We start from the raw sequence: 57671 nt of genomic DNA on the forward strand, positions 1-57671 counted from the left end.
ATCAGCAGAATATCCGGCTGTACGGCAAGGGCTCTGGCAATACAGAGACGCTGCTGCTGGCCTCCGGACAGACTTAAGGCCGACTTTTTGAGGAAATCCTTCACTTCCTCCCAGAGTGCAGACTGGCGCAGACTTTGCTCTACCAGGACATCCAGCTCGGCTTTGCTCTTCACACCGTGCAGACGCGGGCCATAAGCCACGTTATCATAGATCGACTTGGGAAAAGGATTGGGCTGCTGGAACACCATCCCCACCTGCTTGCGCAGACTCTCCACTTCAATCTCGTCGCTGTAGATGTTTTTGCCGCCGATATTCACTTTACCTTCAATACGTGTTCCGGGAATCATGTCGTTCATACGGTTAAGGGTACGCAGCAGTGTGGATTTCCCGCAGCCGGAAGGTCCGATAAACGCAGTCACCTGCTTCTCCGGAATCTGCAAATCCACCTTCTTCAGGGCATGGAATGACTCATAGTAGAGATCTAGCTTCTCTATGTCAATGATGGATTTCATTAGTTTCTGTTGTCTCCTTCTCATCATCTTCGTTCCCCATGATAAGCTTTCAGTGTAAATAGAGCTCCAGAGAATTGTTAACGCAGTGTAAAAATCCTTGTACAGTTAGACAATGCCGGAGGAGAAGAAGCTTATCTTGTGAGAAAAGAACACCGTCATGTTAAATGACCGGTGTTCTCTTCTTGTTGACAACCAGCTTGTAGCCCACGCCGCGAATGGAATCGATATGCACGGATTCAGGGTCAAGCTCCAGCTTCTTGCGCAGGGAGCTGACATGCACATCGACGGTACGCTGGCCTCCGATATAGTCGAAGCCCCAGACCGCATTCATCAGATCATCCCGTGTCAGGACAACGCCTGGCTTGCGGGCCAGATACAGCAGTACTTCAAATTCCTTCGGCCGCAGATTGATGCTCTGTCCGCCCAGCGAGACTTCATAACGCTCGGGGTAGATCTCCAGCTGTCCGAGAATAATCGTCGATGCAGACACCGCCGTCTCGGGCGGAGCTTCTTCGGCAATACCGGAGATCCGCCGCAGTACAGCGCTGACCCGCGCCAGCAGCTCGGATACGCCGAAGGGCTTCGTAATATAGTCATCCGCCCCGGACTTCAGCCCGCGGACGACATCCTCTTCAGCATTCTTGGCCGTCAGCACAATAACCGGTGTGCGGATGCCTTGTCCACGTAATTTATCCAGAATGTCAATGCCGTTCATGCCGGGCAGCATCAGATCCAGTACGATCAATTCAAAAGGTTCTCTAGTCGCACGGTCATATCCTGCCGTTCCATGATCCTCCACCGTCACCTCGTAGCCTTCCTGTGTCAGGTTGTACGACAGCAGCCGGGCCAGTGTCGGTTCGTCTTCAATGACAAGCAATCGTTGTGCCATAGGTTCCCCCGTCTTTTCATAGGTTATTAATTTTACAAAACTGCACACATGCACATCATAGCACCACAATGTTAACTTGGTGTAAAATCATAAATTTATTCTCTATTGATCCGTTATGATCCGCAGGGTTATAGATTCTCTTCCTGCAGCAGCGGCAGTTCAAGGATGAACGAGCTGCCGATGCCCAGATCGCTCTCAACGTTAATTGACCCGCGGTGCAGCTCAACCAGATGCTTCACGATGGATAGACCGAGGCCGGTTCCGCCGGAGCTTCTGGAGCGGGCTTTGTCCACCCGGTAAAAGCGTTCAAAGATCCGGGGCAGATCCTTGCGCGGAATCCCCATCCCCGTATCACTGACTGTAAAGCGTACGCTCTCGGTGCCATCCTTCTTCTGGATGCTCACTGCGGTGACTCTGACATTCCCCCCGTCCTGGGTGTAGTTGATCGCATTGGAGAGCAGATTCATGAAGATCTGGCGCAGCTTGTCTTCATCTCCCTCAATGAATAGCTCCGCAGGCACATCCGAGCTAAGTGTAATCTTCTTCTTCTCCGCAACCTTACTGAGCGTTTCCAGTACGGAGTCGAAGAATTCGATCAGATGAACCGGGGAGCATTCCAGCTGAACGCGTTTGGATTCGATTTTGGACAGCTCCAGGATGTCGCCGATCAGGCGGTTCAGCCGTTCATTCTCATCGTAAATAATCTGCAGGAACGAACGCGCCGTCTTCTCATCTGTAACGCCACCGCCGAGAAGGGTCTCGGCGAAGCCTTTTACCGCAGCGACAGGGGTCTTCAGCTCGTGGGAGACATTGGCGACGAATTCGCTGCGCATTTTCTCGAGCCTGCGGATCTCTGTAACCTCCTGAAGCAGGAACAGCATGCCCCGAGAACAGCCGTCCTGAATCATCGGCACCCCATCCAGACGCACAATCCGCTCCACCGGATTATAGATGCTGCGCTCCTCGTGAATAGGTTCACCTGCGGACACCCCATCATCAATTAGCCGGGTAAGCTCATAATGATGCTTAATCTCCTTGTAGGAATGTCCGGTCATCTCGCTGTGCTTCACATCGAGCAGCCGTTCGGCGGCCCGGTTAAGCAGGGCAATCTCCCCTTCAGCGTTAATCATCACGATCCCGCCGGTCATATTGTCGAGTACGCTCTGCAGCAGGTCCTCATTGTCGCGGATGGTCTTCAGCTGGGCCTGGAGACTGTCGGCCATCGCGTTGATGGCTGTTGCCAGCTGGCCGATCTCATCCTTGCGCTTCATGGGCACCCGGGCATCGTAATCGAGATCAGTAATCCGCCGCGCCACTCTGGTGATCTGCTCCAGCGGTGAGGTCATACTGGAAGCCACCTTGTAGCTCACCAAGGTTGCGGCAATGAACAGCAGCACCAGCCCCCCTGCCATGATCATCCACGCCCGGTTCAGTCCTTCGGATACGGTATCGAGCCCCATCGACAGCCGGATATACCCGTCAAAGCCCTGATCGGAGGACACGGAACCCGCCACATACATCATTTCACGGTCTAATGTATCGCTGTAACGGATCGCCCGGCCAATCCCTTCCTTCGCAGCCAGCAGCTCCTCTTCGCGGGTAGAGTGGTTGTCCATCTCACGCGGATTCTTCTCCGAGTCCCCAATGACCCGGCCTTGCTTCGTAATGAAGGTGACACGTGATCCGGTCAAGACGGATATCCTCTCTGCCTGTTCTGTATAGTAGTTCAGGGCATCCGGGCTGCTGGTATCCATGAATGAGAAGGTGCCGGAGAGCAGCTTTATTTCCCGGGACATGTTCTCTTCCAGCACGGAAATATGCGAGTCCTTGAACAGCTGAGCCATGGTGATCCCGGCCCCGGTCATTGATATTCCTATCAGTGCCATAAGTATGATGGTAAGTCGAATGCGGAATGGTTTCATCTGCGGCGGTCCTCTTCCCTCGTGTTTATGTCCATGAGAACACTCTACCTGCATTTTCGGCAAAATACCAGTTCTAGCGGCGATTATCAACGGGGTGTAAAATGTGGGCTCAGCGGGATGCGAGGGCTGGGAGGAAGCGCCAGGGAGGATTGGGATATTAAGTCGAGGGAGGAGCGGTGTGGGAGTTCTAATGGACGCTCCGCAAACGGACCGTTGTTCCGATCGCTGTTGTGTCCAGATTTTTATTATTTTTACCTGATCGGTGAAAATCCGGACACAAAGGCGAACGCTACCGCTTCTCCACAATCAGTCCGCCCGCTGCGCTGTTTGAGAGTGGGAATTACAGTAAACCTTGTATACCTCAAACCCCCGCATACATTTAGCTCGTGCACCCTCGCTCCAGCGCATTGTAATCGGTTTTTCGATTACATTTGGTCCGCTCACCCTGCCGCTGCGCATTGTGATCGGTTTTTCGATTACATTTGATCCGCTTACCTCACCAACCAGAAAACGCCCTCCTAAATGGCGACCGCACCATTTAGAAAAGGCGTTACTGCTAGTTACTTACAAGCTACAAGTGCTACTGATCCTTCCAACGCTGCACACTTAGCGTCACTGTCTGTGCTCCGCCTGTCGGCGTAAGCGAACGGTTCGCAATATCTGCTCCGCTGGATGCGGTCTCTACCGTGCCCCAGCTTCCGCGCGTCAGCTTATACGTCACGGCGCTGCCTGCCGGAAGGCTCAAGGTGATGGAATAGACGCCGTCACTGCCACGGGTCAGCAGGTAGGCTGCATCTGCCGCATTCCAGCTGTTGAACGAACCCGTCAGATAGACCGGAGCATTCGCTGGAGTCGAGCCCGGAACGCTCACCCGGAAGGTTACGCTATCCGCCTGCGGTTCCCCGGAGGTCAAGCTTCCCCCAACCAGACTGGAGCTACCGGTGCCAAAATGATAGTTATTCCCGCCATTGTTATCCCAGGTGCCGCTGCCGTTATTGAAGGCTGCGGTCAGGCCTGTGGCGCTGCCGAGCGGAATGATAATGGCTTTGTAGCCGCTGTAAGTAGAGGCCTGCATCTGCACACCCGGTGAAGTCGTCCAGGTGGTTGCCCCGTCCAGCTTGTAATGGATATACGAATTGCTGAAGGCCGTATTCTTGTAATAGATCGTCGCGGTGTTGCCCGCCGGAGTGGCGGTTGGCACAGGTGTCGCCGTTGGCGCTACGGTCGGTGATGCTGTTGGAGTTGCGGTCGGCGCTACAGTTGCTGTAGCAGTCGGTGCTACGGTTGGTGCCACCGTAGGCGTCACGGTCGGTGTCGCTGTTGGTGCTACGGTTGGTGTAGCCGTCGGCGTTGCCGTTGGCGTCACCGGACCGCCTGCCTGGATATTGCCTGTAGGCGTATAGGTCCAGGTACCGGTGCCGAACAGATAATTACTGCCGCCATTGCTGTCCCAGGTGCCGCTGCCGTTATTGAAGCAGGCTTCGAGCTGGGTGGCTGCGCCGATGTTAATGGTGATTTTGTTATAGCCCGCTACCTCAGCGGCTGGAATAGCCACACCCGGAGATGTCGTCCAAGTCCCGCCCACTGGGCGGTAATGAATGTACGGATTGATGTAGCCCTGCTTGTAGTAGATTGTCACACTGTTACCGGCAGGGGTAACGATCAGAGCGGCTGCGCTGAAGGCCGACAGATTCATGGCGGCATCATACGCTTTTACCGTATAAGAATAATTAGTGCTGCCTACAAGTCCGTTATCTGTAAAAGAGGTCGTAGCCGAAGTCCCGATCTTCACTCCATTGCGGTAGATTTCGTACCCGCTCACCCCGACATTATCGGTGGACGCTGACCAGGACACCAGCGCGCTGGAGGCATTCTGTACAGTTGCCGTTACATTTCCCGGAACACTTGGTGCCTGCGTATCGGTTACCGGCTGTGTTTTGGAGTAGATTTTGGCCGAATTGGCGCCCAGGGTAATTGTAATTTGCTTACCAGTGACACCGCCCGCCTGCACGGTCACAGTATCGGAGGGGTTCAACTGGTTCACCAGAACCGTACCTGCGGTTAGTGTGCTTTCGGCGCGCAGCGGCAGCGTTACCGTCTGTGATCCGCCGGATGCATTACTGAATGCGGAGATGACCTCCTGGCCGACATTCGTTCCGCTGTCAATCCGCCGGGAGAAGGCGTACAGATTCTGTGCGGACCACATTTCGCGCTGGGTGCCGGTGCGCAGGGCCGGGTTGTTTTTGCGGATCTCATTGAGCTTGGCTACATGCTTGAAGGTACTGGCATTCTCATTGAAATAATTCTCCAGCACATTGCCGCTTGCATCCCGCTTCACCATCGACCAGCGGTTCCACGTATCAGCGATGCCGCCCGTCATGATCTGCCCGTTGCCATTGCCCTTGTTCTGCTCCGTTCCCTGGAAGACCACAGGCGTTCCGCGCACGGTGAAGATAAAGGACAAAGCATTCTGCAGCTTCTCAACACTGCCCCCGGCCTCGGTCAGGAAGCGGTTGCGGTCATGATTGTCGATGAAGGTAACCATATGGTTGGCGTTGCCGCCGTAGTAGGAGTCTTGAGCCAGGGTGCCTTTAATATTTGCGTCAAAAGACTGCCCGTACGCGAAGCTGTTCAGCACGGAGAAGAACAACGGGAAGTCGAGCATCCCCCACTCCTTATTGGTACCGACCCAGCGGGAGACGAATTCGGCATTGCCGTCGAAATTCTCCCCAAAAGTGTTCACGCCCAGCAAATTTTGCAGCTCGCCGATATCGGTCGGCTTCATCAGCTTGGCCGCATCGACCCGGGCGCCGTCTGCTCCCGTATAGTCAAACCAGCCCTTGATCGAGCTGAAAATGGCCTGCTTGGCGGCAGGAACATCGAAGTCGATATCATCCAGACCGCCCAGATCATGATTCTCGAGATAATCCTGGGCCCACTGATCGTACCGTCCATCGGCAAGAGACCAGTTAATGTCACCATTATGGTGATACCAGGCCGGATTATTGAACGGGGCCGCAGGCTGCAATGACGGGATATCATAATACGCCTGGGTGCCCAGCATATAATCGCCGATGTGATTAGGCACGACGTCGATAATGACCTTGATCCCGAGCGCATGTGCGGAGTCTACAAGCTCTTTCAGCTTTTCTTTGGTGCCGAAGTAAGGGTTGGCCTTGTTCGGATCTTTGACATTGTAGCCGTGGTAGGCAGTGTTCTTGCCTGTACCGTTGTTCTCACGGTTAGTCATCTGGGGCTCGGCTACCGGTGAGATCCAGATCGCGGTATAGCCCATATTGTGAATATACGGGAGCTTGTCAATGACCCCCTGCCAGTCCCCGCCCTTCATATACCGGAAGTCCTCCTCCGAGTTCTCCCCGTAGCGGATAGCCGCGCCTGTTGCATTATTGGAAGAATCCCCGTCATGGAAGCGGTCAACCATAATCTGATAAATCGTGTCATTCTCGGTTACTGTACCAATACTCGCTGCTTCAGCCCTGGACGGGGGCAGAACGAACATGCTCATCGCGATTGACAGTATCATAGATGTGATTAGAACGGGAACAAGTAGGCGTGTACGTTTACTTTTCATTCCTCATCTCCCTCTCATGTAAACCGAATGCAATACACTTTCAGTAACGAATAAGCTGCCGTCAATAACTCCAATCTTTTTAACATAGGGAAACCGGTTTCCCCACTAAAAATTAACATGTCCATGTATGCGCTGTCAAGACATATAATTTATAACTTCCACAAGCCGCATCCTATAGGAGCTGCCGACTCTGCAAAACATGAAAAAAATATTATTCGGCACAGCTGAATAGCTGTAGGTGCTTTTCAGGAAGCGGTTGCCTCCAAAAAATATAGTGTTAGACTGATAAATAAAAATGCTGCAATTATAAGGGGAGCGATATTATAATGAGCCCATCCATTCTGCGGGACGGATTAAGAATCATCTCTTCATGTAAAAAAGACACAGGGGATATCTGGCAGGCTCACTTTGGTGCTGCCGCTATTGGCAGTTATTTTTTTATTAAAACGAATAATCCGGCACCAGAGCTTGCCCGACTTGTAGCTTTGCAGACCGAAGCGATGATCCAAAGGATAATTGGGGAGAACGGCATACAACATCGTACCGGCTGTGACGAGCAGCTAGCTGTAACTGCCATACTTGAGGCCCTCGATACAACGATTGATGAGTTACACTGGGTTGGTCATAATGTGATTTACAGCGCATCGTGTCTGCTCTCCATCCAGGAACTTAAGGGCTGGGGAAGTACGGAGGATCTTGCAGGAATAACCGATCTTATCCGCTCGTTTGAGCGGACAATTCCGGGGCGGTCATGGATTGGCTTCTCTGCTTCCGAGGTGAAGAGGATGGAGGTTACAGACGAGGACGGCTTTCCGGTCATCTCGACGCCCGGCGAGCTTTCTTCGCTTGTGCTGGAAGAATTAGCTCATTTCCCTGTCATTTACCGGGCAGAAGCACATCATGATCTGATCGGTCATATGCTGACTTTCTCCCACGCGTTAAACATCCTGTATGACCTTGGCCATGTCTCTTTTTTTCAAAGAGGGTTACCGCCTTTAATGAAATTGATTAAAGTTCTGCGCCAAAGCCGTAACCTTGTACCTGGAGAACCCGTCAAGCTGGTTTCACCTGTCGATCATTTGCCCCTGAAGCCGGCTGAGCGTGCGGACGTATTGCCGACCGACATTAAGTTTTGGCAAAAGGACTATAGCGGGCAGGATTGGGATTATGGTCACGTGTTTAAATTCACCCATAGCTTCTATGACCATTTGCAGCGTGTAGAGCACAAGAAAGAGTCGTATATTGAAAAATTCCGGTATACGCTAATTCAATAAGCAGAAACGGCTGCACTGCTCATTTACAGGACAGCGTTCGTATCAGCGGGAAATTAAGGATAAGTTATTGTGTACAACCTATAAATTCATATATTTTAAATTTAAAAACAGCGTCAGTCTATGGACATTACTCTCGTCCATGACTGACGCTGTTTCTTTGTTTGAGGTCCTGTTACTTAAACACCGGTTCCCGGAACTGGGCCAGCTTGGCGGCGGAATCCTTCTCGACATCGGCATGCAGGCTGTTGCCGTGGGCATCCATGGTCACAATTGCTGCGAAGCCGTCCACCTGTAAATGCCACATCGCTTCAGGAATACCGAATTCCATGAAGTCTACCGCGTTGACCTTCTTGATACATTCTGCGTAATACTGCGCTGCACCGCCGATTGCGTTAAGGTAGACCGCGCCGTGCTCCCCTAAGGCTTTTAGGGTCTTGGGTCCCATACCGCCTTTGCCGATTACGGCGCGGATACCGAACTTCTTAATAATATCGCCCTGATACGGCTCCTCGCGGATACTGGTCGTCGGGCCAGCCGCCTTCACATGCCAGCCTTCATCATCCTTCAGCATGACCGGGCCACAGTGATAGATGACGGCACCGTTCAGATCGACAGGGGTGTCGTGATCCATGAGGTATTTGTGCAGGGCATCTCGGCCGGTGTGCATCTCGCCGGAGAGGATCACCACATCGCCGACGCGCAGGCTGCGGATATCCTCCTCGCTGATCGGTGTGGTCAGGCGGATCTCGCGCGAGCCACCTGAGCCGGCGGAAGCTGCCGCAGCCGGTTCAGATGCTGCCCCATTCCCTGAGACGGCCGCAGCCGAAGCTGCTTCACCCGTCCCGGATACAATAGCCGGTGCCGCAGGAATCGTAGCATCCTCTGGCACCACGCCGGAAGCTATCCGTTCTGCCGCAGCTATACCCACAGGTTCAGCAACTGGCTGCGGTGCAGCTTCCCCCTCGACAGATATCCCGGTGCCGCTCTCATACAGCCAATCCTGAATGTCACCAGTAGCCGGATGAACCAGAATGCCCTGGCGGCGGAAGGCCCAGCAGTTATAGGCTACAGAGACAAAGAAGCTGGCAGGCAGCCGGTTCATGACCCCGATTTTGCAGCCCAGCAGCGTCACTTCACCGCCGAAGCCCATGGTGCCGATTCCGAGCTTGTTGGCATTCTCCATAATGTAATGCTCCAGCTTGCCCAAATCTTCATTAGGATTCACATCCTCAACCTTGCGGAACAGCTGCTTCTTCGCCAGCTCATAGCCCGTGGTACGGTCGCCGCCAATGCCTACACCAATGAATCCTGCGCTACAGCCTTGGCCCTGCGCCTGGTACACGGAATGCAGGATGCACTTGCGGATACCGTCGAGGTCGCGTCCGGCTTTGCCGAGTCCCTCCAGCTCTGCCGGAAGGCTGTACTGGATGTTCTTATTCTCGCAGCCGCCGCCCTTCAGAATCAGCCGGACATCAATGCTCTCTTCCTCCCACTGCTCGAAGTGAATCACCGGAGTCCCTGCCCCCAGATTATCCCCGCTGTTCTCGCCGGTTAGCGAATCCACGGAATTGGGCCGCAGCTTCCCGTTCTTCGTAGCGCGGATAATTGCGCTGTGAATATCCTTCTTCATCTCTATCTGATTCACGCCCACCGGCGTATGAATGATAAAAGTCGGCATCCCCGTATCCTGGCAGATCGGCGATATTTGCTGCTCCGCCATTCCGATATTCTGCGCTATCGTGGTTAGTGCCAGTCCGGAGCGTGTCGCCCGGTCTTCCAGCGCCCGCCCTCTGGCCACTGCCCGGCGCACATCGCCCGGCAGGTTCGTGGAGGTCTCTACAATCAAATTATAAATGCTCTCTTCAAAATGCTGCATCTTCCTTCAGTCTCCTCTCCATCTGGTTCAAGCGGCCCTAACTCTGGTACAATTAGTTACTATAATAGCACAATAAGCTGCTCATGAAAGGGGTTACTTCAAAATTGAACTACCATTTCTCCGCCTATCTCTACCGGCTGCAATATATCCAGCGCTGGAGCCTCATGCGCAGCACCGCCCCGGAGAACGTGGCGCAGCATTCGTTCCAGGTCGCCCTGCTGGCGCACATGCTGTGCACCATCGGCAATGCCCATTTCGGCCGGTCGCTGAACGCCGACCGCGCATCCACGATGGCGCTGTTCCACGACGCCACCGAGGTCTTCACCGGTGACATCGCCACGCCGGTGAAGCATAACAACTCGCGTCTGCTGTCCAGCTTCCGCGAGATGGAGCAGGTGGCCGCCGACCGGCTGGCGGCCATGATCCCGCCGGAGCTGAGCGCAGTCTATGCGCCGCTCCTGCAACCGCACACCAGCCCGCCCGGCTCCGAGGATGCCGGACTGCTCCGCTACGTCAAGGCCGCGGATGTGCTGGACGCTTACCTGAAATGCGTCTGGGAGGTCGCCGCAGGCAACCGCGAATTCGCCGCTGCCAGGGAGCAGACTGCCGCGAAGCTGCATGTACTGGAAATGCCTGAGATGGATTATTTCCTTAAACACATGGCTCCGGGCTTCGAGATGTCGCTGGACGAGCTGACTTCCAGTGCGAGTCAGGGACAGTCTGCCGGACAGCCTGAATCTACAGAGTAGATAGAGTACGTTCCGGCCCACGTGCCTTCACTATAGAAGGAGAAGTCAGCACGCGTAGCCTATAACCCTTATACAATGCAAATAACCCGCCATGGCGGGTTATTTGCATATGGTCAGCTTAAGTTAGACTCCTCGGTTAGTCTGATCAGGTTAAGTTAAGCTCGGTTTGCCTAGTCTGGTTAAGTTACATTCAGTTTGGACACATCCAGCTAAGCCAAATCAGCTTGCCTACCTCAACCCAAGCGGCTCGGACAGGATATCCCAGTCCTTGAATACCGGCTGGAGTCCTTGCGAGCGCAGCATCTCGGCCATCTGGTTCACGCTGCGGTTGTCCGAGATTTCAAACTGCGGCGTTCCCCCTTCCAGAGAATGTCCGCCCACTTCGGTGGATACCCCTGCGGACATCTTCGTGATGCCGAGCTGGACCAGATGATCGCGCAGAGCGGCAGGCTCGCGTGTGGACAGCGAGATGCCGGAGCGCGGCAGAAATAGGCGGTAGGCCAGAATAATCTGCACCAGCGCACGGTCGGTTACATCGCTTGCGGGATTGAATTCGCCTAAGTAAGGCCGGAACCGGGGAGTCGACAGCCCGATTTCGCATTCCGGGTACTTGTCCTGCAAATATCTCGCATGCAGCGCAGTGGCCAGCGCCTCCTGGCGCCATTCGTACATGCCAAGCAGGGCTCCGATATTCACCGAACGGAACCCGGCTTGACAGCCCCGTTCGGGAGCGTCCAGACGGTTGCGGTAGACGCGTTTGGGTCCTTTTACATGCAGCGCACGATAAGTCTCCTGATGGTAGACCTCCTGATAGAGCGTCAGACCGTCCACGCCAGCTTCTCTGAGCTCAGCATATTCTGCTGTCGAGAGCGGATTCACTTCAATGCTGACGGAGGAAAAATAGCGGCGCAGCACATTCACGCAGTCCCTCACATAGCCGGCCGGACTGTCCTTCCGGGATTCTCCGGTCAGAATCAGAATGTGGCGCAGGCCTGTGGCTGCGATGGTCTCCGCTTCCCGGGCGACCTGCTCCAGCGTCAGTTTTTTGCGCGGAAAATCATAAATAGAACTGAAGCTGCAATACGTGCAGTGATTCACGCAATAATCAGCCAGGTACATCGGTGTAAACAGTTGCATCACATGGCCGAAATGCGTACGCGTTAAGCGGTGCGCCTTCTGCGCCATCTCCTCCAGATAAGGCTCCGCTGCCGGTGACAGCAGGGCCATCAGCCCCTCTTCATCGACCTGCTCTGCACGAAGCGCACGCTTCACATCCTCTGCCGTATACCGGCTCCATAGCGCCGCATAAGGAAGCTGCTCCAGCCGGGTCATCGTCTCATAAAAGCTCATAACCGTTCTCTCCTCCCTATTCCATCTGTTAGGCCAAGAACCCGGTCAACGGTGAAGAGGCTGCCGCCGTCTCCTCTACGGGCCCCAGTCCAGCGAGATAAGCCTTGCGCCCTGCAGCTACCGCGTCACGGAAGGCTTCTGCCATCAGCAGCGGATCTGAGGCGGTGGCAATCGCTGTATTGAGCAGGACCGCTGCGGCCCCCATCTCCATTGCCTCGGCCGCCTCGGACGGTCTGCCGATTCCGGCATCCACGATCACCGGCAGCTCCGTCTCGGAGATCAGAATGCGGATCAGCTCCTTGGTCTGCAGCCCGCGATTGGACCCGATCGGCGCTCCCAGCGGCATCACGGCCGCAGCCCCCGCTGCCTTCAGCCGCAGGGCGGCGGACAGGTCAGGACTCATGTACGGAAGCACCACGAAGCCCTCTGCTGCCAGGATCTCGGTCGCCCGGATGGTCTCGGTATTATCCGGCAGCAGATATTTCTGGTCGTTGATGACCTCAATCTTCACCCAGTTCCCCAGCCCCGCCGATCTCGCCAGCCGGGCAATCCGTACTGCTTCCTCTGCGGTGCGCGCACCGGAGGTATTAGGCAGTAAGGTCATATGGGAAGGAATATGGCTGACAATATTGTCACTGCTCTCCGGGTCCACCCGGCGCAGAGCAACGGTAATGACCTGTGAGCCTGATCGCGTAATCACCTCGGGAATGAGGGTGTTGCGGCTGTATTTTCCGGTACCAATGAACAGTCTGCTGGTTAGAGTCACTCCGCCAATCATCAATGGGTCTTGCATGTTAACGCCTCCTGGGATAAGTCTTCGTGTTCAGCCTCCGCCTACAAAATGAACCAGCTCCACCCGGTCCCCCTCACTGAGCAGTGTCTCTCCATAAACCTCTCTGCCAGCAAGCTCACCATTCAGCTCGACAATCACCAGCTTACCGGCCCACTCTGGCCGGGCCAGCAGATCCTCCAGTGTCCGGCAGCTCTCTTCGATTCTTTGCCTCTTCCCGTTAACGGTCACATTCATTCCTGTTCACCTCCTGCTGTGCCCTGTGTTTGAGCCATATCCAGCGCTTCAGCCAGCTCTGCTGCCCTGTGGACCGCTGCCCTGTGGACCGCTTCCCTGTAAGCCCGGGCCGCTGCAACCGGGTCCGGGGCTCCACAGATCCCCGACATGACAGCAATGCCAGCCGCCCCTTGGGCCAGCACCACTCCGGCATTGTCCGGGGTAATCCCTCCAAGCGCAATCAGCGGGATGCGGCTCCAGCGGACGGCCTCTGCCAGCTGCGCAAGTCCGCGTGCCTGCTGTCCGGGCTTACAGGCCGTCGGAAATACATGCCCGTAGAGGCAGAAGTCTGCTCCCTGCCTTCCAGCCTCCGCCGCCTCTTCCCGCGAGTGTACCGATCTGCCGATCCGCAGGTCCGGTGCAAGGCCGCGCACTGCGGCTGGAGGAAGACTGTGCCAGGCTAACTGTACACCGCCTGCCCCGGCGGCCAGGGCAACATCGATCCGGTCATTAATGACCAGCTTCGAAGGCGGAACCCCGGCCTGAAGCATCTGCTGCGCCGCCGCCAGCAGTTCGCGGGCGGACATGGCTTTTTCGCGGAGATGGATATAATCCACTATAGAATGTACCGCCACGGCCCAGTCGGCCAGCGCTTCAGGCGGCAGCCGCCCGTCTGAGATGACATGAATTTCGTGCAACACGTCCACCTTCCTCTCCTCAGCGCTACGCTGATCCCTACCTCCAAACACAAAAAAGACCGCTCCCCGTAAAGGAAGCAGTCTGGAATAAAAGCAGGAATACCGGTACTAGCCGTATACCCCCGCTGCATTATTCGTTCTCCACTTCCCTACGCTGGTATAAACCAGATCAGGTTCAAAGGGTCCGGACAACTTACGCCCGTCTCAGCCTTGCGGCTCCCCTAGTGATCGTTCTATGCGGTTGTTTCGTCTTGCTTGTTGTATATTAGCATATTATTTCTGTCAGGGCTATTCTTTCGTAGATTTTACTTCAATTACAAAAACCACGGATGAACTCCCTTCTGAAAATTTACCATCCTCGGTTGTCCAGAATGCTGATATGCCGTAGTAATAAACGCCATGTTCTTTTGGAGCATTAAAAGAGCCGTTCTTCAATGGAATTTGCACTTCTTTATCATCGACAAATTGCTGAACGGTTAACCCGCCGGGTGCCGGTTTATAAGTAAAAGCAACATCAATCCCCCCCTCAGGGGCTATAACAGTGGGAGTAACCCCCTGTACCATGGATTGTCCTCCTGTATAATCCGCACATCCTAATTTTCCCCAGCAATAGCTGCCTTGGGTAACCGGAATTTGGGTTTTTCCGGAAGTAACAAGGGGTAGCGGTGGCGATTCCTGTGTAATTCTAATCTCAATGCTTTTTGCATTTCCTTCCAATCTTGTATTTGCCACAAGTCTCCCTGCAAAAGGAGTCAAATAAATGAACACTACCAGAAAAACTAAAATCCCCGCTGCAGATAGAATGAATCCTTTTTTTCTAAGCATCCCAATCCCCTTTCATATCAAATTATCTAAATAGACGGAAATATATTGTAATAGTTACAAGCGCTGAAAAAAAGCCTGCCGGCAAGCGGTTAGGCTTTTTTAAAATAGAATTTATATGTTGCACACGAATCTGCATCCAGATCTTATTCTGCACCCATCATCCGTTCACAACCTCGCCGCCATTCACATGCATCACCTGTCCGCTCACATAGGAGGAATCGTCCGAAGCCAGGTACACATACGCCGGTGCCAGCTCTTCAGGCTGTCCCGGGCGCTTCATCGGCTGGGTGCCGCCGAACTCACTGACCTTCTTAGCGTCAAAGGTTGACGGGATCAGCGGGGTCCAGATCGGTCCGGGAGCTACCGCATTCACGCGGATACCCTTATCCGCCAGGTTCATCGACAGCGACCGGGTGAAGCTGAGAATGGCTCCCTTGGTGGACGAATAGTCCAGCAGCTGCGGGCTGCCGCGATACGCCGTGATGGAGGTGGTGTTAATGATCGTAGCACCTTTTTTCAGATGAGGCATGGCGGCCTTGGTCAGATAGAACATGGAGAAAATATTCGTCCGGAACGTACGCTCCAGCTGCTCCTCCGTAATGTCCTCAATATGATCCTGCGGATGCTGCTCCGCCGCATTGTTGATTAGAATGTCAAGCTTGCCGAGTCCTTCAACGGTTTGACGAATCAAGCTCTGACAGAAGCATTCGTCCCCGATATCCCCGGCGATCAGAATACACGTTCTGCCCTCCTGCTCCACCTGGCGCTTGGTCTCTTCCGCATCCTCATGCTCGTTCAAGTAGGAGATCACCACATCCGCGCCCTCCTTGGCAAAATGAACGGCAACCGCACGCCCAATCCCGCTGTCGCCTCCGGTAATGAGCGCAGCCTTTCCCAGCAGCTTGCCTGCTGCCTTGTACGCCGGTGTCTCAAACTCCGGAAGCGGGTTCATCTCACTCTCAATTCCGGGGCGCTGATCCTGCACCTGCGGTGGTAAAGTTTTGACAGGTTGCTTGCTAGTGTCTGGCATAATCCATTCTCCTTTCGCTGTCCACAGTATTGTTGATCAATCATGTTAGCATGGCTTAAGGTCTGGTGTTTATGCATCAGGCAGTGTGCCTGCTTGGCTCTACGTTATGTTACTTACCACACTTGGCAGCCGCCCAAACAAGTAATCTTCATTCAACGATACCTATAGCGGAACGATAGTCAGTAAGTAAGGAACGTTCCCAAAAAGAATATTATCTATATCCGCTAGGGGGAATGTCCTATACTTTGTGGGGAAAGACAACTACCTTAACTGAGGGGACGCTTCTATCATGGGAAATGAGCGCATCTTGCTGATGAACGGAACTGTAATCGATGGAACCGGACAGCAGCCGCTGCATCATGCAAGCATTGAGATTGTTAATGGCCGTTTCGGCACCATAACACAGCATAGTGAGAATAACGAGAGAACAGGGCATGACTCTGCCACAACAGTGATCGACCTTGAGGGTCTGTTCATTTTGCCCGGGTTTATTCACACCCATGCCCATACCAGCTTCAAGTACATACAGAATGAGCCGCTTCACGGATATCATACGGAATATTTGGCCGCGTGCCTTGCGGAAGGAATTACTACGATCCGGGATGAGGGGATCACTACGGCTGCATCGATTGACGATGTGGTCACATATACGCAACAGCTGGAGGACGCTAATTTTCCCAGAATTCTTACATCCGGCAAGGTATTCACCGCTCCAGGCGGGTACGGTGGTCAGGAGCCTATCGGAGTAGAGAGTGCGGAGGAGGCGCGGCTTAAGGTCCGTGAGGTTTTGGGACAAGGAGTACATTTCATCAAAACAGCGCTGGAGGATGGCTACGATCCCACAACCATCGGACTGCCGCAGCTGAATCAGGAGCTTCTCGAAGCGATCTGCCAGGAAGCCCGGAGCATGGGTGCTTACGTGTCTGCTCATGTTACAAGTGCACGCAATCTTCAGATCCTGGTGGATGCAGGGATCAGCGATGCTGCGCATATGGTCTATGACCAGCTGGACGATCAGCTGATCCGGCAAATGGTGAGCGGGAGCATCCGTATCGTCCCCACCCTCACCGTACTCCAGATGTTCCAGGACAAATTCGGTGCGCCGCTGCTGGAGCAAGGGCTGGATAATGTCCGGAGATTTATTCATGCAGGCGGGGAGATTGGGCTTGGGGATGATTTTATTGAAGAAGCTCCTCCGTGGTACAGAGCCGGTATGCCGTGGAAGGAGATCCAGCTGTTAGGCCAGGCCGGCCTCTCCCCGATGCAGATTATTGTGGCTGCCACTTCAACCGGTGCCAAGATCTGTAAGCTGGAACATGAGCTCGGTACCATTGAGACAGGCAAGAGGGCCGATCTGTTGGTCGTCGGGGGAGATCCGCTGGCGGATATTAACAACCTGCGGCAGGTCAGCTGGGTAATGAAAGACGGCAAGATCGTATTGAAATTATACTAGCAGGAGGGTATCGCACAATGAATGCAAGAATAACCTTATCTCCGGTCACCCCGGACGATATCGATTTCATCACAGATCTGGAAATGAGCGCTTCACTCTGGCCCTTCGAGGATATGCTTCCAACCGACAAGGAGGCAGTCCGGAAGACTGTGGCGGAACGAATCCAGAGCGACTGGCATAGACAATTCCTGATCAGGCTAGCCACTCCCGAAGCAACCCCTGTAGGGGAACTGAGTATACATTGGTATGTAAAAGAGCGCGAAAGCTGGGAGCTGGGCTACAGCCTTTTCCCAGAATACCGGGGGCAAGGCTACTGCACCGAAGCGGCGCAGCTGGCCTTGAAGCTTGCTTTTGAAGAATGGAAGGCCCACAGAGTCGTGGCTATGTGCAATGAATACAATACCTCATCTATCAAGGTACTAGACAGGCTAGGCATGGTCCGCGAAGGCGTATTCCGGGAAGAAATACACTGGAACAACCAGTGGGTGAACCAATACTTTTATGCGATACTGGATCGGGAGTACCGGGCGATTACCGGGATACGATAAACGTACGGCCTACGCGGTGCGCCCGGCTCAATTGTGTTCGGTTTTTCGATTACATTCGGCCTACGCGGCGCGTCCAGTCTAATTGTGTTCGGTTTTTCGATTACATTCGGCCTACGTGGCGCGTCCGGTCCAATTGTGGACATTCTGTTTTTCGGCACATTGCTCATTTTCATGCTGGAACTGTGCCTTGAAAGACAGGTTTGTTTTCGCATACATCGGGTCGATATCTCTTCATAGCAGTACATCGCCCCTCATGACAAGACCTCACTCCTTGGGATAGCGGCCTTATTTCCAGAACTCTATTCATCTTCCTTCACAATTGCATCCTGAACCTTACCCGCACCCGTAACCTTCGTTGACATATTCAGAATCGCCTGCGTCACCGTTGTCCCTTGATCCAGCTCTATCTTAACCCCTATTGCAGTGGCAGCGGTCTTAAGCGTGCGTATGGAGCCTTGTTGCAGGTGGAGGACGGGTCCTTTGGCTTCAATGTTCACATCTCCGAAATTGCCGTTAAGCGTCACTACGATTCCGGCTGCAAGGCCGGATGGCAGATCAATATCTGTGAACCCGTCTCCGCTACCCTCCCCCTCTTCCAGATTTACACTGGACTGTACCGACAATGCCTTCACCCAGGTTGTACCTTCGGTGACCAGGCGGGCAGTTCCACTATTCTTCTGCACAATCACTTGGTTCATGGTTGTATTCTTGAGCTGCACTGAGGGATCTCCGCTTCCCTGTATGATGACCTTGCCTAGTACTTCAACACTGTCCAAGTTCACCTCTCCGTTGCCGATTCCTTCCTCCAGGACCAGGTCTCCAAAAATCTTCAGATTCTGCAGCAGCACATCATAGCCGGATACAGTGACATTGTTATAGTATTTGATGGCTCCTGGTTCAAAGCTTCCAAGCCCCTCAGAATGGCTGATAGTTACACTCTGCAAGCCGCCGCTTGTGACATTGTAGTAATCCAGCAGTGCAATCGCTTCGGCCCGGGTCATCGCCTGTTCTGGAGCAAACCGCCCGTCCGGGTAACCCTTCATTCCTCCGTCATTGATCAGTGCAGCGACATCGGCTTCACTCCAGCCTGCAATCTGATCCTTATCGCTGAACATGGATAATACCTCCGTGCTTCCCGTCTCAAAATACATCATTCTGCTCACCATAATCGCCGCCTCCTGGCGCATAACGGGATCGCCCGGACGAATCGTACCTCCGTAACCCTTGATGATGCCCACTTCCAGCGCTTTCGAGATTTCTTCGTATGCCCAGCTCGTCTTAGGCAGATCGCTGAAATCAGCCTTCACCTTGCTCTCAGCCGTCAGCCCGGCCAATTGGTTGATTAACGCGATAAATTCCGCTCTAGTGATCGCCTGATCCGGCCGGACTGACCCGTCCGCGAATCCCTTCAGCCATCCCTTTTCCAGCCAGCGGCTCATCTGCTTCTGCGCCCAGTGTCCTTCATAATCGGCTGCCGCAGACATATGCCCGGCTGAACCCAGCAGCAAGCCCAGACTCAGCCCGACCGTTACTAATTTTCTTCCTATCATTACTGCGCTCACTCCTAAGTATGTATGTGATGCCAAATGAACCAAGCACCTAATCACAGTGTAGCGGAATACATAGCCGTTGGGAACAATATCCAACCATGTGCATCCAGACATGCGAAACAGCCCTGGAGGCCGAGGCTTCCAGAGCTGTTATCACACTGCCCATCCGGCAGCAGGTTATTTAGATAATTGTGTTGTAGACCATGAAAAAGATCATGACGACCAGCGAGACCATCAGCAGCAGACTCATGGTACGAATCTTGGCAGTCTCGGCAGAGACATCGCGGTTCTCTCTCATGCCTGCCGCAGCAAGGCGCAGAGGCTTGGTCATAATCCCGCCGAACGCGAACATAGCCAGCAGAAGCACCGTAACAATGATCATCCAGGGTACAGAATACTCACCCTTAGTCATCATGTAGCCGCCGGTCAGCAGCTGAATTACCAGCCCGTATTGGGCAAAACGGTTGAATCCGCCGATTGCACTGAGCGTGCCTTCCTTCGCCGGGGAGGACAGCTTAGCCGTCCCGCTTAAGATAAACGGCAGCACCAGATAGAAGCCAAGTGCCAGTGTCCCGATCATATGCAGAAAAAAGAAAACATGACCCATCATAATCTCCTCCAATTTCAATTTGCGGGGCTCCGGCAGATTGCCGGGGTTACATAGTTACCGAAGAAGTCACCGCCCGGACCGAATCAGCGGACTGGTCAAGCGCCGCCTGTTCCTCCGCCGTAAGCTCCAGTTCAAAAATCCGCTCGATGCCCTCCGCTCCCAAAAGCGCAGGAACTCCCATGAACAGGTTCTCATAGCCGTATTCACCCTCAAGCAGAGCGATTACCGGTATGATCCGTTTCTTGTCCTTGAGAATAGCCTCCGCCATCTGAACCAGGGATGCTGCCGGAGCATAGTACGCGCTACCGTTCCCAAGCAGGCTGACAATTTCACCGCCGCCCACACGGGTACGCTGCACAATCTCTGCAATGCGCTCTGCCGGGATAAGCGTCTCGATTGGAATACCGCCTACGCTGGAATAACGCACTAACGGCACCATATCGTCGCCATGGCCGCCCAGCACGAAGCCGCGTACATCCTCTACCGATACATTAAGCTCCTGAGCGATGAAGGTGCAGTAGCGGGCTGTATCCAGCACCCCGGATTGCCCGATGACACGGTTCTTGGGGAAGCCGAGCGCATGATAGGCCACGTATGTCATCGCATCCACCGGATTGGTCAGTATGATCACAATGGACTCTGGGGCCACGCGCTTCACATTCTCGCAGACCGATCTGACGATATTCGCATTGGTATTGACCAGATCCTCACGGCTCATGCCGGGCCCCCGGGCAATCCCTGCGGTAATAATAACGATGTCAGAATCCGCTGCGTCCTCATAGCTCGAAGTTCCGCTAATTTGAGCATCGAAGTTCTGCACGGGTCCCGCTTGGAGCATATCCAGCACCTTGCCCTTGGTCGGATTCTCAAGCTGAGGAATGTCAAGCAGCACTACATTGCCAAGCTCCTTCTGGGCAAGCATAAGCGCCGTGGTCGCGCCGGTGAATCCGGCACCTACGACAGTGATTTTTGAACGTTTGATCGCCACGGTAGCCCTCCTAACCTGATGATAGTCTGAAGGCGGCCTACATAGATATAAGCTACACGGATGTGCAGCTTATATCTGTAGTATTTACCGGCCCGGCCTCTTACAGATGGTTGATGATCTCGTCAGCAAAAGCAGAGCATTTCAGCTCAGTCGCGCCTTCCATCTGGCGGGCAAAATCGTAAGTAACCGTCTTGTTGTTAATCGCCGTACTCATTCCCTGATAGATCAGGTCAGCCGCTTCCTGCCAGCCCAGATGCTCAAGCAGCATAACGCCGGAGAGAATAACAGAGCCCGGATTCACTACATCCTTGTCAGCATACTTAGGTGCCGTACCATGTGTAGCTTCGAAAATAGCATGTCCCGTAATATAGTTAATATTCGCACCCGGAGCGATACCGATGCCGCCAATCTGGGCAGCCAGTGCGTCGGAGAGATAGTCACCGTTCAGGTTCAGTGTCGCAATGACATCGAAGTCTGTCGGGCGTGTCAATACCTGCTGGAGCGCAATGTCGGCAATGGCATCCTTCACGATGATCTTGCCTGCTGCTTCGGCTTCCTTCTGGGCAGCATTCGCAGCCGCTTCACCGTCGCGTTCCTTGATGACATCGTACTGGTTCCAGGTGAAGACCTTATCGCCGAACTCCTGTTCAGCCACTTCATAGCCCCAGTTCTTAAAGGCTCCTTCAGTGAACTTCATGATGTTGCCTTTGTGTACCAGGGTCACGCTCTTGCGTCCGTGCTTGATCGCATACTCTACTGCTGAACGAACAAGGCGTTTCGAGCCTTCCTCGGATACAGGCTTAATACCGATACCGGATGTTTCCGGGAAGCGGATTTTGTTCACGCCCATTTCCTTCTGCAGGAATTCGATCACCTTCTTCACTTCGGCAGAGCCTTCCTGATATTCAATACCAGCATAGATATCCTCTGTATTCTCACGGAAAATAACCATATCCACCAGCTCAGGATGCTTCACCGGAGAAGGAACGCCGTCGAAGTAGCGCACCGGACGCAGACATACGTACAGGTCAAGCTCCTGGCGCAGCGCAACGTTCAGGGAGCGGATACCTCCTCCAATCGGAGTGGTCAGCGGGCCCTTGATGGCCACAATGTACTCACGGATCGCTTCCAGCGTGTCGTTCGGCAGCCATTCACCATATGTATTGAAGGCCTTCTCGCCGGCAAACACTTCGTACCACGCAATTTTCTTCTTGCCGCCGTACGCTTTCTCTACAGCTGCATCCAGCACCCGCTTGGAGGCTTTCCAAATGTCACGGCCTGTCCCGTCACCCTCGATGAATGGAATGATCGGCTGATCCGGAACCAGCAGCTTGCCGTCTTCGATTGTAATTTGTTCGCCTTCTGTGGGCAGATCGTATTGTTCCAGTTTCAACATTTGTAGATATTCCTCCTAAAAGTATGATGTATAAGCATTCATATCATTCATTGTACTAAAGGGGTAGAGCAGCCCGCAAGGGCCGCCCTCCCTGCCGTCCTGTTATCGCTCGTCTACAGGGACGTACTTCATGTCGGACATACCTGTATATTCCGCACGCGGACGGATGATACGGTTGTCTTCGTACTGCTCCAGAATGTGCGCCGTCCAGCCCGAAGTGCGGCTGATCGCGAAGATCGGGGTGAACAGCTCCCGTTCAATCCCCAGCTGTGTGTAGACCGATGCCGAATAGAAGTCGACGTTTGGTTTCAGCCCCTTTTGGCTGGTGATCAGCTCTTCCACCTTGACCGACATGTCATAGAGACTGGTGTCATTCTTCATCGTGCCCAGCTCGCTGGACATCTTCATCAGGTGCTTGGCGCGCGGGTCGCCGTTCTTGTAGACACGGTGTCCGAAGCCCATAATCTTCTCGCGGCGCTCCAGCTTGCCCTGGATATACGGCTCCACCGCGTCCAGGCTGCCGATCTCCTCAAGCATCTTCATTACAGCTTCATTCGCCCCGCCATGCAGCGGCCCCTTAAGCGCCCCGATCGCTGAGGTCACACCGGAATAGATGTCAGACAAGGTCGCAACCGTTACCCGTCCGGCAAAAGTCGAAGCATTCAACTCATGGTCGGCATGCAACACCAGCGCCGTATCCAGCGCCTTGACGGATACCGCATCCGGCTCTTTTCCCCACAGCATGTAGAGGAAGTTCTCGGCGATGGTCAAGCCTTCCTTGGGAGCTACCGGCTCCAGGCCTTTGCGGATACGTGCCAGTGCGGCAACTACGGTCGGAATCTGCGCCTGCAGCTTCAGCGCCTTGGTCTGGTTCGCTTCCTTGCTCATATCATCGGCGGCTTCATCGTACAGCGCCAGACTCGATACGGCAGAGCGCAAAGCGGCCATGGTGTTGGCTTCCTTGGGATACAGCTTCATTTGAGTGAGCACCTGCTCCGGAATCGGAGCGTGAGCGCTGAGGTCGCGCCGCAGAGCTTCAAGCTCCGGCACCGTCGGCAGACTGCCGAACCACAGCAAATAAGCGGTCTCCTCAAATGTGGCATGGTCCGCAAGATCGTCAATATCATAGCCGCGGTAAGTGAGCACTCCATCTACGATAGAGCTGATTGAGGAGGTCGTTGCAACAATGCCTTCAAGTCCTTTAGTAGCTGTCATAGTATCTCTCTCCTTTGCCAACAAGAGTGTATAGTGCCGCTTCAAATCTCATGTAAACATTTACATTTCCAAGTATTTTAACTCTCTCAGAAAAAAAGCTTCAGGACCGGCTCAGAAGATTGCAACTAAATTTCTGCTCTTTAACCTTTAATTATCATACCGGATTTTGACGGTTATGTGAACAACGTGGAAGCTTTACAGGACATCAAATGATTTTATCGGAGGGATAGAAAAAAACGAACGCAAAACCTGTTTCATGAACGCGCTTCCAGGTTATGGATATGCCCGCTGTCTGCCCTTTTCTAGCGTTGCTAGTCTTTTCACACCCCCTATGAATATATATAAGACGAGCCGTTGTTTCTGGAATCCGCCAGAGTAGGAGGGACCTAAGATCGATACACTTGTGCTTAAAAGATTGCTGCGCGGCCTCTGGGTCGTGCTTGCTGCCGCCCTGATTCTGCTGGCTGTATATGTACTGCTGCCGCTCCTGTACCCCTTGCTGATCGCCTGGCTGCTGGCTTATCTAATGCATCCGCTGGTTCTGATCCTTAAGGGGATGAAGCTCCCCGGCTGGCTCGCCGTATCCCTCTCGCTGCTGTTCTACATCGGAGGCATTGCTCTTGTCCTGACCGCACTCATCACAAGGCTGGTCAAAGAGCTGATCGGGCTGCTCCAGACCTTCGATCTTCATACCGATCAGTGGCGGGAACTGCTGCTGTCCCTGAGCCGTAATGCCAGCATTCAGAATATTATTAACCAAATCAACCAGTTTTACCACGACAACCCGGGTTATCATGCCACCATTGACAGCAATATCAACCGGACCACTGAAACGGTCGGCCAAGCCGTGACGCAGATGATCACCGGATTCTTCAATATCATTCTGAAGCTGATCTCTTCGCTGCCGAGCCTTGGCACCATTCTGATTGTCATCGTATTGGCCGCCTTCTTCCTCAGCACCGGCTGGGAACGGCATAATGCCAAGCTGACTGCATGGCTTCCAGCACCGCTGCTAAGACCCGTGTCGGAGATCTGGAAGGATCTGCGCAAGGCGCTGTTCGGCTACATCCGCGCCCAGCTAGTGCTGATCTCCGTAACGGCAGTGATTGTGATCATCGGCCTGCTGCTGCTGGGGGTCAAATCAGCCTTCGCCATCGGTCTGACCATCGGCATTGTCGATCTGATTCCTTATCTGGGTGTCGGTATCGTCATTCTGCCCTGGGCCTTGTATTCATACATGACCGGGAACATGGCGCTGGCCATCGGGCTGCTGGTGCTCTACGGCATCATCCTGATCACCCGTCAGGTACTGGAGCCCAAGGTACTCGCCAGCAGCATCGGCGTCGATCCGCTCGCCATGCTGATCGGCATGTTCGCCGGCCTTCAGCTGATGGGCATGCTCGGCCTGATTCTCGGCCCGGTGCTGCTCGTTATTCTCGACGCATTCGCCCGCGCCGGCGTATTCCGCGCCCTGCGCACTTATATCCTCAGCGGCAGGCTGCATTAGGGGGCCGCGTTCGAAACAACTTTGCTCCACACCACTCCCTAACACCAAAAAGGCCTCCAGCCGCAGCACCTGCAACTGAACACCTTTTGGCAAGCCTGATTACTCCATAATACTCCTAAGCGATCCTTGCAACTCCTTATTCCCGCCAGCAACCGCCTAACTGCTCTACCTCTCTACCTCTCTACCCGCTTACCTGCGGTAAAAGGTGAACGTGCCGTTCTTCATCTTCTTCTCGATCCATTTCAGCAGAAAAACCCGGTAGAGCGGCCGGGTCAGCGGAAATACCAGAGTAAAGCCGATCAGATCCGTGACAAACCCCGGCAGAATCAGCAGCAGGCCGCCGAAGAAAATACATAAGCCGTCCAGCATGGTCCGTCCGGGCACCCGTCCCTCCTGCATATGTGTTCTGCTGTCCTGCAGCACTTTCTTGCCTTCGAACCGCATCATTAGCAAACCGATGACTGAAGTAGCCAGCATGATCAGCAGCGTCTTGGGCGCTCCAAGAAAACTTGAGACATAGATGAAACCGAATAATTCCACGGCCGGGACTGCAAATAGGGCAGCCCACAGCCATTTGTTCCTGATCATACTGCTCCTCCTTCTTCTTTACGTTAACGCTATTCTTCTTCCTTCAGCGCAGCCAGGATGGTATGGAACAGCTCAGGCTGTGCCCTGTCGATCCGCACCGGCCTCCATTCCCCGTTCAGCCAGACATGGCTCGTCGAGCCGCTGACTAGAAGCTCGCCTGCGGTCCGCTCCTGCTCTTCCTGACCCGCCGTCATCCGGCGGATTTCATATTCATACACAACCCTCAGAGCCGAGAAGGTCGTTAACCGCGCATACACGGTAATAAGATCATCATATCGCGCGGGGCTTTTAAATTGCAAATCTGCAGAGGTTACCGGCAGCAGCAGACCGAGGCCCTCCAGCCTCTTGTAGTCGAAGCCCAGCTCACGGAACATCTCCGTACGGCCGCACTCAAACCAGATCAAATAGTTGGCATGATAGACGACGCCCATCTGGTCGGTCTCCTGATAACGTACACGGATAGAGGTACTATGCCAGCGGCTGGCCCATCCCGGTTGATGAGGATTCATATTTATGCTCCTTTCTAAAATACAGTCTACCCGGTATCCAACAGTCCGCTAAGCGCCGACACCGCCGGATGCAGACTTCAGCGGCAGCTTGCGGCGGGAGCTTCGGGCGACATAGAACAGAAGGGCCGCGCCAGCAGCCGCACTAAGCATACAGGAGAGATTCATCAGCCCGACCCCGCCCTGATTCAGCAGCATCCCGTTCAGCAGATTGCCCAGAATGCCGGCTAACCCGGAGAATACGATGTTAAACACACTTTGCCCGGTCGCCTGCATCTCCGCTGAGGTAATCTTCGATACATATTCAACCGCCGCGATATAAAAGAACCCGAAGGAGAGGCCGTGAAGCACCTGTACGCCGATCATGACGGAAGGGTACGGGAAAGCCACCTGAATCCCCCAACGCAGCACATAGATCAGCGCACCTAGTAGCAGCGTCCGCTCCATCCCCATTCTGCGTATCACCTTGGAGGCGAAGAACATAGAAGGCACATTGGTAATCGACGCCAGGAACAGGGCGATTCCGGCAGTGCCGGTCGATCCGCCGACCGACTGGAAGGCAATGACAAAATAAGTCCCGAAGGCCGTCATGGTCTGGTTGACCAGAAAGCTTCCGCCTAAGAAGGCCAGGAAGATGCGGTTGCCGAGCAGTTTTTTGATCCCCTGGGAGAAGGACTGGCTCATCATATGATTCTCCTCCGCCTGCTTGGGAAGGGTGAAAGCAATCACTACAGCGACGCAATTCAACAGCAGAAACGGCAGCCAGATGGTCGATACAGAGAACTTGGATACATACTGCCCCCCCGCAATGGCCCCTACGGCGGCGCCTATGCTCATCATCATGCGGATGCTGCCGTAAGTGGCTCCGGCCCTGTTCGCAGCCGCTATGGCGTACGAGTCGGCTATAGGCGCCTGTGTAGAGGAGAAGATCGTGGACACGGTGTACACCAGCATCAGCACGATGAAATATTCCGAACGGTACAGGACCGCAAGCACCGCCGGAACCGCCACGCTCAGAATCAGCACCAGCCGCGCCTGGTTATACCGGTCGGAGACCATTCCCCATAAGGGCTGGACACAGATGGCGATCAACGTACCTATAGCCATCAGCACGCCGATCTGGCTGACTTCAAGTCCGTTCGATTTCAGCAGCAGCGAGAGGTAGGAGCCGAAGGAGCCTCCGGCCAGTCCCAAAAATAGATAGAACCCGCGCAGCTTTGTTATTTTTTCCATGGGGATTACAAGTCCTCTCTCATTCTTTTTAACAGAATACCCAACCTTCATAGCCGCCTGCTGCATTAAATAGAGCACAACCTATTATGAGGCGGTGGACAAGTGGGCCAAGTCAATAGATTAACACGAAGCAAACCCTGTCTGAAGGATAAACTTAATACGGGCAGAGCCGCCAGTTCAGGCTTCGGCTGGACATCAAGCAACTGGAGCGGTTATGCCATTTCCGGCAAAAAAGGCAGCTACCGGCAGATATCCGCCGACTGGATCGTCCCTTATGTAAAGCCTACGGTAAAACCTACGTTCTCCTCGGCCTGGATCGGCATCGACGGCTTCAAGAACAGTAGCCTGATCCAGACCGGCACCGGCCATGAGTCAGTGAACGGCAAAGTCCGGTATTATGCCTGGTGGGAGATTCTCCCCGCCTCCGAGACCGTCATTCCTTTCCCCGTCTCTCCCGGCAACCATATGCGTGCTTCCATCGTCAAGCTGAGTCCCGGCAAATGGTGCATCACCCTGCGCAATCTCAGCAAATGCTGGGTCTTCCGTACCGTACAGCGCTATAACGGACCGCAAAGCTCGGCCGAATGGATTGTCGAAGCGCCGCAGGTGGGGTTCGATATCGCTCCGCTGTCCAAGTTATCCACAGTCTGCTTCACCTGTTGCCAGGTCAATGGACGCAGCCCCAGACTAAAGGTCTCCGACGGCGGCATTATGATCCAGAATAAGAAGCTGCTGGCCGTGCCTTCTCCTCCGCGCTCTTGCGGAAGCGCCTTTTCGGTCAGACGAATCTATCATAAAAGTCCTCCTGTTGTGTATTCCAGGAACCCTATTTATACGACTCCCTGACCTGCCGTCCTGTTCCAGACACTCAGGTCCAATATATCCATTTGCATCATCGATATCAAAAAAGAGCAGCGGCAATCAAGCGCCACTGCTCTTATCATTATATCTTATTCGTGCTGCAGAAGCTCTTCCAAATCCTAGTCGGCTGGAATCGTATCTACCTTCACCAGGTTAGTGGAACCGGAACGTCCAAGCGGGATACCTGCAGTGATGACTACAAGATCGCCAGCTTTAACCAGACCGGAAGCTTTACCGCCGTTAAGAGCTGTTTCCAGCAATTCGTCAGTAGAATGAGCTTCAGGGCCGAATACAGGAGTTACGCCCCATACCAGCGCCAGCTGACGCATGGTTCTTTCCTGGGTGGTAACAGCAATGATCTGTGATTTAGGACGATATTTGGAAACCACGCGTGCAGTGTGGCCAGTTACCGTTGAAGAAATGATCGCTTTAGCATTCAGATCCAGAGCGGAGATCGCTACGGATTGGCTGATCGCTTCAGTTACAGTAGTTTCTTGAGCAATCTGCTGCTTCATGAAGATCTCACGGTGGTTCAGAGCAGACTCTGCTTTCTCAGCAATACGGGACATAGTCAGTACGGATTCAACCGGATATTTCCCGGCAGCAGTCTCACCGGACAGCATGATTGCATCGGTTCCGTCGAAGATTGCGTTCGCTACGTCACTTGCTTCAGCGCGGGTTGGACGCGGGTTGCGCTGCATGGAATCCAGCATTTGGGTAGCTGTGATTACCGGTTTGCCGGCGATGTTACATTTCTGAATCATCAGCTTCTGTGCCAAAGGTACATCTTCAGCAGGAATTTCTACACCAAGGTCGCCACGGGCAACCATCAGGCCGTCGGATACTGCCAGGATTTCATCCAGGTTATCGACACCTTCCTGGTTCTCGATCTTAGAGATGATCTGGATGTGGGAAGCATCATGCTTCGCAAGCAGTTCACGGATTTCCAGAACGTCGCTGGCTTTGCGTACGAAAGAAGCGGCAATAAAATCAATGTCCTGTCCGATCCCAAAAATGATATCATTGGTATCTTTTTCCGTAATACCCGGCAGGGAGATGGATACTCCTGGTACGTTAACACCCTTCTTGCTCTTGATCGTACCGCCGTTAACAATACGGGTCTTGATTTCGGTGCCTTGAATGTCGACAACTGTAAGGCCGATCAGGCCGTCGTCGATCAGGATCGTCGATCCTACTTGAACATCGTTAGGCAGGTTGTTGTAAGTGATGGAGATACGGTTGTGGTCGCCAAGGATCTCTTCCGTAGTCAATGTCAGATACTCATCCTGAACCAGTTCAATCGGTTCCACTTCCAGCTTGCCTGTACGAATCTCCGGTCCTTTGGTGTCGAGCAGGATGGCAACAGTCTTGCCAAGTTCCTTGGATGCTTGACGGATCGTGTTGATCCGGGCTCCATGCTCATCAAAATCGCCGTGGGAGAAGTTCAGACGGGCCACATTCATACCAGCCAAAATCAATTTTTTGATATTCTCCAACGATTCACTTGCAGGTCCGATCGTACATACAATTTTACTTTTCCGCATTAGGTTTTCCTCCGTTTTTTCGTTCTCTCTGTCTCATCTTTTCCAACTACAAAATCTACTATAAGGCTTGCTCTTTGTATAGGAACTTTATCACATGTAAAGACATGCACGTTTTATTGCGCCCTTATGAATATTACTGCATGTTGAACACAAAATCAATGTTAGTGCCTGTTTTTGCTGTAAATTAAAGTCGAATAATATAGGATGGCCGATAAAAGAAAAACCATCCCGCAAGAAGCGCAGGATGATTATAATGGGAATAAATGTATAACCGGTCTTGTCCTATTCGCGGCCTGGAATAAGCTGGAATGTGTTAAAAAGTGCAAACCGGCGGTACCGGCATTGCCGCTAATTCCCCGGAGAGCATCTCCTGCTTACTCTACAATTTGCGCTTCATCCTGATCGGCATCCTGCTCCAGCACCGCCTCGGAAAACTCGCCGATTTTGCGGAATTTCAGGTAACGGTCTTCCTTCAGCGCCGCCGCATCCATACCGGACAGCTCCTGCAGGTGACGCCAGACTGTGTCCTTAACCGCCTCCGCCGCAGCTTCGTAATCCCGGTGTGCACCGCCTCTGGGCTCCGGAATAATCTCCTCGATCACTTCCATCTCCAGCAGATCGGTGGCCGTAATCTTCATGGCCTCTGCGGCCTGCTCCGCCTTGGTGGCATCCTTCCACAAAATCGACGCTGCACCGTTAGGGGAGATCGCCGAATAGATCGCATTCTCCAGCATCAGCACACGGTTGCCGACAGCCATCGCTAAGGCTCCGCCGCTGCCGCCCTCGCCGATAATCACGCAGATGACCGGAACGGCCAGCTGGGACATCTCGAACAAATTGCGGGCAATCGCTTCCGATTGTCCGCGTTCCTCTGCGGTATTGCCCGGGTAAGCCCCCTTGGTGTCCACAAAGGTGATGATCGGACGGCCGAACTTCTCCGCCTGCTTCATCAGGCGCAGTGACTTGCGGAAGCCTTCCGGATGGGCGCTGCCGAAGAAGCGCAGAATATTCTCCTTCGTATCCTTGCCGCGCTGTTGACCGATGACAGTTACAGGCCGGCCGTTCAGCTTGGCGATTCCGCCGACTACAGCAAGATCGTCACCGTACAGGCGGTCACCATGCAGCTCGATAAAGTCCGTGAAGATAAGCCCGATCAGATCCAGCGAGGTCGGGCGTACGTGATGCCGGGCCAGATGCATCTTCTGGGCCGGGGATATATTGGAATAGATCTCATTCTCCAGCTCGCTGTAGCGCTCCTCAAGCCGGGCTACCTCATCGCTGAAATCAATGCCCTTCTCTTCGCCGAACTGCTTGAGCTCGGCGATTTTTTTGCGCATTTCTACCAGAGGCATTTCAAAAGGCATCTCTCCTGCCAACCTAAAATCCCCCTTTCACATCATGCAGCTCCAGCAGCTTCGTGAGTGTGGAGCGCATTTCCTTACGGTGCACGACCAGATCGAGCTGTCCGTGCTGCAGATTGAACTCGGCCGTCTGGAAATCCTCCGGCAGCTTCTGGCGGATCGTCTGTTCGATGACAATCCGTCCGGCAAAGCCGAAGACCGCTCCGGGCTCGGCAATAATAATATCGCCCAGGCTGGCAAAGCTCGCCGATACCCCACCGGTGGTCGGATCAGTAATGACGGAGATATACAGGCCGCCCGCTTCACTGAACCGGGCCAGCGCGGCACTTGTCTTCGCCATCTGCATAAGACTGAGAATGCTCTCCTGCATTCTGGCCCCGCCGGAGGTGGAGAAAATAAGCATCGGCAGTCCCCGCTCTGTCGCTTCTTCTACCGCTCTAGTAATTTTCTCTCCAACCACAGATCCCATGCTGCCTGTGAAGAACTCAAAGTTCATCACGGCTACAATCACCGGATGTCCGCCGATGCTGCCCTGGCCGGTGATTACAGCCTCAACCTGTCCGGTTTTGGACTGCTGCTGCTCAAGCTTGGAAGCATAGCCGGGGAACTTCAGCGGATCAATGGACGCCATCTCGCTGTCGAACTCAATGAACCCTTCCGGATCAAGTATCATCGCAATCCGTTCGGTTGCATTCAGACGCATATGATAGCCGCAGGACGGGCATACTTTCAAATTCTTCTCCAGTTCCTTGCTGTACTGGATTGTTCCGCATTTGGCACACTTGCTCATTAGGCCTTCGGGAATCTCCCGCTTGGGGCGCTCGCCTTCTGCCGGTCCGCCGCTTCGCTCCAGACGCTCTGAAGGAATAGTCGCGTACTTCCGTTTTTTCTGAAATAAATCTTTGAACAAGGGTCGCACCTCTTCAGCCGTTTATTTGCGTAAATAGCAGCTTGCCGCTGTCATGAATGTTCTTGAATCTCTACGCCATACTCTTCAGGGATGCAGGATCAGATTGAGGACCTCCTGCACTTCTTCAAGCTCTCCCGAAGGAACCAGAATCTCAAACTGCTGCTTGGACATATTGATGGGACGGCATTTAATCAGAAATCCTTCTTCCGTAAGCTTCCTCTCAATCATCTCCGCCACTTTGGCGGTCGGCGCTATATAGATTACCGTCCACATGCCCTGCAAGGCCTCCCTAATCTCGAATCCAGCCGTATCCTGAATATAATGAAATTATGATAACACAGTTTTCTTTTTTCCCGCAAGCAAGCCCGGCAGGAAGGACTCAGGCCCGGGAGGCCGGTCGCAGCGCATCAGGAGCAGCCGTTATTCGGTCCCGGTCACATGGGGATAGACCTTCGCACCCTCATGCCCGTGGGCGATCCGGGCTGAAGCTGCAGCCGCAATTCCGGCCACAAGATCATCCAGAAATACATGAATGCTCCCCTTATCATCATTCAATTTGCCGATAATTCCAAGCTTTATTTTATCGAGGTAGCCGAAGCTGGTCAGACCGATCATTCCATACACGCTCGTGATGCCCAGCGCCAGAGTCTCGTCCGCCCCATAGAGCGACTCATCCGCTTCCATTACCGCCTGAAACGGCTGGGGCAGCAGCTTCTTCTCGGCCAGCTCATCCAGCGCAATCCCCGTCATGAGCGTATACTGGACCTCTCTTTTGTTCAAGACCGACTTGACACTGCTCAGGCACTCCTCCTGCGTTAAGCTGGGATAATAGACCGATTGCAGGATATAGACGATCTCTGCGATCGAATCCAGTGATACTCCCCGGCGCTCCAGCAGATCCTCCGCCATTTGATAGGACATGATGTCATTCCCCTTCCGCACGGGACAATGCCCCGCTATGATTTAGCTGAACTTGAGAGTGAAGCCTGACAGATTCATAAGTTCACTCTATTGGTTCCCTAATGTATGCGGAAGAGGGGGCAAATGTGCTAAAAAGATCAGTGTTGCCATGCCCCGATTATGGTGCATTGGGTATGCTTAAGTGCATTCTGTACAACTAAATCGTCTGATTTACTGCCGACTATCCATTTAGCTGTAATCGATACAACTAAACTGCCTCTATATGCGGGTTCTCACCTATTCGGGCAGATTTAGTTGTACAGACTACAGTTAGGAGAGGAAAGCCGTCCCTTTCACGGTTTTTAATTGCACATAATACACCTATGTGAATGTTCGCTTTGAACATGCTCCTAGTAGCGCATCAGATTAAAAAAGCGGGTCGGCATGATGAGGCCTGAACGACTAAAAAAGTGAAGGGATTGGGACAAATGTATGCGAAAACAAACATGTCTTTCAAGGCACAACTCCAGCATGAAAATGAGCAGCGTGGCTAAAAAACAGAACATCGTCTGTTTATATAATTAACAAATTTTAACATAAAACCAAACGCAATTGGACCGGTGAGTAGCGTAGGCCAAATGTAATCGGAAAACCGAACACAATTGTGGGTGGTATCGTTGTATTGATTCAATCCATAAATTTAGTTCTGACGCTGCACTAGGATGGCTTGGCTATTCCTATCTGAGGCGGACGGTTCCGGCACCCAGCATCTCCTCAATGGCTGCGAACAGCTCCTCCGAGGGCTCGATCCGGTAGCTGTCGCTCAGCGCAAGCACCTTCTGGTTGCGCTCATAGAACAGCAGCGTCGCTGCGGGTCCCGGATGGGTCTGCAGCAGCGCCTGGAGGCGCGGCAGCAGACCCTTCAGCTCAGCGCCCGGCGTGATCTTGATGAAGACACGCTGGGCGCCAGGCGCTTGGTCCTGCCCCGTGCGCAGCGGGGCAGGGCTGCCCGGCCGCGCGTCTGCCGCGGCCGGGACCTTAGGCGCGGCCTGCGCAGCGGCCGCAGAAGCGCGCGCACCGGGCGGCTGTGCCGCCGGTGTGCGCGTGCCCGGTGCAGCGGCGGCGCCAGCTGCACTGCCGGGCCGGGCGCCGGGGCCACCGGCGCCCGTGCGGGCTGCAGGAGCGGTCGCAGGCGCTCCTGCGGTGGCACTGCGGCCCGCGCCGTAGGCGGGCCGGGACCCGGCGCTGCGGCGCTGCAGCAGGCCGCGCACGCTGTCCGAGGTGAGCGGAGCTACCTCCTCGGCCAGCAGCTTGAAGCCCTCATCCTCCTGCTGCACCTTGGCGCGCAGGGCCAGCAGGGCGCCCTTCTCAATCAGGGCGCGGCTGCGTTTCCACACCTCCGGGAAGAGTACGACCTCGCAGCGCTCGATCTGGTCTTCCCACTCCACAAAAGCCATCGCCTTACCGGCTTTGGTCGTGATCTCCTTCAGCGACACGACCATACCGGCCGTCACGGTCATACTCTCATCCGCTGCTTCGCCAAGATCCATCAGCTTCTGCATTCCCGGCTCCTCCAGCAGCCCCGCATGGTCATCCAGCGGGTGGCCGGAGAGATAGAGCCCGAGCAGCTCACGCTCCAGCTCCAGCTGCTGGGTTCCGCTGAACCTCGGAATATCCGGGTAGCGGATCTCCCAGTTCGGCGTCTCGATCAGGTCATCGAACAGCTGGATCTGCAGCTCATCGCGCTCCTTGCGCCATTTGGCTGCCGCGTCCACTGTCTCATCCAGCATCGCTAGCAGCTGCGCCCGGTGTCCGGGCAGCGCATCGAATGCCCCGGTCTGCAGCAGCGATTCGATCACGCGCTTGTTGCAGACCCGCAGATCGACCCGGCGGCAGAAATCGAGCAGGCTGTCGAACGGCCGCTCCTTGCGGACTGCCATAATGTTCTCCACAGCCTGTGTGCCGACATTCTTCACCGCAGCCAGCCCGAAGCGGATATGCCCGCGGCCTTCGCCGGGCACCGGAGTGAACAGCACTCCGCTCTCGTTGACATCCGGCGGCAGTACGCCAATCCCGGACCGGCGGCATTCCAGGACATATTCCGCCACCTTGCGGTGGCTCCCCATCACAGCAGTCAGCATCGCGGCCATGAACTGCACCGGATAATGCGCCTTAAGATAAGCGGTCTGGAAGGCCAGCACCCCGTAAGCAGCCGCATGGGCGCGCGGGAAGCCGTAGTTGGCGAACCGCACGATCATATCATAGACCGCATGGGCATCCGCTTCGCTGTAGCCCTGCTTCAGACTGCCCTCCACGAAGTGGCTGCGCTCCTGATCGAGTGTCTCCCGCTTCTTCTTGGATACTGCACGGCGCAGCAGATCTGCTTCGCCAAGCGAGAAGCCGGCCATCAGGGAGGCAATCTGCATGATCTGCTCCTGGTAGACGATAATGCCGTACGTATCGGCCAGAATCGGCTGCAGATCCGCATGCGGATAGACGACCTCGAACTCCCCGTGCTTGCCCCCGATGAATTTCGGGATGAATTCCATCGGACCCGGACGGTATAGCGCTACCACTGAGACAATATCCTCGAACCCGCTCGGCTTCAGGTCCTTCAGCACCCGCCGTACGCCTGCCGATTCCAGCTGGAATACGCCGGTGGTCTCGCCTGCCCCAAGCATCTCATAGGTTAGCGGATCATGATCCGGGATGAAGCGGAAATCCGGCACGCTCCCGGTCATCTCCTTCACCCATTTCATGCAACGTTCAATAATCGACAAGGTCCGCAGCCCGAGGAAGTCCATCTTGAGCAGCCCAACGCTCTCCAGATGCTCCATGGAGTACTGGGTGAGCGCCGTGCTCTCATTGCCCGCCTGGAGCGGAACAGCATCGGTGAGCGGCCCCTTGGAGATGACCACGCCAGCCGCATGCGTCGAAGCATGGCGCGGCATGCCCTCCACCTTCATCGCCGTATCCAGCAGCGTCCTGGTCTTCGGATTACTCTCATACAGCGCCTTCAGCTCAGGTGTACTCTCCAGCGCCCGGGTGATGCTGATGCCGAGCTGGCCCGGAATCAGCTTCGCCGCCTTGTCCACCTCGTTATACGGCAGATTCAGCGCCCGGCCCACATCACGGACAGCAGCCCTGGCCGCCATCGTACCGAAGGTGATGATCTGCGCCACATGCTCCTTACCGTACTTGTCCACCACATAGGCAATAACCTCATCGCGGCGTTCGTCGCTGAAGTCGATATCAATATCGGGCATCGTGATCCGCTCAGGGTTCAAGAAACGCTCGAACAGCAGATTATATTTCAGAGGGTCCACATCGGTAATCTTCAGCGTGTACGCGGTAAGACTCCCTGCGGAGGAACCACGGCCCGGACCTGTAACAATACCGCTGCGGTGACAAAAAGCGATAAAATCCCACACGATCAGGAAGTAATCGCTGAACCCCATGCTCTCAATGACTCCCAGCTCATAGTCGAGCCGCTTCTCGGCCGTCTCCTTCTGCTCCGGCGACTCCCAGAGCGGAGTATCCGCGTAGCGCTGCGCAAGCCCGCTGCGGCACAGCTCGCGCAGATAAGCAGCGGCATCCAGCCCTTCCGGCAGAGGCGAGAATTCCGGGAGAATATGATGGCCGAACGTCAATTCCAGATTGCACGCTTCAGCGATCCGCTGCGTGTTCTCTATCGCCTGCGGCACATGCGGAAACAGCGCAGCCATCTGCTCTCCGCTTTTGAAGAACAGCTGGTCCGTTCCGATCTTCAGCCGGTCCTCATCGTCTACGGATTTGCCCGTGCCGATGCAGATCAGCACATCCTGGACCTCAGCATCCTCCTTGTCCATATAGTGGACATCATTGGTCACTACAAGCGGAATGTCGAGCTCTTCAGCAAGTGCTATCAGCTGCGGATTCACCCGCTTCTGCTCCGGTATCCCGTGATCCTGCAGCTCCAGATAGAAGTCGCTTCCAAAAATCTCCTTATACCGCAGCGCCGCCTTACGCGCCTCATCCTCCCGGCTGTGCAGCAGATGCTGCGGTACTTCACCGCCCAGGCAGGCACTGAGGCAGATAATGCCTTCGGAATGTGCGGCCAGCGCCTCCATATCAATGCGCGGCTTGTAATGCTGGCCCTCCAGATGGCCGATGGAGATCAGCTTCATCAGATTCTGGTAGCCGGTCATATTCTTCGCCAGCAGAATCAGATGATAGATCGGCTGATCCTTACGGCTCCCCCGCTCACGGCGCGAGCCTGCGGTCAAATAAGCCTCACAGCCGATAATCGGCTTGATTCCCTGCGCCCGGCAGGCTTTATAGAAAGGGATGGCCCCGTACATCACACCATGATCCGTCAGCGCCAGCGATGTCATGCCGTATTCGCCGGCCCGGCGTACGAGATCTGTAATGCGCGCCGCCCCGTCCAGTAAACTGTATTCGCTGTGCACATGCAAATGCACGAATGGGCTCATATTCCCCACTTCCCTTCAGCTCCAAATCAAAACATAAGATGAAACTATTTTATCATATTAGAGGGGGAGCCGCCCATAGAATGGATTAAGAGCATATGGACAGGCAAAAGCCAGGCAGCCGCCTGATCTAAGGAGGGAGCTTTTTATGGATATTTTCTTAAGCAAGGCCGTCCTCGACTTCTTCATCGCGTTCGGCATAGTGCTGGGCGGAGCGATGCTGGGCGGAATCGGAGCCGTCGTCTCTCTTCAGCCGCCAACCGATACCATGCTGGAAATCGCAGACCGGATTAAGATATGGGCACTAGCTGCCGCAGTAGGCGGAACGATCGACCCGATGCGGGTCATTGAGAGCAATATGCTGGGAGGCAATCTCTCCCCGGCGATCAAGCAGATTCTCTATCTGGTGTTCGCCTTCCTGGGCGCTCATATGGGCAGCGAGCTGGTCAAGTGGGTCTGCGGCAAGTAGAACCATCACGCCTCCAACCAAATGCCTATCCTTCAAGGGGTGAAAAGATACATGCGACTTCCGCCGTTTGACCGCTACCGCCGTTTCTCGCAGATTGCTGCTGTATTTGTCCTCGGGATGATTGTGGGAGCCGCCCTGTATAACGCAATTTATAACATGGGCTATAACATACTCTGGCTCAACAATCAGGATCTGCGGCTGGAAATTGAACAGTACCGGAATGACATTCTCACGCTCAAAAAGTACAATAATACCTCCACCGTGATCCGGGAGATTAAGGTGCGCAGCGAGGACAGCAAGATCAAGGATAGTGCCGCGACGTTGGACCCGGTAACAACCAAGGAGGTCCTCAGTAAGCTGGCGGGTGATCTGGAGCCGCTTCGCGGACGCAGCATGTTCGATATCGATTCCGACGGCAAGCTGGCGCGCCTGCTGCTGGACAGCAAAATCTATCTGGCCCGCGAGAAGGAATACACCGTCAAAATCCGCACCATGCTGGTGATGGAGGGCGTGCTGCAAATCTGGGTGGAAATCAGCCCTTATAAGCGCAGCTGAGGCGCGAATCATGATACAATAGTGGACAAATCACAATCACAGGATACAGAGTGCCCGGCTGAGGCTACGCTGACTGCCCGGTCTTCCACAAAGGAGCTGTCCGTTCATGATTATGTTCATTAAGTATCTGCTGTTTGCCCTGCTCGTTATCTTCATGGTATGCGCCGCCGCGTACAGCATCTCTTCCCGCAGAACCGCCGACCCGCTCATACAAGGCACCAGGCGCTCGATCATGAATATGCTGCTGGGCGGAATGCTGGTCACGCTTTCACTCATGTCGATGTTCATCTTCCGCGGCTCGACGCTTAACGTGGTCATTGAGGCTGCTTTTCTGCTGCTGGGCCTGTTCAATATCTTCTCGGGACTGCGCAGCTTCAGCTACTACAGCCGGATGCGCAGCGGAAGCTGAGGGTTCAGCCGCCGCCCATACAAATAGACCAGTTGCCCCTCCTGATCGCCTGCAGGACAGCCTGGTCTATTTTAGATATTTTCGCGAAAATCGTTATTCACCCATCATTACCCGCTTATCCAGCTACCCATGGTCAATTGACTGCAGCATCAGAACGGCCTTGGCAACAATGGTATCCATATAGCTGATCTCGATCTCTAGCTTGCAGGTGCGGCGGCTGATCTCCAGCAGCTTCGGCATGACGGTGATGGAATGCTCAATCTGTACCGGACGGATGAAATAGGTGGACATATTGTCCAGTACATAGTCGTTCCCGGTGATGTCCTTGGCTGCTTTGAAGGCGGACAGGGTCATCAGGGTGGACAGAACCCCTTCCGAGATCGTCCCCAGATCAGTTGCCATTTGCGGGGTAATGAAGCCATGGAAGAATAGTCTTCCCTCCTCATCCCGCTCGTCGGCAAACCCGTTCCAGATCAGATGATCGAACGTCTCTCCAAGCTGCGGCTGATTACTGGCGTCGCGCAGGCTCTGCAGCACTTCACGCCGGGTGACCGACCCTACCAGCTTGCGGTTGCGGTCCACAATGGGCAGAAAATCGATCCCCTCCCACATCATAATCTGCGCCGCCGAAGCCAGCGAGGTCTGGAGTGCAGCGGTGACCGGACTGCGCACCATCGCCTTTTCAATAATTTGCCCTTCGCTGAGATCCTCCACATCACGCCGGCCTACAATTCCGATAACCCGGTTCCACTCATCCGTGACCGGGAACCGCTGCTCGCCGCTGGCCTGCGACAGTTCACGCAGCTCTCCTACAGTGCTGGAGATTTTGAGTGTATTCAGGCGCAGCTTGCCCTCCACGATATCCTCGACCAGCATGATCTTCTTCTTGATCAGCCGGTCAAAGATCGCGCGGTTAATCATCGAAGCCACCGTAAACGTATCATGTCTGGACGAGATGACCGGCAGGTCCAGCGCATCGGCCAGCGCTTTGACCTCGCGGCTGGTGCCGAAGCCCCCCGTTACAAGGACGCCTGCCCCCTGCTCCAGTGCAAGCGAATGCACATCATCGCGGTTCCCTACGATCAGCAGACTGTCCGCATCGATGTACCGGATCATGGCATCGACCTTCATCGCACCGATCACATATTTATGAAGATGCTTGTTCAGACCCTCTGCTCCGCCAAGCACATGCCCTTCAACAATATCTACGACATCCCCGAAGGTCAGCTGTTCGGAAATATTGCGCGGCTTCTTCTCTACCCGGACTGTGCCAATCCGTTCCTTGGTAATGACGATCCCCAGGTTCTCCGCTTCCTTCACTGCACGGTAAGCCGTACCTTCGCTGACCCCCATCTCCTTCGCCAGCTTGCGGACGGAGATCTTGGTTCCCACCTTCAGACTCTCAATGTGCTGCAGCAGTTGTTCATGCTTTGTAATATTATCTCCTTGACCTTCCAACTGTTACACCCCCATACCCCGATCTGTACTATTCTGTACCCATTATACATGCTGTCCGCACCGGAGTACAACAGGTTACACTGTATCTTTCAAAAGTTATGACAGCTCTATGACAAGCAACTATAAATGTATGGGAGGTATGCGGAAAGAACGGGCCTTCCCAGGAATGACATCAATGAGTACAGCCGGGAATATATATATAACACCGCGTACCTTACTTCCGGCAGGAGCGGCACGCACAGGTAACCCCCGGTCCGCCGCACAGGCAAACCGGGGGTACTTTTGCACCGTTAGCTTAATCCCGGAACTATGATCTCTGCGACACCCGGCCTTCTTCGTTCCACTGGCCCTGCCACTGTGCAAGCTTGGCCTTGCGGACGGCATCCAGACGCTTCTGCTTCTCTTCATCCACTCCGATAATAAAATGCAGATGTGAGGCAATAACCAGGAACGCGAAGACACACCAGACAAGACCGAAGCCCAGCACCCAGCCGGAACCATTCTGAAAAGACAGCTTCGGCAGCGCGTATAACAGCATAGCCAGGGCAACCAGCAGATACACAGAATGTTTGAATTTACTTCTTTTTCTCATTGCAGGACCGCTCCTTCGCTCTACAGGATTGTTAGAATGAATCTATATCTCTATTCTATGAACCTGAGTCCTGAAATATGAGACAAGCTGCGTAATTTTTCAGCAGGATGATCATACCTTGTCAGCAGATTCTATCCTGCATGGCTTCCGGAATGAGGCAGCGCTCAATCCCGCAGCAGTCATTAGGATGCAGTAGGCGTTGGCACGATAGCAACTGCATTTTGTACAATGGAATGCTGTAAAAAAGGCTTCGAAATAGAATCTATTGCATTCCGTACAATTGAATGTTGAAAAAAGGCCATATTTTCACCCAAAACACAACATTCCACTGTATGAAATACAATAGAATCTCATTTTACGATCAGTAATGCATTTTCTATTGCAGGAAATACAATCAACTACTTGAATGTAAGAGCAGAAGTCGGTAACGGGTGCAGGATCAGTCTAATAGTTGCTCGATGTTCATGTTCAGCCTTTAACACCCTGAGGTTCATTCTTACAGTTTTAAAGCGGATGCTGCACTAGACTAAAAGGGTGATTCCAGAGCCAAATGGCCCTGAAATCACCCTTTTTTTGTATCAGAGAGAATCTCCGATGCGCTGCCGGTGCTTATTGTGCGCCGTACATTTGGGACAGGCTGTCTGTGATGATTTTGTTCACATCTTCGATGACTACACTAAGGCGGCGTTCTGCGTCGAACAGACGGCGGATGCCGAGGTTCAGGTTAAGCACCTCAAAGAGCTTCTCCATCTTCTCCATGTCCTCCTGTGGAGGCATGTCCCCGCTCATCATCCGCTGCTGCAGCTCAATCTGGCTCTGGCGGAAGTTGTCGAGCATCTGCTTGCTCTCCGGATCTGCTTCGATCACCTTCATTGCACTGGTAATATCAGATACCTCACTGCTGTCTTTAATGGCACGCGCCAATTCATGCGCCTTGTCAATCACGTTCATTCTATTTCCTCCTCCAAATAATGTTCGTCTCTGCTTCGCTTCAAAAGCCCCCGCTCATTCAGCAGGCAGCGGATCTATGCCTGTCCAGCAGCCAGCCCGGGGGCTGTACGCGCCCAAATTTGACAGCCGCGCAAGTTCCTCCCGGGAACGCCTACTTCCTTCTGTGCTCCCGCCCTCCGGTCCAGGGTGCGCCTGCCAGCCCCCTGGCTGCCGGCGATATTAATCCGCCCGGCACGGCTTTTTCGGGAATAGGTCAATCACCAAGGGTCAGATGTCTCCATATGATGAATGATATGTAACCCTCAAGATTCATATTGCCGGCACCATGCTTGCCTACCGGAAGGAGATTCACGATGTCTAAGCTAAAGATCCCGGTTCAAACGGTCCACTCGGGCATCCTGCAGGAAAATGCTGTAATGCTAGGCGACAAATCCATGAAGAGGCTCAAAATACCGGCGCACGGAACCATTCAGCTGAACTTCGGCTCTTTCCGGCAGGAGGTTACTGTAATTCCTGTCCCCAAATCCGACAGCCTGCGTGTAAGTGAGGCACTCGGCCGGCGGCTTGGCTTAAGACAGCGCTTGACGCTTAACGCTTCCTACAGCACCGGCAGCCGCATTCTGCGTCTGGGGCCGATGATTGGCGTCCTGGTGAGCCGGGACCATCCCGAACAGCCGGAGCGGGTCTTCGGCCAGATCACCATGTTCTGCCGGGAGCTGACTCATGCCTGCCATGCACAAGGCGCCTATGTCTATTTCTTCACCCCGGAAGCGCTGGAATCACGCACCACTACCATCCAGGGCTGGGTCTACGATGAGGGCTGGCGGAAGCTGAGTCTTCCTGTTGCCGATGTGATCAACAATCGGCTGACCACGCGAAAGGTAGAGAATAAACCTAGCGTACAGCATTTTTTGGCAGATGTAAAATCCCGCTACGGAACCCACTTCTTCAACGAAAAGTTCCTAGACAAGACAGAGGTATTCGAGGCGCTGGCTCTGGACCCCGCCCTGCAGCGGTACTTGCCCGAATCGCATGCCCTGAACGGCTTCGCCATACTCAAAAAAATGTGCAGCAGCTACTCCAGCGTGTTCCTGAAGCCGGTACGCGGCAGCCTGGGCAAGGGCATTCTGCGCATTTCCAAGGAGGAAGGCGGCGGCTACCGGCTGCTGTCCACCACTCCGATGGGCACTCGCAAGCAGAGCTATTCCAGCCTGGCGAAGCTATTTCAGTCCATTGCCCCCAAGATGAAAACCACCCGCTTCCAGATCCAGCAGGGTCTCTCCCTGATGGAGCTTGGACGGCGGCCGGTCGATTTCCGGGCACTGGTACAGAAGAACGGCACCGGCAAATGGGGCGTCACCTCCATCGTAGCCCGGACCGCCGGAAGCAATCATTTCGTCTCCAATCTTGCCCGCGGCGGCACGCTCAGTACGGTCAAGGAAGCCGTCGGCAAAAGCAGTCTTCCGGCCGGTGTCAAAGAGAGCACCCAGATTCAGCTGCCCCGAGCGGCGCTGGCCATTGCAAGAGGGGTTGAGACCTACATTCCCGCCCATTTCGGGGAGCTCGGCATCGACCTTGCACTTGACCAATCCGGCCGGATCTGGCTGCTGGAGGTCAACTCCAAGCCGTCCAAGAACGACAACACACCCCTGAATGATCAGAAAATCAGACCCTCAGTCAAACAAATGATTCTATACTGCCGTTATCTGGCCGGATTATAAGGAGGACATCATGACCACAACAGCAATGGGGTTCCTTGGCATTATGACAGGCCGTCGCCACGGGATTCCTCCCATCGCAGAGCCGGAGTTCTGCAGTCATCTCTGCCGTGCGGCCCCGCTGTATGAGCTGAAGGTCCTTGTTTTTCATCCGGAGGATGTGGCTGCGGACGGCTCCTATGTCCGCGGATATCAATGGCAGAACGGACAATGGGAGCCTGCGCAGGCTCCGCCGCCCGACATTCTTTATAACCGCTGCTTCTACCGGACACCGGAGGAGAAAAGGGCAGCTTCCGCTGCCCTGTCTGTATTGACCCGCTGTCTGCCCTGGTCACGCGGGCTTCCTGATAAATGGGGAGTCTACGAGATTCTGCGGCGCAGCCCCGCTGCCGCCCCCCTGCTGCCGGAAACTGAGCTATACAACAGCCGCGAAGCGCTTGGCAATATGCTCGCCGGAAGGGAATACGGCGTCTTTCTGAAGCCCCGGACCGGCTCCCACGGCAAGCGCACCCTGCACGCTGTACTGCTCGGCAGAAGCGAAGGCGGCGGAGTGAAGGTGCGGGGCAGAGACCGGGATAACAAACCTTTTCAATATGTTTTCGGTACGCTGGACGAAGGTCTGGACTGGATCGGCCGCTTCATCGGCCAGCACCGCTATATCATACAACCTTACCTGCATCTCACCGGCAGCGGAGGACAGCCGTTCGATGTACGTGTGCTGATGCAGAAGAACGGCACTGGTGCCTGGACCCTGACCGGCATGGCCGTCCGGCTCGGCACCCGGGGATCACTGACCTCCAATCTGCACGGCGGAGGCACGGCCGTTCCTGCTCTCCCCTTCCTGCTGGACGAATACGGCGCGGCAGGAAGAGACCTGCTGGAGGAGCTGACCCTGGCGTCTGCGCTCCTGCCTCCGCTGCTGGAAGAATCCTGCGGCAGACTCGGAGAGCTGGGCCTGGATTTTGGTATCGATGCCGGAGGAAGAATCTATCTGCTGGAAGCCAATTCCAAGCCAGGGCGCACGGTGTTCCGGCTGACGGGCGACCGCCGGGCTGCTAGACTCGCCGCCGAGAACCCGCTGCGCTATGCGCGCCATCTGCTGCTTAGCTCAAGCAGCCATCACAAGCTGCCTCCCGGGCAGCTCCGTTCACACGGGAGAATGATATCTATGGTTCCAAAGGAGGATTCATAAATGGGTCTCACTTTTTGCAATGTACATTTCACCAAGCAGCCTGATCGAGTAGTATATGTCTCGGGTGAACTGATGAGAAGCCTGAAATTATCCGGCAAGAAAAATATCCGCCTGCGCCTCGGAAAAGATGCCATCCCGGCCACGATCAAGCCGATCAAGCGTGCCGGCAAGCACCTCTTCCTGGCCTCGGGCGTCAAAAGCGCCATCAAGGTCCCGAAGTCCGGCGGCATCTACCTGCGCAATCTGCAGAATGACGAGGTGCAGCTCGGGCCGCTGGTCGGTGTGCTCTCAGACGGACCCGCTTCTGCTGCGCAGCCCTTCGGCTCCCGCACCGGCTTCATCAAGCAGCTGCTGCGCGAAGGCAGCAACAAATGCTACATCTTCGCCTTCATGCCGCGGGATATCGACTGGCAGCAGGAACAGGTCAACGGATATTTTCTGACGGCAAGCGGCCGCTTCGAGCGCAAGCTGGTGCCCCTGCCGGATGTCGTCTATAACCGCCTGCCCAGCCGCAGAGCTGAGACCTCCCCTTACATCAACCAGCTGCGCGAGCGCTTCGGACGCAAGAAGATTCCGTACTTTAACTGGAGCTTTTTCAACAAATCGGATGTCTACCGGCTGCTGGAGAATGACGGGGCAGCGAACCGCTTCGTGCCTGAAACGCACAGTAACCCCAGCTCCGAACAAATGCGGGATATGCTCGACCGTCACCACTTCGTCTATTATAAACCCTCGGCCGGCAGCCTGGGACACGGCATCTACCGCCTGACCTACCTGCCGAAGAAAGGGTATTTCGCCCGGTACCGCCGGAGCGGCAAGAATGTGCTGCTGCGCTTCACCAGCTTCGACAGCCTGATGCGTATGCTGCGGGGACGCCATGGGCAGAGCATGCAGAACTATGTGGTCCAGCAGGGTATCCGCCTTATTGAGATTGACAACTGCCCGATTGATTTCCGCTTCCACATGCACAAGAACGGCAGCAATCAATGGGTCGTCGTCGGAATCGGGGCCAAAAAAGCCGGACGGGGCAGTGTTACCACCCATCTGAAGAACGGCGGAGCGCTATTGACCCCGCAGCAGGCCCTCGGCCGTGTATTCGGGGCCAGATCAGATGAAGTCCTCCAGCGCGCCAAGACCACTGCCGTCAAGCTAGCAGAATCTCTGGAGATCCAGCACCGCCATCTGCTCGGCGAGATCGGGTTCGACCTCGGCATTGACCAGGATGAGGATATCTGGATGTTCGAGGCCAATGCCAAACCGGGACGCTCTATCTTCCGCCACCCCTCCCTGCGCGCTGAGGGCAAAGCTTCCATTGAGCACATCCTGGAGCATTGTCTGTATCTCAGCAAATTCCGCAGGAGGGATGACTTGTGAACAGCCGGATACCCGATCCCAGCAAGCCCGTAATCGCCATTCTGACCACCAGTGACCGGCTTAAGCAGTTCCGCGGTAACCGCAATAACTTTCGCGACATTATCCGTACCGGCAGAGAAATGGGCTATATGGTCTATGTCATCACGGTCCGTGACCTGAAGCTGAATGAACAGACCGTGACCGGCTACGTGCCCTCCGCCAGCGGAAAGCTCTGGTATGCCATTCCTGTTCCGCTGCCGCAGGTCATCTATAACCGGATTCCCAACCGCGAGGAAGAGGAGAAGGCACCGGTCGCGCGCAAAATTGCCGAGTGCCTGGAGCATCCCGAGATCTCGCTGTACAATCCGAGCTTCTTCAATAAATGGAATCTCTTCGAGTGGCTCAAGGAATCCAAGGCCACCTCGAGGCATGTGCCCAAAACCCGCCGCCTGCGCAGCGCGGCGACCCTTACCGCGATGCTTAAGAATCACGAGAGCCTCTATCTCAAGCCGGAGAAGGGCAAGGCGGGCAAAGGCATCATGCGGCTGGGATACCGGCCGGACACTCTCCTTCCCTACCGGCTGCAGATTCAGAGCGGCAAAAAAAACACCACCTACAAAGCAGCGTCTGTCGAAAGGCTATGGGCCCGAATCGGCCGTGAAAAAGGGTCCGCCCGCTATATTGTCCAGCAAGCCATCGTGCTTGCCGGACACCGCGGCCGCCCCTTCGATCTGCGGGTGCTGCTGCAGAAGAACGGCCGGGGTGCCTGGGCGGTAACCGGTATCGGCGCCCGGTTGGCCGGGGCCCGCAGCATCACCACCCATGTTCCGCGCGGCGGCAGCATTGAAGACCCCTCCAGCATGCTGGAGGGAACCTTCGGGCCCGAGCAGGCAGAGGTTATCCTGAAGAATGTCTCTACCACGGCGCTGCTGGTGGCCCGGCAGATTGAGCGGGCTTCATCCAGCATGCTGGGCGAGATGTCGATGGACCTCGGGGTCGATGAAGAAGGCGGAGTATGGTTTTTTGAAGCCAATTCCCGCCCGATGAAGTTCGACGAGCCGGCAATCCGCAAGCTGTCACTCGAACGCATTTTCCAATACGGCAATCATCTATCCCGCCAATCCAAATAATCCATTACCCGTCAAAGGAAGTGACACCATGCAGATATCCTCACTCTACGACAGCAATCCCGTACAGTGGGAATCCAGGCGAAACGGATTGCTTGAGTTCCTGAGGGAGTATGGGGAGCAGCGGATTACACTTCGCGGATGCAGGAGGCTGGCCCGGCTGACACCGGATCAGCTCGCCCTGCCGGGGGTCTCCCTGCTCGTTGCCACGGTGCGGGGTCAGAACGGCCGCCAGCTCGCAGGCGTCAGCTTCGTGTCCGGCTTCGGCAAGGAGGCCTGTGTAGTCGCCGTCCATCCCCTGTACCGGAACAGGCATACGGGCACAGCCCTGCTTGCTGCACAGCTGGAGCGCCTCGGGCAGCTGGAATGCCATGTCGCCTGCGACAATGCAGCCAGCCTCAAGATGTGCTTTAACATCGGCCTTTCCGCTGTTGATCTGGTCACCGGCCCTACAGGCAAGCCCACCCTGCTCTTGCGTTCCCCGGGGAGCGAAGTTGATCCCGCCATTCTCCCGCAAGGAGGTGAACTCCTGTGCCAGAGCCCGTCCTAGGCATCCTCACCCTGTATCTGAACGACGCCAAGCAGCTCGAAGAGAAGAGTGTATACCGGAGGATGATTATTGAAGGCAGCCGGATTGGATTGGATGTCTTTGTGTTCACCCCGGCAGATGTACATGTCAGCAAGGATCTGATCAATGCGATGGTCTATGATGTCAAAAGCGGAGTATGGTCGCGCAAATGGCGCTCCTTCCCGAATATGATCTATGACCGCTGCCGGATTCAGCGCAGCCAGCGCTTCCAGCAGCTGCTGCGCTTCCGTGCGCGGTACGACCATCTGACCTTCCTGAACCGCCCGCTGCGCAATAAATGGACGGTGCATCAGACCTTCTCCCAGCGGAGCCGCTTCCGGCCCCATATGCCGGAGACGCTGCTCTACCAGTCCTCTGCCGATCTGCACCGGATGCTGAAAGTAAGCCCCGTCGTCTACGTCAAGCCGATTAACGGCACCGGGGGGCGCGGCATCCTGCGGATCGAACGCCAGCGTGAAGGCAAGTCCCTCTTCGATATCCAGGGACGCCGCCAGAGCCGCCAGATCATCGCCCCGCGCAAGGTATCGCTGAATCGGCTGGAGACCATCGTCCGCCAGTGGTGCATCAGCGGTAAATTCCTCGTGCAGCAGGGCATCCCGCTGCGGCTGCCCAGCGGCCGGTTCCACGACTACCGGATGCTGGTGCAGAAGAACGGCCAGGGCGACTGGGAGTTCACCGGCATGGCCGGCCGCGTGGGCGCCGCCCGCAGCGTCACCTCGAACCTCCATGGCGGCGGGCATGCGATGAAGGCCGAGACGCTGCTGAAGCAGTGGCTCGGCAGCGAAGAGCGTGCCGACAAGGCCATGCACGCTGCTGAGAAGCTGGGGATCGAGGCTGCCGCCTATCTCGAAGACAGCTTCGGCGCCCTCTGCGAGCTGGCCCTGGATCTGGCCATTGACCGCGAGGGCCGGATCTACGTGCTGGAAGTCAACCCCAAGCCCGCCCGCGAGGTCTTCGCCCGCTCCGGCGACAACAGCACCTACCGCAAAGCGCTGGTACGCCCGCTGGAGTACGCGATGTGGGTGTATAAGAATAAGAACACGCCTAGTTCTTCTAAGGTGGTTGAGGAGTAAAGGTTATTATTAATCTATAAACGACAAGCGCCCCTCCGGATATGCGGAGAGGTGCTTGGCTTGGCGTAACGGACTGAGGCGCTCTTATTCGGGAAGGAATTCGTCATTTGGGCGAGTAACGGACTTCAAAGGCCTTATCCTTAGCACTTCGGCTCCGAAACGTCTCATAGAGAGACACTAAGGTCGCCTGAGTCCGTTAAGCTGCAAAAAGTGGCGTTTTCGCGGGGATAAGATCTCTGGTCCGCTATATTTTGAGTTGATAGGGTTTCACAAGCTTATCCATCCTTTTAAATCTGATGCTGTATTAGGTACAAGGTAGCGTTGTTGCACCCGTTATGGTCTAAAACATGGTCAACAACAACAAAACAAACTATTTTTCTTTAGAAAATTTCATTACCCATAGCACAAAAATAAAAATTATTTGTACTACAAAGTATATAACAGGAACGATAATTACTAATTCAAAAAATCCACTATCAAAATTCAAATCTATAAAATTATTTTCAGTAGGTTCATTTTCTCTACTGCTATAAAAAAGCATTAGAAGACTAACACTAGGGATTGTGCTTATGCAAAACCATATTAGGTTATATCTAAGCTTTTTTGTTATTAATGAAATCATGCAAGTTGCATACAAGAGGATAATTAGAACGAAAGAAACAATGTATGCTTGTCGTACCGCCTCTTCCTCCCATGCTTCTGATTTCAGATTCAAAAAACGAATAACAAATAAATGTTAAAACACAATAAAGATCACTTGTAAAATCGCTTTTACACTTGTTATTAAGAACTTTTTCAATTTATTCACACCTCACAATTAGGTAATATAGTTACCCTTATGTTTGCCGTAATCCTATAATCGGAACAGATTATCCGCTGGTGTGAAAAGTTAATTCAGAATGCTACCGTGGGGGTGGTTGCAGAGCAGCGTTACAATAGCCGTTTTAAATACCTTCTTTTATGTAATGGATTATTTAATCTCTAACCCTACTAAACATCCTTTTATTGTAATCAAAGGGAATTTGAAGAGGAGAATGAATGGTAAACCTAATAGCTTCTTTTTATAAAATAAATCCCTATTCCAAGATTGTAAATCGCATGTACAAGGATGGCAGGAATCAAGGAACCTGTATAATAAAACAATAAAGCACAGACCAGCCCATTAATAAATACGATAGCGTAGGCTACATAAATGCCTTTATATTGCGGTACGTGTATGATCCAGAATAGAAAGGAGCTTATAAGAATGACGACTCCGTCGATGATCGGGCTATAACCAATAAACAACCCTATTAATACACCCCTGAAGAAAAACTCTTCAAAAAAGCTTCCCCCCAGTGAACTAACGGCAATACCGCTTGGAGTCTTCAATAATTTATTGATCATTTCCGCACCTTGCGATGGAGGAAGCTCTGTGTTTGTTTTTATGATGATACCTATGCTAATTAATACTATAGTCGTACCGACGATCAAGCCCAGTAAGGTGACTGAAAGATAAGAGATCTCATCCGGGACAAACAGCGAAACCATAAAGGGCATGATCTCTCCCCACCTAAAAATCCCAATAAGGATCAGACCCAATATTAAAAACGGTGTTAATCCCAGCAAGATTTGCAGCAATAGCTTATAATGCTGTCTTGAACTTAACGAACTCATACCTAAAGTCACCCCTTTATTCATTACCCTTTTTATAAAACACTTGGATCGCTTGTCCTGCAAACTCCACCACATCAACAGGCAATAAGCTTTTATAGATGTCCAGCTTTTGTTCCAGGTACTGTTTTGAATCAGACAGCTCATCTATAGCTACAGGTACCCTTTCTAACAGTTCTTTTAATTCTCTCTGTACTTCGTGACTTTCGGGGGTTAGTTCATTTTGGATTGCTGCTCGGAAGAAAGATAACAGTCTCCTATTCAACCTATCTAATTCGGATTGTTGAGCTTTACCTTTTGGCATTATAGTATCTACCGTGTTTGCAGAGAAATATTGATTTAATATCACTCTTTGATCTTCTTCTAACTGGATAGCATTCATAAGTAACATAAGATCTTCAGTAGTTAAGTCACCGGCCTCATGGATTAGATTCTTGATTCTGGTTATCATATCGAGAGACTCGTTTATTCTATCTCTCTTATCGAGAAGCATTGCTTCTTGAACCTCTAACATGTCGCTAAAAGAATACTCCGGCTCTTCAAGCCTTTGTTTAATTTCGTCTAAAGGCAGGTTCAAGCTTTTGAGCAGCTGGATATTGTAGAATCTCTTCAATTCATCCCTGGTATATATTTTCTGATTGAATTCATTTCGCTTACCCGGAACAAGCAGCTCAAGTTGCTCATAATGTCTAAGTGTCCTAATCGTTGTATTGACAGCGCTGGCAAATTTCCCTATTGTAAGCTCCAACGAATACCCTCCTTTGCTTTTCTCTAATAAGACCTCTTAGATGTCTATAGTAGACTGTGACGTTACGTCCTTCGCAAGTCCATCTTTCGGGAATGTTCGTTCAAGCAGGTTAATGGGAAAAACACACAACAAAAAATAGATGTCGATCAAATGATCCACGGTCACCCTGTAGGCGACGGCGAGTCGGTTAATAGTCTGAGTTATCCCGATGAGCTTATGAAATAAAAACTCGCATGAATTATAAATTCAGAAGCAACGAAAGGATAGTGTACATGGAAAATGTATCTAATGCAGATCAATTGGAATCCATAACCTCTATGCAATCCACAGTCAAAAAACTTGAGAGCGCTTTGTCCCAAATGACTCAAAGTGGCGCCAATACTACCCTGGTAACCAAACGGCTCCATGCTGTATCCATCGGCTTAGCAGTTCTGGAAAATGTCTGGAATCAAAAGCCTCATTCATATACACATGAAGATTTAGCAGAAGCCGGCAAGGTTCTCACTGGTTTAACCCCTTCCGTGGAGAACAGTTATGCCAAGTCAAAGGCGGGCAGTCCACAGAGAACGCTTTTGGAGCGGAGAATTAAGGCTTTGAGGCTGGCTGTTCAAGCGATTGAGGGAATTTATTAAACTGAGAATGGTTAATTAAATAAGGATCGAACTTGAAACTGAAAGCGGAGATCCTAACGTCAGAGGCGATTACAGTAATAGAGAATGAGCGGCATGATCGCAAGTCTTATGATGAATGTCATCAGCACGATAGATAATCCGTAGTTTCCGTGAAATGTACCTCCACATGAGTCATATCGGATTAACACATAGCAGCACATCCTGCTCCTCACCCTTTTGATCCACAGTAGAAATTTGCTCAGGCGGATTTTCCAGACTTTTCCCCCTAACTAACAACTGTCCTTCCCCTTCGATCTCGTACTTTCTGATATACACTCCTGAACCGATATCCTCATACGGATACTTGTCAAAATCGCTCCAATTCAGTGCGGCTCCCTTGTCCACTAAGCTCTCTAATTCATTTAACGAAATATAGCCGCTCGTTCCTGGCTCCTTATGACTTTGGCAGGCTGTACATAAGATCAAGACAAATAACAATATCATTGGAAGCTTGAGGCATTTGGATAGTGTCATACAATCCCTCCAGGTTCTTATCATTCCACTGGTAATCTTAGGGATAATTATATCGTAATTTAAACAAGGAAGTCATAAAAACCGCCATATTAAATTCACTCCGGCCTTGAGTAAAGCTTTTCAATCAAATGATTTCTATACAGTTCAAGAGATTGCTGAGGTGGAACTCGTTAATACATTAACTTAAAAAGGATGTTAAGAGTGTATGCACACTCTTAACATCCTTTTTACTATCTTCACTTCACTTCAGTCCCATAGCTCTCCTTCCAATGCTCCAGCCACTGCGAATAATCCAGCCCTTTGATCTCCTTCAGCGTCTTCCCTTCGATGGAGTACTCTCCGCCGGCCACGATGAGATTCTTGATTATGCTTAGCGGACCCGAGGTTCCGCCTATGACCTCATGATCTGCAAGCATGACATTTACGGCAATCCTGTATTCGTCCGGGGGATATTGCTGTTCCAGGGGATGATTCTCTACGAGGAATCGGTAAGTTATGATTTTTTTGCCGAAATAGGCATCAGGTTCTTGCTTCTGCACCGACCAGAGCTGCATGTAATCCAGATTCTCAAGCATGGTCTGATCCAATGTGTATTGGGCAACTTCTCCTGCAGGGTCAACGATCCTGTAACCAAGAGTCTCAACATATCTGGCGGCGATTTGCTCGTCATTCTCACCTTCGGCGGCGCCCCCCTTGTTGCTGCATCCCATTATGGCCAGCAGTGCCAGGCTAAGCATTAGGAATAATCCTATGAGCCGGTTCATTCGTTTCGTCCCAATCTCATTGCAATACGTCTGAGGCTCTTCTTCTCTGGACAGCGGAGATTACAACCGGGACAGCAAAGACAAGAGATAGTCCGAACAGGACGATAGCTGTAATTAAAGAGTTATGCCCTCCGTCAGAAGAAGCGGCATGATGGCCACCACCCACCAGGATTGCCCCTTCATTGGAATTGCGGTTCATAGAATTCAAGGCATCTGCCGATTCGCTAACCGCATCCCTAACCTCTGAAGGACTGATATTCTGCTCATTCGTTAAATCAATATAGGTCTCGTTAACCTCATTGTTTATATAGAGATAATCCAGCTCGTAGCGTTTGTCGTCAATAAGCTCTACAGTGCCCTTTCCGGCATACTCTGCTTCCAGCCGCTTCACGGTGTTGTCAAAATCATTATGATTACTGATGTTATAGATGGTCCATGCCCCTGACTCCAGTGTAGCTTCGATCACTCCAACCTGGGCCTCTTCCAGATAAAGAGGAAATTTATAACCTGCCATTTCATGTGAAATGGAGTTGTCATGGACATTCAACTGGTAATAGGGGATTCCTTCCCCCAGAGTGGCCTCATGAAAGCTTGTTTTGCCCGTACCATGAAAGTTATCCTTCTGGGCTTCAAGGCTATCCGCATAATACTCTTTATATTCCTGCTCAATGGCCCCTTTGATCTCTGCCCCAGCCTTCTCAAGACCAGCATCGGCATATGCCGCATTTCCAACCAGTGATAGAGCCAGGACAGCGGTTAATAGCAACGCACGAATTTTCAAAAAAAGCCCTCCAATTGTTGTTTGTATTAGATCATTAATTTCAATTAATATTGTTTACTGTATTAACCCACTTATAAGTGGAATTGCTCTTGAACGTAGAATAGCCTTGAACGTTGCTCGAACCATCTGCCGGATCAATATAATATAAGTTCTGAATATTGTTAGTGGTGTTGTAGTAATACCCTTTAACTACAAAGGCATGGCCAATACTCGAGCCAGCCTTGCTCGTGAACGCAAGAACATTGGAGTAATTATCTATATTGCTGACTAAACTATTGTACGACGGCACACTTAGTGATGCAGATGAGCTTACGCCATAGGCGGCAAGTCCTGCCTGGGCATCGTAGACCGTCCCGGCCGTGTCCATGTATATGCCCTTTGCAGCCTTCACTATATTTTGCTGGGTGGCGCTGGATTTCCCCAGATATTGTCCAGCCATGCTGGATACAGCCGCCCAGCACAGATAGCTGCCCTGTTGTACTTGGGAGGTTACATCATGAATACGGGCTCCAGAAGCGGCGTATACGCTGCCTGCAAATAGAGAAGCGGAGATTATCGAACTAAACAGAATTGACAGCGATTTCAATTTCATTTTTTTCACTTTTTCAAATCCCTCTTGGAGTATTGATCTATCGGCCGACAGAACTGTAGATAATACTATCATAAAATACTATATTTGGAATATCTAAATTAAAGCTTTTATATTGATAATCATAGATTTAACAGTCCGCCAAAAGCTTATTTTCAGCTTGTCTCATCAGATTTAAGTATACTCCTTGTGTAATAAGTTAACTAGACGTATACTTCTAGTAAAGGGGCGATGAGATGAGCAGAATGAAGAAAATCACGATATTTACGGGTATTGGATTGTTGAGCGTTGTTGTCATAGCCATTGTTGCGGTCTACGCCTTCGTAATCCAGCGGCCGGTGACCACTACCCCCGTAATCGCAGAAGCGAAGCCCTACGAGTGGAATAAGGTCAAGCTGGGCGGGAATACCCTTTCCAGTGATGGATCAGAGTATTTCATATGGACTAAGACTGGTGAGAGCAACAACTGGATCATCTTCTTTTCCGGCGGCGGGGTCAGCTGGGATGCCCGGAGCGCTGCACATCCTATTAAAATTATGAACTTTATTAAAGGCGGGGATACAGGCAACTATTTCGCTGACATTCCGTTCTATATGCTGACTTTGCTGGGCGGGATGATGGATACGGACAACCCGGATAATCCTTTTCACGGCTGGAATGTGGTCTACCTCCCTTATTCCACAGGTGACTTCCACATTGGGAACCGCACCGCTACGTATCCGCGGGAGGACGGCAGCACCTTCACCATGCGGTATAACGGGCGTACTAATGTGCGCAGCAGCCTTGACTGGATCTATGCGAACGTGGCTAAGCCAGATAAGCTGCTGATTGCAGGCGAAAGTGCTGGCGGATTCGGGTCAGCCTTCTGGGCGCCCGAGATTGCTTCACATTACCGGGATTCTGAGATTTTCCAATATGCGGACAGCTCCTTCCTGAAGTCAGACAAGTGGCCGCAGGTGATGAAGCAGGAATGGGACTCGGATTTCACTGCAACCTTCGGGTATGCGCCGGAGGCAGATATCATCGGGGCTGCTTTTCGCGCGAATGGCCGGCTGCTGCCTGCAGGTACGGTGCTTTTACAAGCCTACTCGGTATATGATGAGATTCTGATCCACTTTCAGAACAAGATTAACGATTACAACGGACCACGGGACCAGAAACTTATTAAAGAGTGGTCAGAGGAAATGCGGCAATCAGTAGCTGCTCTAGCTGCAACGGTTCCTAATTATTATTACTATCTGACGGATTACGGGCTGAACGCTGAGAACGGGACAACCCCGCACACTTTTTCCACCCGGGAGACCTTCTATCAGGCGGAGCAGGATGGTGTGAAGCTTGTGAAGTGGCTGGGGGATGCGGTCAATCAGCAGAAGCGCTATTCGGTAGGCAGCGAGTTCTTGGGGACAACAGCACCTGCTCAGGAGTAGCTCCTGCAGCAGCGGTATTTTCGCAGGAAGATAGGAGAGAAGATCATTGAATTTACGTGAAAAGCAAATGCAAATGACCAAAGAGCTCATTAAGGAGGCCGCGCTGGGCCTATTCTGTACTCAGGGGATCGAACGCACGGATATGGCACAGATCGCCGGACAAGCCGGTGTCTCCCGCCGCACGTTGTACCTTCATTATAAGGACAAGGAAGATTTAGCCGCTAAGCTCTATGTGGATAATCTGGAGCGGATGTTTGGCAGGCTGCTGTTTGATTTCGATTTTGCCCAGCCTGTTCCCTCCCTGGAGAAGATTCTGGATCAATATCTGGCATTAAAAGATCATCACGAGGCACTGATCTATTATGATGCCATTTTTGGAGTCTACTACAGCACCCTGTCCAAGAATCCGGCGGAGCTGCCTGATTTCAAGAGAGCTATGGAGGTCTGGTATTCCCGGTACATCAACCTTGAGACAGCAGCGGTGGCTCCAGAGTATCAAAAAAAGTGGCTGGATCTTCTGCAGAAGTCCACCCACCTGTATTTCATGTATTTACAAAAAGCCGTTATTCTGTCTCATCAACGGGGCGGTTCCGTTACGGAAGAAGACCGGGCAGCGGACCGGCAATTCAAGGATTTCATTATGGCTGGCGTGCGGGCAACCTGACGATAATCGTTGTTCCCTCTTTTGCCGCACCGTCCAGCTCAATACTGCCCTGATGCAGGGAGACGATTTTTGAGACAATGGCCAGTCCCAGGCCGTTCCCGTTATTCCTTCCATTCCGCGACTTGTCTATGGTATAGAATCTTTGGAATACGGTACCCCACTCTTCCGGGGAGATCCCGATGCCATTATCGCTGATCGTGACCGCAACTTCTGCTGCACTGTGGTCTATACGGATGCTGATCTTCCCGCCTTCAGGCGTGAACTTGATGCTGTTGCCCAGCAGATTCATCCACACCTGCTTCAGCTGATCTTCATCGCCAATGATATAGACCGCTTCCGGCAGCTCCAGATCGATAACGATGCTTCGGGCTGCCCATTGCGGCTCACAGGTCACCACGATGGTTCTAATCTGCTCATCAAGCCGGAAGGAGACTGCCGAGAAGGGGTGATGCTCGGAATCCAGGGAAGCCAGCTTCAGCAGATTATCACTCAGCCGTGACAGACGTCCACTCTCCGCAATGATGATATCCAGATAGTCCTTACGCTCCTCTTCCGCAATCAAATCATTGTTCTGCAGCGCCTTGGCAAAACCCGAAATGGAGGTAAGCGGTGTCTGGATTTCATGGGAGACATTAGAGACGAAATCCTGCCTCATCTGCTCCAGCTGCTTCAATTCCCCCGCCATCTCCACATAGCTCTGTGTCAGCTCTCCGATCTCGTCTACACGGTTCATCTTAAGATCTACCTCAAAGTCACCCTTGGCCAGTCTTTTGGTAGCATTCGTCAAAGCCTTAATCGGCTCCACCAGGTATCTGGCAGCAATAAGAATGCTTACACTTCCCAGCAACAGCACGAGTAACAGTACAAAGAGTACCAGACGGTTGACGATATGTTCGTTCTCGGCTGAGTACTGCAGGAACATCGCACGCCACTCCCCCTTGAGCATAAAGGGCATTCCAATGAACGTATCATTATCTTCCGTGGAAGAACGATAGACCTTCCCCTGCAACACTTGCCGGACAGCCCCGGGAGTGATGGTAACAGCCGGACTA

Annotated in this window: 53 protein-coding genes and 1 riboswitch (2 of these 54 only partly in view); of the genes, 18 read left to right on the top strand and 35 right to left on the bottom strand. The window is 53.3% G+C overall.

The genetic code is table 11. From position 1 onward, the window contains the following. The 4 genes from pstB to MHH78_RS25995 all read right to left on the bottom strand — a co-directional run. Nucleotides 1-512 carry the 5' portion of a phosphate ABC transporter ATP-binding protein PstB gene (gene pstB / locus MHH78_RS25980; RefSeq protein WP_036725565.1) on the bottom strand. Its footprint begins 244 nt before the window's first position, so the window shows 512 of its 756 coding nt (coding positions 1-512); the start codon lies at nucleotides 510-512; its stop codon lies beyond the left edge, outside the window. Nucleotides 513-672: 160 nt separating this feature from the next. After that, nucleotides 673-1401: a response regulator transcription factor gene (locus MHH78_RS25985; RefSeq protein ID WP_036725566.1), complete on the bottom strand. Its 729-nt coding sequence runs from the start codon at nucleotides 1399-1401 to the stop codon at nucleotides 673-675. A gap of 128 nt (nucleotides 1402-1529) precedes the next feature. Further along, nucleotides 1530-3323 carry a two-component system histidine kinase PnpS gene (gene pnpS, locus MHH78_RS25990; RefSeq protein WP_076082866.1) on the bottom strand — a complete coding sequence of 598 codons (1794 nt, stop codon included), beginning with the start codon at nucleotides 3321-3323 and terminating at the stop codon, nucleotides 1530-1532. Between the two features lie 580 nt (nucleotides 3324-3903). Continuing rightward, nucleotides 3904-6915 (bottom strand): carbohydrate binding domain-containing protein, encoded by a 3012-nt coding sequence (locus tag MHH78_RS25995; protein WP_341169302.1) that lies wholly within the window; start codon nucleotides 6913-6915, stop codon nucleotides 3904-3906. 323 nt (nucleotides 6916-7238) lie between these two features. Here MHH78_RS25995 and MHH78_RS26000 point away from each other — a divergent pair, with 323 nt between their 5' ends. Beyond that, nucleotides 7239-8189, top strand: coding sequence for a hypothetical protein (locus MHH78_RS26000; protein ID WP_341170382.1), 951 nt, complete (start codon nucleotides 7239-7241; stop codon nucleotides 8187-8189). 172 nt (nucleotides 8190-8361) lie between these two features. On the opposite strand, the gene MHH78_RS26005 is transcribed toward MHH78_RS26000, so the two are convergent. After that, on the bottom strand, nucleotides 8362-10065 hold the full coding sequence (locus MHH78_RS26005) for a fumarate hydratase (RefSeq protein ID WP_341169303.1): 1704 nt from the start codon (nucleotides 10063-10065) through the stop codon (nucleotides 8362-8364). Between the two features lie 104 nt (nucleotides 10066-10169). Between MHH78_RS26005 and yfbR the strand changes: the two genes are divergently transcribed. Beyond that, the gene (gene yfbR / locus MHH78_RS26010) at nucleotides 10170-10814 is read left to right on the top strand and encodes a 5'-deoxynucleotidase (protein ID WP_341169304.1); all 645 of its coding nucleotides are present in this window, start codon (nucleotides 10170-10172) and stop codon (nucleotides 10812-10814) included. 228 nt (nucleotides 10815-11042) lie between these two features. Here yfbR and thiH read toward each other — a convergent pair whose 3' ends face one another. From thiH to MHH78_RS26040, 6 genes are all read right to left on the bottom strand, one after another. Beyond that, nucleotides 11043-12164, bottom strand: a complete 1122-nt coding sequence (gene thiH, locus MHH78_RS26015; protein ID WP_341169305.1) for a 2-iminoacetate synthase ThiH — start codon at nucleotides 12162-12164, stop codon at nucleotides 11043-11045. Between the two features lie 28 nt (nucleotides 12165-12192). Continuing rightward, complete coding sequence (locus tag MHH78_RS26020) at nucleotides 12193-12957, bottom strand: thiazole synthase (protein ID WP_341169306.1); 765 nt, start codon at nucleotides 12955-12957, stop codon at nucleotides 12193-12195. 30 nt (nucleotides 12958-12987) lie between these two features. Further along, the gene (thiS, locus tag MHH78_RS26025; protein WP_341169307.1) at nucleotides 12988-13191 is read right to left on the bottom strand and encodes a sulfur carrier protein ThiS; all 204 of its coding nucleotides are present in this window, start codon (nucleotides 13189-13191) and stop codon (nucleotides 12988-12990) included. Continuing rightward, nucleotides 13188-13877 (bottom strand): thiamine phosphate synthase, encoded by a 690-nt coding sequence (locus MHH78_RS26030; RefSeq protein WP_341169308.1) that lies wholly within the window; start codon nucleotides 13875-13877, stop codon nucleotides 13188-13190. Before MHH78_RS26030 ends, thiS begins: the two co-directional genes overlap by 4 nt. A gap of 120 nt (nucleotides 13878-13997) precedes the next feature. Continuing rightward, nucleotides 13998-14101, bottom strand: a riboswitch (TPP riboswitch). 55 nt (nucleotides 14102-14156) lie between these two features. Next, entirely contained in the window at nucleotides 14157-14693 is a 537-nt protein-coding gene (locus MHH78_RS26035; RefSeq protein WP_341169309.1) for a hypothetical protein, read from the bottom strand. Between the two features lie 157 nt (nucleotides 14694-14850). Continuing rightward, a complete protein-coding gene (locus MHH78_RS26040) occupies nucleotides 14851-15723 on the bottom strand; it encodes an SDR family oxidoreductase (protein ID WP_341169310.1) in 873 nt (290 codons plus the stop codon). A 289-nt stretch (nucleotides 15724-16012) separates the two neighbouring features. Here MHH78_RS26040 and MHH78_RS26045 point away from each other — a divergent pair, with 289 nt between their 5' ends. Next, nucleotides 16013-17176: an amidohydrolase family protein gene (locus tag MHH78_RS26045; RefSeq protein ID WP_341169311.1), complete on the top strand. Its 1164-nt coding sequence runs from the start codon at nucleotides 16013-16015 to the stop codon at nucleotides 17174-17176. A 17-nt stretch (nucleotides 17177-17193) separates the two neighbouring features. After that, nucleotides 17194-17724: a GNAT family N-acetyltransferase gene (locus MHH78_RS26050; protein WP_341169312.1), complete on the top strand. Its 531-nt coding sequence runs from the start codon at nucleotides 17194-17196 to the stop codon at nucleotides 17722-17724. 299 nt (nucleotides 17725-18023) lie between these two features. On the opposite strand, the gene MHH78_RS26055 is transcribed toward MHH78_RS26050, so the two are convergent. The 5 genes from MHH78_RS26055 to citZ all read right to left on the bottom strand — a co-directional run bounded on the left by MHH78_RS26055 (nucleotide 18024) and on the right by citZ (nucleotide 23483). Beyond that, nucleotides 18024-19274: an S-layer homology domain-containing protein gene (locus MHH78_RS26055; RefSeq protein WP_341169313.1), complete on the bottom strand. Its 1251-nt coding sequence runs from the start codon at nucleotides 19272-19274 to the stop codon at nucleotides 18024-18026. A gap of 181 nt (nucleotides 19275-19455) precedes the next feature. Beyond that, entirely contained in the window at nucleotides 19456-19881 is a 426-nt protein-coding gene (locus tag MHH78_RS26060) for a hypothetical protein (protein ID WP_036695834.1), read from the bottom strand. Nucleotides 19882-19930: 49 nt separating this feature from the next. Further along, on the bottom strand, nucleotides 19931-20872 hold the full coding sequence (gene mdh / locus MHH78_RS26065; protein ID WP_341169314.1) for a malate dehydrogenase: 942 nt from the start codon (nucleotides 20870-20872) through the stop codon (nucleotides 19931-19933). Between the two features lie 100 nt (nucleotides 20873-20972). Next, nucleotides 20973-22268 (bottom strand): NADP-dependent isocitrate dehydrogenase, encoded by a 1296-nt coding sequence (gene icd / locus MHH78_RS26070; protein WP_036725590.1) that lies wholly within the window; start codon nucleotides 22266-22268, stop codon nucleotides 20973-20975. Nucleotides 22269-22370: 102 nt separating this feature from the next. Then, nucleotides 22371-23483 carry a citrate synthase gene (gene citZ, locus MHH78_RS26075; RefSeq protein ID WP_036725592.1) on the bottom strand — a complete coding sequence of 371 codons (1113 nt, stop codon included), beginning with the start codon at nucleotides 23481-23483 and terminating at the stop codon, nucleotides 22371-22373. Between the two features lie 391 nt (nucleotides 23484-23874). On the opposite strand from citZ, the gene ytvI reads away from it, so the two are divergent. Beyond that, nucleotides 23875-24990 carry a sporulation integral membrane protein YtvI gene (gene ytvI, locus MHH78_RS26080; RefSeq protein WP_341170383.1) on the top strand — a complete coding sequence of 372 codons (1116 nt, stop codon included), beginning with the start codon at nucleotides 23875-23877 and terminating at the stop codon, nucleotides 24988-24990. Nucleotides 24991-25179: 189 nt separating this feature from the next. Here ytvI and MHH78_RS26085 read toward each other — a convergent pair whose 3' ends face one another. From MHH78_RS26085 to MHH78_RS26095, 3 genes are read right to left on the bottom strand one after another with little or no spacing between them, the layout of a single operon-like run. Further along, nucleotides 25180-25578: an FxsA family protein gene (locus tag MHH78_RS26085; RefSeq protein ID WP_036695825.1), complete on the bottom strand. Its 399-nt coding sequence runs from the start codon at nucleotides 25576-25578 to the stop codon at nucleotides 25180-25182. Between the two features lie 29 nt (nucleotides 25579-25607). Beyond that, nucleotides 25608-26087, bottom strand: a complete 480-nt coding sequence (locus tag MHH78_RS26090; protein WP_341169315.1) for an acyl-CoA thioesterase — start codon at nucleotides 26085-26087, stop codon at nucleotides 25608-25610. Between the two features lie 48 nt (nucleotides 26088-26135). Continuing rightward, nucleotides 26136-27317 carry an MFS transporter gene (locus tag MHH78_RS26095; RefSeq protein ID WP_341169316.1) on the bottom strand — a complete coding sequence of 394 codons (1182 nt, stop codon included), beginning with the start codon at nucleotides 27315-27317 and terminating at the stop codon, nucleotides 26136-26138. 102 nt (nucleotides 27318-27419) lie between these two features. On the opposite strand from MHH78_RS26095, the gene MHH78_RS26100 reads away from it, so the two are divergent. Continuing rightward, entirely contained in the window at nucleotides 27420-28163 is a 744-nt protein-coding gene (locus MHH78_RS26100) for a G1 family glutamic endopeptidase (protein WP_341169317.1), read from the top strand. A gap of 134 nt (nucleotides 28164-28297) precedes the next feature. Here the strand turns inward: MHH78_RS26100 and pyk are convergent, their stop codons facing one another. From pyk to MHH78_RS26130, 6 genes are all read right to left on the bottom strand, one after another. Beyond that, on the bottom strand, nucleotides 28298-29722 hold the full coding sequence (gene pyk, locus MHH78_RS26105; protein ID WP_036725599.1) for a pyruvate kinase: 1425 nt from the start codon (nucleotides 29720-29722) through the stop codon (nucleotides 28298-28300). A gap of 374 nt (nucleotides 29723-30096) precedes the next feature. Continuing rightward, on the bottom strand, nucleotides 30097-31098 hold the full coding sequence (locus MHH78_RS26110; RefSeq protein ID WP_076082927.1) for an acetyl-CoA carboxylase carboxyltransferase subunit alpha: 1002 nt from the start codon (nucleotides 31096-31098) through the stop codon (nucleotides 30097-30099). A gap of 1 nt (nucleotide 31099) precedes the next feature. Next, nucleotides 31100-31993, bottom strand: coding sequence for an acetyl-CoA carboxylase, carboxyltransferase subunit beta (gene accD, locus MHH78_RS26115; RefSeq protein WP_076082930.1), 894 nt, complete (start codon nucleotides 31991-31993; stop codon nucleotides 31100-31102). A gap of 84 nt (nucleotides 31994-32077) precedes the next feature. Beyond that, nucleotides 32078-32266 (bottom strand): hypothetical protein, encoded by a 189-nt coding sequence (locus tag MHH78_RS26120; RefSeq protein WP_036725605.1) that lies wholly within the window; start codon nucleotides 32264-32266, stop codon nucleotides 32078-32080. A 147-nt stretch (nucleotides 32267-32413) separates the two neighbouring features. Further along, nucleotides 32414-32914: a phosphatidylglycerophosphatase A family protein gene (locus tag MHH78_RS26125; RefSeq protein ID WP_036725608.1), complete on the bottom strand. Its 501-nt coding sequence runs from the start codon at nucleotides 32912-32914 to the stop codon at nucleotides 32414-32416. A 716-nt stretch (nucleotides 32915-33630) separates the two neighbouring features. After that, nucleotides 33631-37365, bottom strand: coding sequence for a DNA polymerase III subunit alpha (locus MHH78_RS26130; RefSeq protein WP_341169318.1), 3735 nt, complete (start codon nucleotides 37363-37365; stop codon nucleotides 33631-33633). A 145-nt stretch (nucleotides 37366-37510) separates the two neighbouring features. Here MHH78_RS26130 and MHH78_RS26135 point away from each other — a divergent pair, with 145 nt between their 5' ends. The 3 genes from MHH78_RS26135 (at nucleotide 37511) to MHH78_RS26145 (ending at nucleotide 38795) form a co-directional block, all read left to right on the top strand. After that, nucleotides 37511-37831, top strand: coding sequence for a YtrH family sporulation protein (locus MHH78_RS26135; RefSeq protein ID WP_209993411.1), 321 nt, complete (start codon nucleotides 37511-37513; stop codon nucleotides 37829-37831). 51 nt (nucleotides 37832-37882) lie between these two features. After that, nucleotides 37883-38386, top strand: coding sequence for a hypothetical protein (locus MHH78_RS26140; protein ID WP_341169319.1), 504 nt, complete (start codon nucleotides 37883-37885; stop codon nucleotides 38384-38386). Nucleotides 38387-38492: 106 nt separating this feature from the next. Then, on the top strand, nucleotides 38493-38795 hold the full coding sequence (locus MHH78_RS26145; RefSeq protein WP_076082940.1) for a YtpI family protein: 303 nt from the start codon (nucleotides 38493-38495) through the stop codon (nucleotides 38793-38795). 123 nt (nucleotides 38796-38918) lie between these two features. Here the strand turns inward: MHH78_RS26145 and MHH78_RS26150 are convergent, their stop codons facing one another. From MHH78_RS26150 to MHH78_RS26160, 3 genes are all read right to left on the bottom strand, one after another. Next, a complete protein-coding gene (locus MHH78_RS26150) occupies nucleotides 38919-40253 on the bottom strand; it encodes a DRTGG domain-containing protein (protein ID WP_341169320.1) in 1335 nt (444 codons plus the stop codon). Nucleotides 40254-40560: 307 nt separating this feature from the next. After that, nucleotides 40561-40845, bottom strand: a complete 285-nt coding sequence (locus tag MHH78_RS26155; protein WP_036721603.1) for a hypothetical protein — start codon at nucleotides 40843-40845, stop codon at nucleotides 40561-40563. A gap of 609 nt (nucleotides 40846-41454) precedes the next feature. Next, nucleotides 41455-41796 (bottom strand): YlbF family regulator, encoded by a 342-nt coding sequence (locus MHH78_RS26160; RefSeq protein WP_036691219.1) that lies wholly within the window; start codon nucleotides 41794-41796, stop codon nucleotides 41455-41457. A gap of 353 nt (nucleotides 41797-42149) precedes the next feature. Here MHH78_RS26160 and MHH78_RS26165 point away from each other — a divergent pair, with 353 nt between their 5' ends. Genes MHH78_RS26165 through MHH78_RS26190 form a run of 6 tightly spaced genes read left to right on the top strand, consistent with a single transcriptional unit; the run spans nucleotide 42150 to nucleotide 48848 of the window. Next, on the top strand, nucleotides 42150-43517 hold the full coding sequence (locus MHH78_RS26165) for a YheC/YheD family endospore coat-associated protein (RefSeq protein ID WP_076082948.1): 1368 nt from the start codon (nucleotides 42150-42152) through the stop codon (nucleotides 43515-43517). 10 nt (nucleotides 43518-43527) lie between these two features. Further along, complete coding sequence (locus MHH78_RS26170) at nucleotides 43528-44706, top strand: YheC/YheD family endospore coat-associated protein (RefSeq protein WP_341169321.1); 1179 nt, start codon at nucleotides 43528-43530, stop codon at nucleotides 44704-44706. Continuing rightward, entirely contained in the window at nucleotides 44707-46080 is a 1374-nt protein-coding gene (locus tag MHH78_RS26175) for a YheC/YheD family endospore coat-associated protein (protein WP_036721599.1), read from the top strand. Next, a complete protein-coding gene (locus MHH78_RS26180) occupies nucleotides 46077-47189 on the top strand; it encodes a YheC/YheD family endospore coat-associated protein (RefSeq protein WP_076082954.1) in 1113 nt (370 codons plus the stop codon). The genes MHH78_RS26175 and MHH78_RS26180 overlap by 4 nt, the downstream gene beginning before the upstream one ends. A 28-nt stretch (nucleotides 47190-47217) precedes the next feature. Further along, entirely contained in the window at nucleotides 47218-47736 is a 519-nt protein-coding gene (locus MHH78_RS26185; RefSeq protein WP_341169322.1) for an N-acetyltransferase, read from the top strand. Beyond that, a complete protein-coding gene (locus MHH78_RS26190; protein ID WP_341169323.1) occupies nucleotides 47718-48848 on the top strand; it encodes a YheC/YheD family endospore coat-associated protein in 1131 nt (376 codons plus the stop codon). The genes MHH78_RS26185 and MHH78_RS26190 overlap by 19 nt, the downstream gene beginning before the upstream one ends. A 1047-nt stretch (nucleotides 48849-49895) precedes the next feature. Here the strand turns inward: MHH78_RS26190 and MHH78_RS26195 are convergent. Together MHH78_RS26195 and MHH78_RS26200 are read right to left on the bottom strand one after the other, a co-directional pair. After that, nucleotides 49896-50504, bottom strand: a complete 609-nt coding sequence (locus MHH78_RS26195) for a CPBP family intramembrane glutamic endopeptidase (protein ID WP_341169324.1) — start codon at nucleotides 50502-50504, stop codon at nucleotides 49896-49898. A gap of 16 nt (nucleotides 50505-50520) precedes the next feature. Next, nucleotides 50521-51249 (bottom strand): MerR family transcriptional regulator, encoded by a 729-nt coding sequence (locus tag MHH78_RS26200; protein WP_341169325.1) that lies wholly within the window; start codon nucleotides 51247-51249, stop codon nucleotides 50521-50523. A gap of 272 nt (nucleotides 51250-51521) precedes the next feature. Between MHH78_RS26200 and MHH78_RS26205 the strand changes: the two genes are divergently transcribed. Further along, complete coding sequence (locus tag MHH78_RS26205) at nucleotides 51522-51881, top strand: hypothetical protein (protein ID WP_341169326.1); 360 nt, start codon at nucleotides 51522-51524, stop codon at nucleotides 51879-51881. 171 nt (nucleotides 51882-52052) lie between these two features. Here MHH78_RS26205 and MHH78_RS26210 read toward each other — a convergent pair whose 3' ends face one another. From MHH78_RS26210 to MHH78_RS26225, 4 genes are all read right to left on the bottom strand, one after another. Continuing rightward, on the bottom strand, nucleotides 52053-52394 hold the full coding sequence (locus MHH78_RS26210) for a hypothetical protein (RefSeq protein WP_341169327.1): 342 nt from the start codon (nucleotides 52392-52394) through the stop codon (nucleotides 52053-52055). 236 nt (nucleotides 52395-52630) lie between these two features. Further along, the gene (locus MHH78_RS26215; RefSeq protein WP_341169328.1) at nucleotides 52631-53131 is read right to left on the bottom strand and encodes a hypothetical protein; all 501 of its coding nucleotides are present in this window, start codon (nucleotides 53129-53131) and stop codon (nucleotides 52631-52633) included. Between the two features lie 43 nt (nucleotides 53132-53174). Continuing rightward, the gene (locus MHH78_RS26220; RefSeq protein WP_341169329.1) at nucleotides 53175-53939 is read right to left on the bottom strand and encodes a hypothetical protein; all 765 of its coding nucleotides are present in this window, start codon (nucleotides 53937-53939) and stop codon (nucleotides 53175-53177) included. 40 nt (nucleotides 53940-53979) lie between these two features. After that, nucleotides 53980-54531 carry a papain-like cysteine protease family protein gene (locus MHH78_RS26225; RefSeq protein WP_245368169.1) on the bottom strand — a complete coding sequence of 184 codons (552 nt, stop codon included), beginning with the start codon at nucleotides 54529-54531 and terminating at the stop codon, nucleotides 53980-53982. 233 nt (nucleotides 54532-54764) lie between these two features. On the opposite strand from MHH78_RS26225, the gene MHH78_RS26230 reads away from it, so the two are divergent. Both MHH78_RS26230 and MHH78_RS26235 read left to right on the top strand, forming a co-directional pair. Then, nucleotides 54765-55955, top strand: a complete 1191-nt coding sequence (locus MHH78_RS26230; RefSeq protein WP_341169330.1) for a pectin acetylesterase-family hydrolase — start codon at nucleotides 54765-54767, stop codon at nucleotides 55953-55955. 46 nt (nucleotides 55956-56001) lie between these two features. Next, a complete protein-coding gene (locus MHH78_RS26235) occupies nucleotides 56002-56619 on the top strand; it encodes a TetR/AcrR family transcriptional regulator (protein WP_341169331.1) in 618 nt (205 codons plus the stop codon). Here the strand turns inward: MHH78_RS26235 and MHH78_RS26240 are convergent. Then, nucleotides 56594-57671 carry the 3' portion of a HAMP domain-containing sensor histidine kinase gene (locus tag MHH78_RS26240; RefSeq protein ID WP_341169332.1) on the bottom strand. 281 nt of this gene lie beyond the right edge of the window, so the window shows 1078 of its 1359 coding nt (coding positions 282-1359); its start codon lies off the right edge, out of view; it ends in the stop codon at nucleotides 56594-56596. The two genes, MHH78_RS26235 and MHH78_RS26240, sit on opposite strands and share 26 nt — an antisense overlap.

The organism is Paenibacillus sp. FSL H3-0333, from assembly GCF_038002805.1.
Classification (GTDB): Bacteria; Bacillota; Bacilli; order Paenibacillales; family Paenibacillaceae; genus Paenibacillus_AQ; species Paenibacillus_AQ silagei.

Coding starts and splice junctions, on each gene's coding strand:
- MHH78_RS25985 (WP_036725566.1), bottom strand. CDS start 1,401: ATGGCACAACGATTGCTTGTCATTGAAGACGAACCGACACTGGCCCGG.
- pnpS (WP_076082866.1), bottom strand. CDS start 3,323: ATGAAACCATTCCGCATTCGACTTACCATCATACTTATGGCACTGATA.
- MHH78_RS25995 (WP_341169302.1), bottom strand. CDS start 6,915: ATGAAAAGTAAACGTACACGCCTACTTGTTCCCGTTCTAATCACATCT.
- MHH78_RS26005 (WP_341169303.1), bottom strand. CDS start 10,065: ATGCAGCATTTTGAAGAGAGCATTTATAATTTGATTGTAGAGACCTCC.
- thiH (WP_341169305.1), bottom strand. CDS start 12,164: ATGAGCTTTTATGAGACGATGACCCGGCTGGAGCAGCTTCCTTATGCG.
- MHH78_RS26020 (WP_341169306.1), bottom strand. CDS start 12,957: ATGCAAGACCCATTGATGATTGGCGGAGTGACTCTAACCAGCAGACTG.
- thiS (WP_341169307.1), bottom strand. CDS start 13,191: ATGAATGTGACCGTTAACGGGAAGAGGCAAAGAATCGAAGAGAGCTGC.
- MHH78_RS26035 (WP_341169309.1), bottom strand. CDS start 14,693: ATGCTTAGAAAAAAAGGATTCATTCTATCTGCAGCGGGGATTTTAGTT.
- MHH78_RS26040 (WP_341169310.1), bottom strand. CDS start 15,723: ATGCCAGACACTAGCAAGCAACCTGTCAAAACTTTACCACCGCAGGTG.
- MHH78_RS26045 (WP_341169311.1), top strand. CDS start 16,013: ATGGGAAATGAGCGCATCTTGCTGATGAACGGAACTGTAATCGATGGA.
- MHH78_RS26050 (WP_341169312.1), top strand. CDS start 17,194: ATGAATGCAAGAATAACCTTATCTCCGGTCACCCCGGACGATATCGAT.
- MHH78_RS26055 (WP_341169313.1), bottom strand. CDS start 19,274: ATGATAGGAAGAAAATTAGTAACGGTCGGGCTGAGTCTGGGCTTGCTG.
- MHH78_RS26060 (WP_036695834.1), bottom strand. CDS start 19,881: ATGGGTCATGTTTTCTTTTTTCTGCATATGATCGGGACACTGGCACTT.
- icd (WP_036725590.1), bottom strand. CDS start 22,268: ATGTTGAAACTGGAACAATACGATCTGCCCACAGAAGGCGAACAAATT.
- citZ (WP_036725592.1), bottom strand. CDS start 23,483: ATGACAGCTACTAAAGGACTTGAAGGCATTGTTGCAACGACCTCCTCA.
- MHH78_RS26085 (WP_036695825.1), bottom strand. CDS start 25,578: ATGATCAGGAACAAATGGCTGTGGGCTGCCCTATTTGCAGTCCCGGCC.
- MHH78_RS26090 (WP_341169315.1), bottom strand. CDS start 26,087: ATGAATCCTCATCAACCGGGATGGGCCAGCCGCTGGCATAGTACCTCT.
- MHH78_RS26095 (WP_341169316.1), bottom strand. CDS start 27,317: ATGGAAAAAATAACAAAGCTGCGCGGGTTCTATCTATTTTTGGGACTG.
- pyk (WP_036725599.1), bottom strand. CDS start 29,722: ATGCGGAAAAGTAAAATTGTATGTACGATCGGACCTGCAAGTGAATCG.
- MHH78_RS26120 (WP_036725605.1), bottom strand. CDS start 32,266: ATGTGGACGGTAATCTATATAGCGCCGACCGCCAAAGTGGCGGAGATG.
- MHH78_RS26125 (WP_036725608.1), bottom strand. CDS start 32,914: ATGTCCTATCAAATGGCGGAGGATCTGCTGGAGCGCCGGGGAGTATCA.
- MHH78_RS26130 (WP_341169318.1), bottom strand. CDS start 37,365: ATGAGCCCATTCGTGCATTTGCATGTGCACAGCGAATACAGTTTACTG.
- MHH78_RS26135 (WP_209993411.1), top strand. CDS start 37,511: ATGGATATTTTCTTAAGCAAGGCCGTCCTCGACTTCTTCATCGCGTTC.
- MHH78_RS26140 (WP_341169319.1), top strand. CDS start 37,883: ATGCGACTTCCGCCGTTTGACCGCTACCGCCGTTTCTCGCAGATTGCT.
- MHH78_RS26145 (WP_076082940.1), top strand. CDS start 38,493: ATGATTATGTTCATTAAGTATCTGCTGTTTGCCCTGCTCGTTATCTTC.
- MHH78_RS26155 (WP_036721603.1), bottom strand. CDS start 40,845: ATGAGAAAAAGAAGTAAATTCAAACATTCTGTGTATCTGCTGGTTGCC.
- MHH78_RS26160 (WP_036691219.1), bottom strand. CDS start 41,796: ATGAACGTGATTGACAAGGCGCATGAATTGGCGCGTGCCATTAAAGAC.
- MHH78_RS26165 (WP_076082948.1), top strand. CDS start 42,150: ATGTCTAAGCTAAAGATCCCGGTTCAAACGGTCCACTCGGGCATCCTG.
- MHH78_RS26170 (WP_341169321.1), top strand. CDS start 43,528: ATGACCACAACAGCAATGGGGTTCCTTGGCATTATGACAGGCCGTCGC.
- MHH78_RS26175 (WP_036721599.1), top strand. CDS start 44,707: ATGGGTCTCACTTTTTGCAATGTACATTTCACCAAGCAGCCTGATCGA.
- MHH78_RS26185 (WP_341169322.1), top strand. CDS start 47,218: ATGCAGATATCCTCACTCTACGACAGCAATCCCGTACAGTGGGAATCC.
- MHH78_RS26195 (WP_341169324.1), bottom strand. CDS start 50,504: ATGAGTTCGTTAAGTTCAAGACAGCATTATAAGCTATTGCTGCAAATC.
- MHH78_RS26205 (WP_341169326.1), top strand. CDS start 51,522: ATGGAAAATGTATCTAATGCAGATCAATTGGAATCCATAACCTCTATG.
- MHH78_RS26210 (WP_341169327.1), bottom strand. CDS start 52,394: ATGACACTATCCAAATGCCTCAAGCTTCCAATGATATTGTTATTTGTC.
- MHH78_RS26215 (WP_341169328.1), bottom strand. CDS start 53,131: ATGCTTAGCCTGGCACTGCTGGCCATAATGGGATGCAGCAACAAGGGG.
- MHH78_RS26225 (WP_245368169.1), bottom strand. CDS start 54,531: ATGAAATTGAAATCGCTGTCAATTCTGTTTAGTTCGATAATCTCCGCT.
- MHH78_RS26230 (WP_341169330.1), top strand. CDS start 54,765: ATGAGCAGAATGAAGAAAATCACGATATTTACGGGTATTGGATTGTTG.